This is a genomic window from Nostoc sp. (assembly GCF_036919815.1).
Taxonomy (GTDB): Bacteria; Cyanobacteriota; Cyanobacteriia; order Cyanobacteriales; family Nostocaceae; genus Nostoc.
Map to the genome: position 1 here is coordinate 1 of NZ_JBALCE010000006.1, position 57,671 is coordinate 57,671.

The window sequence follows — 57,671 nt, forward strand, 5'->3', positions numbered from 1 at the left end:
AATACATCAGCAAATACCTATATAAGCTAGGTGTATTATAATAAGTTAACAGTTCTTCTTTTACTTTTGTTACTCCATGAAACTTATTAAAAGCAATTTGATTTGGTATTTGCTGATGTATTAAATTACAAAAATCATTAAATGGTTGTTCTACTTTTTCCCTAAAATCTTTGTGTTCTTGAGAGTTGTAAATATTATTACAGCTATTAAAATATTTTTTTTGGTAGTTTTTCATCAGTTCAAAAGAATTGAAATCAAAGAATTTATTTGACTTTTGGCTACTATCCATTATTTTGCATTTAAAAGATAATGTTTTCTCTTAACTCGCCACTATATCACCTGATGCTGCTGCCAAATTTACAACTGGTGCTAAAGCAGCTATATAGCCTACCGTCGGTCGCTAAGGTAACGGGTGTATTAAGACGATCGCTGCGATCGCAGACCAGAAAAACGCTAAATTGTGGGTTGAGGATATCCTGATGCTGGAAAAACTTTGAGTATTTTATAGATGCGGATGAATGCCTGACAGCAAGCGTAACACGGAGACAAAAAAGTGCAAATCACTAAGCGCAATGTTGAGTTAAGAGTAGATGGCAGCTTAATGCGTGTTTATGTAGCGGCTCCCAAAGCAGCAGGAAAATACCCTGGTATAGTCTTCTACAGTGATATTTATCAGTTAGGTGATGCAATGATTCGTCTAGCTAACTACTTGGCAGGATACGGCTATGTAGTAGCAGCCCCAGAAATTTTTCACCGAATTGAGCCAGTTGGTTTAGTAATTGAGCCAGACGATCTGGGACGGATGCGGGGTAATGACGATGCTCGTCGAACCTCCGTAGCTGATTATGATGCCGATTGCCTTGCTGTGATTGAATTTCTGAAAACAGAGAGTACGGTTTCTCCAAATCAAATAGGTACTCTCGGCTTTTGTATTGGTGGACATTTAGCATTCCGCGCCGCATTTCAAAGCGAAATTAGGGCTTGTGTCTGCTGTTACCCGACTGGTATTCCCAGTGGCAAACTGGGTAAAGAGGTAGCCGATACAATCGAGCGGGTAAGTGAAATCAAAGGCGAGATGCTAATGGTGTTCGGTACACTTGATCCTCATATCCCAGATAGCGATCGCCAAACCATAATTAGAGCAATTGAGAATGCTAACATACCTCACAAAGTTTTCTTATATGAAGCAGAACATACTTTCATGCGTGACGACGGTTATCGTTATGATTCTAGTGCTACCACCTCTGCTTGGTCTGAAATAGTAACTTTCTTGGGGCGCATATTTGCAGACTGAAAACTCGTATTATTGCGTTCTTCGGTTAACAGTTAGTAGTCCGTCAATTTTGAATTGTCTGCAACGCCAACAATCCAGCACCGTAAACAGGCTCATACCTCGGAAAAATCACATTTACATTAGGAAACTTCTTAACAAGAGACGCTGCAAATCTTTCATGTATCTTGGATTTACACCGCCATACACTTCCTGTTGTGACTACTTCTAAAACTGAGTCAGCATTAAAAATGGCTGCTTACACCTATTTGCCCAAAAAACCCTCGATTGACATTTACCCAAATCCTCACTGCCTCCTGGCGTTTTTTACTTCCGTCGAACTTACGTTAGGTTAGGGAGAATCAAGCCTTAACCCCAGCCTATTGAGATATAAACAGGACTTACGCAAAAAAGTTCTGAAGTAGAGGTAATACCCTGCGGGAAGCTAAAGCTACATGAATTACCGCTACGAGAAATCAGGTTTTTGAGACAATTTTGCGTAAGTCCTATGATAAAGCAGTCAATTTTTTCAACCAATATACTACACGGTATTTTCATCATTTTATTTTTTGGATATCCCTGAGATCAGTTTTAGTAGGTTTCAGAGTTTTTTGCTTTTTTAATAATTTAAAGAGAAGTATCATCTTTTACACAAATAACCACAGACACAGTATGATTTTTCTTGGTGAAAAGTATGGTTTTTGGGGAGGATAATGTGATGCGCTTACCGAATCGACAGCAACGACACCAACAATTAATAAACCAATACGTTCTATCGCGCCGTACTATGCTAGGTCTATTAGGTCTAGCCTGTACCCCTGGCTTGGAAAACTTAGTCAAAGGCGAGACTCACCCTTCAAAGTCAAGTCCTCCTGCCAATCCGCACATCCCAACTTTACCGCAAGATGATCCACTCACAACCCAGCAAAAGCGTCAACAGCAGCTAGAACAAACACGTCAAGAATATCAGATCGCATTGCGGCTACCGACTTCTGTCCGCGTAGCAACTTTACCTGCCCAGGAGGTTTTTTCTAAGGGGTATAACAATAATCAGGTTATTTTGACAGAGAAAGCGAGAGCGAATCAACAGGCGTTTTTCCAGAATCCTCAAATCTTTCTCAGGCTAGAAGACTACGCTGCGGTTTTTCCTGTTTTGCCTTTACCAGATGTCGCCAAGACCTTCCGAAGCGATGCTACATTCGCGCAACAGCGACTTTCTGGCCCCAACCCAATGGAACTAACCAATGTCTTGGCACTCAATTACAGCCTCACTCAAAAACTCGGAATAACAGATGAGATTTTTCAAACTGTACTGAGATATGTACATAAAAGAGGGCAGATTAGGGAAACTCTCAAAAGTGCCACTCAAAATGGCAATCTGTTTGTCACCGATTATGCGTTACTCGATAGTGATACCGTTACTCCGAAACAGAATCATTTTCTGACTGCCCCAATCACACTCTATTATGCTGATAGCGAGCGCAGGCATTCGCGCTTAATCCCTATTGCCATCCAACTAGGACAAGTTCCCGGAATAAGTCTGCTTTGTACACCAATGGATGGAGTTGACTGGACTTTGGCTAAACTGATCACTCAGATGGCTGATTTTTATGTCCATGAGTTAGTACGTCACTTGGGGCAGACCCATCTTGCTTTAGAACCAATTGCACTAGCTACTGTTCGTGAACTAGCGGCTTGCCATCCCGTGAATGTGCTACTAAAACCCCATTTTGAGTTCACAATGGCAATCAATGCCTTTGCGGATCAGGTACTGATCAATCCTGGAGGATACGTAGATATCATTTTCGGAGGCACTCTTGAAAGTTCACTCAATCTTACAAATCAAGGTGTTACTGAAGTTTTTAACAACTTCAGTAAATTTGCTCTTCCTACTAATTTACGCCAGCGTGGTGTCGATAACCGTTCTGTACTGCGAGATTTTCCCTATCGTGATGACGGGTTGCTAGTCTGGAAAGCCTTAGAAGAATATGTTAGCCAGTATGTAGGAATTTACTACAAATCCAACCGAGATATCCGTGAGGATTTTGAACTGCAAAATTGGATACAAGCTTTACAAAGGCCCATTAGTGAGAAAGGTTTTGGTGTGGTTTCCCTGCCGCGCCATCTGACCAACCGTGACCAGTTGATTGATATACTGACACAAATCATTTTTACTGCTGGTCCACAACATTCAGCTATTGCCTGGATTCAATACCAATACATGGCTTTTATTCCTAATATGCCCGGAGCAATCTACCAGCCTATTCCGACGAGTAAAGGCATCATCCGAGACGAGAATAGCCTAACTAATTTCCTACCTAGTGTTCAGCCAACCTTTGCTCAGGTCAACCTCATGGCAGTGATTGGCACCAAGCAAGATCCCAAGGCATTTACAGATTTCGGCGTGAATAGTTTTCAAGATATGCGAGCTATTGGTGTTCTGAGAGGCTTGCAAAGCCGTCTCCAAGGTTTAGAAGAACGCAATAAATGCGGAAAGGAATGTTACCCAGGCTTTCTACCCTCCCGTATGGCTAACAGTACAAGTGCATAAGCTTGCGAGACAATATAAATGGTCTAGAATACAGACAAAATAAGCTTCATAGCCCTCTCCCCTTGTTGGTAGTACGAGAATCAAGCCTTAACCCCAGCGTAGTGAGATATAAACAGAAGCCGGAGGGTTAACTTGTGACCCTCGCACTTCTTTATGCAACACACTACCTTCACTTCTTAGGCAGCCTATTTAATTGAATTTGGAATTTTCTAACGGCGTCTGCTGCCAAAACCACCTGAACGGCTGGGTGCTGAACTACGCCCACTACCAAAACTACTACCAGAATTGCGTCTGGGTGAGGTGGCTCTGCCAGAGGGTCGCAAGCTACTACCACCAAAACCAGAACCGGAAGGACGGTTATTACCTGTAGTGCTACGCGGTGTATTGCGTATAGTTGAATTTCCCGGATATGACCTTCTAATTGTGCCTGTATTGCGGAACGCAGTGCGATTTGTCACGGCTGCGGGTGGCGCATTATAGCGAGTTTGGTAGTTTTGAACTGCTTGGCCATAGCTTCCACCATATCCACCGAAGCCACTTAATCCTTGACCTGATTGATAGACAGGGGGTACATAATATTGGGGTCTAAACAACATACTACCAATTGCCTGACCAGCCAAGCTACCAGCTACAGACCCAGCAAACGGTGCCCAGAAATTATTTTCTCGACGGACTACAACCGTCTCTTGTTGTCCTGTTTGAGGATTGGTTTTATTCTCGGTAACGTTGTGGACGTATTCAATTTTAAAGTCTTCCGTCACATATAAAATCGGTTGTCCTTTTTCTACTTTTAGATAGCTTTTCTTACCTTGCTTGATTTGATCATCAGTTAACCGTGCCATTTGCAAATTTTCGGTTGCAAAGGTTGGGGGATTATTGTTAAGTAAAAACAGGCTGTATTCCCCAGTCGCATCGTCATAAGTAGCTTGTTGTATTTGATATTCACCGTCACTCAGCTTGGTGTTAGCAGAGCTTTGGCTAACGTTCTTAGCGGAAGAACCAGAATTAGTTTGGTTTTCGCCTCCACAAGCGACAGTTGTCAGACACAAACTCAGAGCTAAAAAAACGGCTGTAAATTTACGTACTATGGTCATGATCATTGGATTATTGTCCTATCTCTGAGCTTAACAATTTCTGGATGTGAATAGTAAGTACGGACTACCCAACAGATTACAAAGGAATCAATTCTGGATAATATTGCAACAGTTGATCGCTAGTGAGTTCATCGCCTAACTGTGCTGGGGAGAAATGTACTTGAATTGCCTTGAGGTTATGTTTGTAGTGCAAATTGATTAAAGCTTTAAAAGCTTCCTTCAGGGACTGAACGTTAGAAAGATCAGTTTCTAACTGTGGTATTTCTCCTTCATAAGCTACTGTAATTATCACAATGACGTTGCGGGTTACAGGTATAGATAAAGGTTGATTCAATCCAGAGTCAGAACTGTAATCTGGTTCACTAAGATATCTTTGGGCAGAATCAGTAAATAATTCATTCACGTAATCTCCCGCCTCTCCTTCATCCCAAAATACATCGCCTTCGTTGGCAGCAGAAAGCCAATATTCATCGTATTGCAACAGGGTTTGACTAATTTCTACCAATCCTTCTCCCAAAACTTCTAAATCGCCATCGGCATCGATCGCATCCCGTCCAGCACTATTCAATACTCCCATAATTGGGGCTACCTCACCTCCCCCTAAGTGCAGAAATAGGCGAAAGACTACATAGCGATTTCGACCGATCATTTTATTAAAGGTATCGCGCATTTTTATCCTCCAGAAATTTGTTATTTGTCATTTGTCATTTGCCCTATGCCGAATTACTAATGACTAATATAGTGAAATCCTTTGAAAAAATCTATAACCATATCTAAGGAAGGCAATATATATTTTGTGGAATGGGATATATCATCATAAGCTGAAGTATTGAGAGCAGAGCGATTAATAAATCTTTTCCCAAAGTTGGGATGGTCATGGACAATCAAATTGTGGGCGCTGGAATTCGTTAAAATTATTTGGGTTGGGGCTTGGCAAAAATTTAATTTTGCGGCGACTGCGATATTTCTTTTGATCTGTTTAATTGTTGTAGCCTGACTTATGGCTTGCTCTACAAGAATATTTAATTGTTTCACCATATCCGGCGATTTAAAATCTTGCTTTGCAACAACTTCACTGTTAATCATTTCTACCAGACTGGAAATATTCTTTTGGGTAGATGCCGCATCTAGAAAGGGAAGAATCACAATGTAAGCAGTGGAAAATAAGGCTTCGTCGCTATCTAGATAAAAGGTAAAAACAGTGCGACGACGCCCACTGTCGATGCTTGGGGGTTGTTTCAGCCCCCGGTATTCTTGAGCAATTTGGTAGTAAGCACCAGCGATCGCAAAATTGGCTTCGTGTTCTAGGGCTGCATCAACAATAATCCGAATTGTTGGCGGTGTTTCGTTAAAAAAATCTCGTGAGTCTTCGGAATCGAACTTTTGGATAATGGAGCGATCGCCTGCGGGGCTAAGATCAAGCCATTCACAAGTCATACCTTCGGTTTTTAAACCAAACCTGGAGGTGGCATAAAGTTTTGCCCCAGTTAAAGTTGCTCCTGTTAAATCAGCACCGATCCATTCCGTCCTAATTAATTTTGCCTGAGTTAAATCGGCGTGGATTAAACTGGTATTCGTTAAATTGGCATTGCTTAAATCTGCGCCAATTAAATTAGCCCCGCTCAATTTTGCGCCGCTCAAATCTGCCCACCGGAGATTCGCCCCCCTCAAATCTCCCCACCGGAGATTCGCCCCGCCTAAATCTGCCCCGCTCAAGTTAGCATGGCTGAAATTGGCTTGCCTGAGTTCAGTATCTCGCAAATTTGCACCGCTCAAGTCAGAACGACTCAGGTCACTGGAGTTTAAATTAGCCATCTCCAAGTTAGCTCCCGTCAAGGAAGCGCCTCTCAAGAGTGCCCCACTCAAGTTAGCCTGACGGAGATTCGCTTGGCGGAGTGTCGCCTCTCGCAGATCGGCACTCGTGAGGTCAGCCTCCGACAGGTCGGCGCGACTGAGGTCAGCGCGAATTAACTCGGCGCGGATAAATGAAGCTCCTTTAAGTTGAGCGCGACTAAGATCGGCTCGAATCAAATTAGCAACATTGAAACTGGCGTTATTCAAGATGGCGTTAGATAGATTCGCGCCACTGAGTCGGGCTACATTCAGCTTGGCATTGCTCAAGTTAGCTTCACTCAGATTCGCGCCACTCAGGTTAACTATACTCAAATTAGCATCGCTAAGATTTACGCCACTGAGTTTAACCCCACTCAAGTTAGCTTCTGCAAGGTCAACACCACTAAAGTTTAAGACTCCTGCTGCATATTGTTCCAGTAATTCCTCTACAGTCATTGATGCTACCCCTTGGATGCCAACTTTAATAGCTGGTAAAGTCAGAAAAAACAGATCAAAATCAAAAATGAATATTGGGATTTTAGGACTGGGACTGATCGGCGGCTCTTTGGGTTTTGATTTGCGATCGCAAGGACATCATATCTTAGGAGTTAGTCGCCGTGAATCTACCTGTGAAAAGGCAGTTGCCCTCGGTAGTGTTGATCAAGCATCAGTTGATCTGAGCCTGTTGGCAACCGCAGAGGTTGTATTTATTTGTACACCTCTCGCCCTCATTGTGCCTCAATTTGAACAGTTGATCCCTCATTTGTCTCTCGCTACTGTCGTCACTGATGTCGGTTCGGCGAAAGCACCGATAGTCAAGGCGATTTCTCCTCTTTGGAATAATTTTATCGGCGGTCATCCAATGGCGGGAAGAACAGACAGTGGGATAGAAGCTGCACAGAGGGATTTATTTGTCAATAAACCTTATGTATTAACACCGTTAACTACAACACCAACTACTGCAATTACCATTGTGGAAGAAATTGTGCGATCGCTGGGAGCAAATATCTACCATTGTCAACCAGAGCAACATGACCGCGCTGTTAGTTGGATTTCCCATTTACCTGTAATGGTCAGTTCCTCGTTGATTGCGGCTTGTTTGAGTGAAACGGAAACAGATGTTTTGGAATTAGCCCAAAAGTTAGCTAGTTCAGGTTTTCGGGATACCAGTCGTGTGGGTGGTGGAAATCCAGAGTTAGGCGTGATGATGGCGCGGTATAATCGTCAAGCATTGCTGCGATCGCTCCAACAGTATCGCCACAATCTCGATGAGTTGACTAACTTAATTGAGCAAGAGAATTGGGCAGTTTTAGAGTCAAAGTTGAAATTAACCCAACAGGCACGACCTGATTTTGTTGAATAGTTGTCGGGTGCGTTCAGCGATCGAGAACGCACCCATTTTCAGATTTAAATTCGGAATTCTCAATTGTGACTCCGAAATTATTTTCTGACAAAATCTTTAAAAAATGCTACTCAACAGTTTAATAGTCACCAAACCGATGTACTATACAGATAAATTTGCAAAAATCAACAATGGTAGAACGCCCAATCAAAAAATCGGAACGTCAGTCACAAGCAAGTACTGACAACAATTCCGAAAAGTCGGATTCTATACCTCCTATTGAATCCAAACCCAAAAGCTCAAAACCGACTCGTAATCCTTCCTCTGGCACAGAGAAAAAAGCATCTTATGGGGATGAAAAGAGGCAACCGGGGAATCCTGCCCTAGCGCGTGGCCCAAAACCCGCTAAACCTCCAGCCAAAGTCACAACAGAAGAACCTGAAACCGAATCGGAACCTATCTCTGAAGAGTCTGAAGACTAACATTATAAGTGTTACGTGTGATGTGGGAGGCTATAAGCAGATGAGTACTGAAAATTCTGGCATCGAAGGCAGCGAGCGTACCCCACATCAGCATTGGGTTATTTTTATGTTGAATGCTTTTAAGTAAGTCGGTGAGAAAATTTATAGGTATGTAACAAAATTTTAAGATTTGGAATTAGAGTTAAATTTAATACGTTGTGTATTGAAGTTTCCTCTTTCCCCTCCAGCTTGAAGACCATCAATAACTGTGTAGGCAAATTCTAACTCGTCGTCAAACATTTGTCCTGCCACTTCACCTTTTTTGAGGTGTTGCCACTCTAATTCAATTGGGTTCATTTCAAAGGAGTATTTGGATAAAAAGAAGATGTACAAACCCATCTTTTCCCACTTTGTCCATAAGTACTGCACTTGTATGCATTGATATATTAGAGGATGTTTGAAAAGATTGGGCGAATAGAATTCGTTACTACACAAACTCTCGTCTTCCTCCGTGGACTAAGAAAAAATCAAGAGTTTTTAACCTGCGGAGGCAGGTAAAGTCTCGTGTAGCAGCGACTAGAAGTCGCTGCGGCAAACATTTTTTGGTTTCAGCGTGCAGTTGATGCCAGTCCCAAGGCTGCGGTGTATGCTGGGATAAAGAGCGATGTCTACCACGAGCTATGCCTACGCTTAATTTGACTAACTCTATTAATTAACGTTGGATTAGCTTTTTTTAGCCGGTGTGTGCGAAGTCCAAAGCCCTATTGGTCAACTACGCCCTAGCATTTTTGCGGGTTATTGTTATACTGCCATTATTGCTGCTTTTATTTGCCACTTAAATCCACTAAATATTATTTTATCTAGTCTTTTGATGGGACTTTTGTATGTAGGCGGCGAATTAGTACAGATTAAATTGGGACTTCTTTTAGCTTTAGCTAGGATGTTTCAAGGTATTTTGTTCTTTTTTCTTTTAGCAGCAGAGATATTAATTTACAACCGAGTACGAATTAAATAAGAGGGCGATGAAAAAGCGGAAATAACTAATGACAAATGACAAATGACAAATGACTAATATTTAAGGAGATTTAAGGTGTCCAGTCATAAATTAACTCTCAGTTTGAAAGTAGCAATGATTATATTGCTTACTACTGCTAGTAGTTTGAGTATTAGTCTGCTTGTAGGCACAACTAGACTTGACCATTTGTTGGGAATTCAAAAGTTAAAAGGCGATCGCACTAAAACGAGTTTAGGTAGGGCAATGAGTGCATCTGCACACGTTGTTTCCCCAGCAATGAACCAGATGAATGAAGTGCCAAAGCCTTTTCAGGGAACAATCGTTTATCAAGGGAAACTAAAAGCAAATGAGAAAGTCATCGCCTTGACCTTTGATGATGGACCTGGCCCCAAAAATACGGCACAGATTTTAGAAATTTTGAAGAAAAATGATATCAAGGCGACATTCTTCATGGTTGGAGAAATGGTGAAGTATTTTCCCCAGATTGCCAAGCAAGTGGCTGCTGATGGTCACGTAATTGGTAATCACACATGGCATCATTGGTATTTTCAAATGGATGGAGCGACTGCGGCTAGTGAAATTGATCGCACAGCAGACATCATCTACAAGACGACAGGACAGAAAACAACTCTGTTTCGTCCCCCTGGTGGCTTTTTGAATAATGGATTATCTCAATATGCCAAAAACCAGAAGTACGCCGTCATGATGTGGTCAGAAGAGTCAGGAGACGCTGAACGTCGTTCGCCTCAAGTACCAATGCTGGTCAAAAATGTACTGAAACAGGCAAAACCCGGTGCAATTGTACTGTTGCACGATGGGGGCGGCAACCGTTCCAAATCTGTCAAAGCTTTACCAGAAATGATCGCAGGTCTGAAAGCCCAAGGCTATCGATTTGTGACGATTCCCCAATTACTGGAAATACAAGCCCAAGAAAAAAGTGTGGTGACGGCAGTATCACCTACGGTTACAAAGGATGAACATCCAAACAATCAGCTTAATCATCAGTGATACGCTACGGGCAGCTACCTTTAATTTTGGCAGCATTAGGTGAATTAGTGACCTAGCCCTGAGCACTCATATATGACTCACGAACAACAAACCGCAATTGAAGGGATCTATGAAGTCTGTATTGGCATCCCAGAGGCAATTTCGGCAATTCAGTATTGGGAGCAATTTGGCTATCGTATTGGTGAAATGGGTGAATTAACCGCAGATATAGCCAATCAATTATATGGGGTGAATTCATCTTTACGTTCAATCCGGCTTTACCACCAAAATGCAGATCATGGTTTGCTGCGTGTGCGTGATGATGTCGAAACTAGCTATGAATCTTCGCTAGCAGGTCGAGATATTTTTGACCTTAACCCTGGTGAAAAGTTTATTGTGACTACCTTTGATGATCCGCGTTCTTCTAAGTCTGACCTGATGGCTGCACGTAGTGGCAGGCTTTACATCGTTCGATTCCTAGAAGATATTAATTTAGAATCGCGCTTTGAAGCAGCCCAACCAGGTAGCTTGGGGATGTCTTTATATACCTATTGGGTTAAGAGAATACAGGAGTATTGCGATCGCATCAAAGCAAGTATTGCACAAAAAGTTACAGACATTATTAGTAATGAATTTGGCGAGAGGAGTTTCTCCTTTGTTGCGCCAGATAGCTACTTCTGGACTTTGCTAGAAGGGAATTAACTGTGGAAAACACCGAAATGAGAAAGCAAAATGCCATTTGGAGTAAGTCAAATAGCATTTTGCTTGCGGAAAACACCAAAATGAGTAAGTCAAATGCCATTTTGCTTGTAGAAAACACCGAAATAAGAAAGTAAAATGCCATTTGGAGTAAGTCAAATGGTATTTTGCTTGTAGAAAACACCGAAATGAGAAAGTAAAATGCCATTTTGGGTAAGTCAAATGGCATTTTACTTATTGAATTAGACTTAATCAAATGCACTTTAGATCAGTGGTCATACTCTTAAATAAGTCACACATCACCTTAAAAGTTTAAATTTCTTTATTTACACCAATAGCCAGTTCCTTTTTACTATGTTTCAACTGTTTCCAAAGCGCCCTAATTTGCTGGTAAGCTTCATCTGAAGATAGCTTTCCGCCTGTTTCTAGACAAGTGATGTAAGTAATTTTTTGGGCAAATTCTTGGAGGTTGGCATTAAACACTAAGTTCTCTGGCTGGAATTTCCCATAATATCGACTACGAGGGTAAATAAAGCTGTTTTTGTCTTGTGAGTTAGGCTGTGTCATGAGTTTGCTATCTGTAATTTTTTATGAAGAGTTCTAGGCTTGATTTTTATCTCTGTGTAAATACACAGCAAAAAATTCAAATTCCAGAATAAGTAAACATTTTAGTTAAAAATATATTTTATGGCTAGTGTAAGAAGGCACAAATCCAGCCACCATCTCAATTATCCAGATAAGTTACTCTAAGCCACTTGTTAAAGCTAGGCAAACTTCCGCCTGTACTATATCTATGGGGATTATTAATTTTAAATTTTTAATTCGGAGCAAAGCGACGTGACTAACTCAGCACCAAGTCGTTTAGGCGAACTCGCTAACCTGTTTTTTAAACTAGGCGTCATCGGCTTTGGAGGTCCGGTTGCTCATATCGCCATGATTGAAGATGAAGTGGTTAAGCGGCGTCAGTGGTTGACAAGGGAGCATTTTCTAGATTTGCTGGGCGCAACTAACCTAATTCCTGGGCCAAATTCCACAGAAATGGCTATTCATATAGGATACATCTATGCAGGATGGCTAGGGCTGATTGTGTCAGGTGTCTGTTTTATCTTACCTGCGATTCTAATTACTGGCGGGTTTGCTTGGGTTTATGTTACTTACGGGACTCTACCCCAAGTAGCTCCTTTACTTTATGGCATTAAACCGGCTGTTTTAGCAATCATCATCAATGCCCTGTGGGGCTTGGCAAAAAAGGCTGTGAAAACTCGCCAATTACTAGTGATTGCTTTAGCTGTGGCATTACTGACATTATTATTCAAATTAAATGAAGTAATTGCCCTATTAATTGGGGGATTGCTGGGTATGCTTTGGTTACATTCTGGTGAGAAAAACGACAAACCAGGAGATAAAGCCAACTTTCTAATTGCTAGTCTCAGCACAGGTGCGACTTTCAAGGCATCAGTGGCTGTTGCTGCATCTGCATCTACAGCAACCAACGTTTCTTTATGGCAGTTGGGCTGGTTTTTTCTGAAAGTCGGTAGTGTCTTGTTTGGTGGTGGCTACCTTTTGGTGGCTTTTCTCCAAGGAGGATTAGTTGAAGAATACGGCTGGTTGACACAACAACAGTTATTAGATGCGATCGCAATTGGTCAATTTACGCCTGGTCCAGTACTATCCACTGCTACCTTTATTGGTTATATCATTGCCGGCATACCTGGGGCAATTGTTGCCACAATCGGAATTTTTCTACCTTCTTTTGTTTTTGTTGCTGCCTTGAATCCCCTAATCCCACGTTTACGGGCTTCTTCTTGGACTAGAGCTTTTTTGGATGCTGTGAATGTTAGTGCTGTAGCACTAATGGTTGTTACTACTCTGCAACTGGGGGCAGCGACTTTAACATTACCACAAGCCCCATTTGTAGATTTTCTCGGCTTTGCGATCGCCATTGTCTCAGCAATTTTAGCTATTCGTTTGGGCATTAATAGTGCATGGCTAGTCTTTGGTAGCGCTTTAATTGGATGGGGTGCTTCAGTCTTGGGCTACACTCGATAAAATTGCATCCTCAAGCCGTTGCGATCGCAGTGGCTTGAGGATGCTGAAACCAATGCGATCGCAACGAAGTAAAACGAAGCAATCACAAGTATTTATCCAACATGATATAACAAGTTTTTCTAGCCTTAATTTCCATTTGAGCAGATTTCTGCCCAGAAAAAAAGGAGAGTAGCAATACTCTCCTAAGGTAATATGAGCGAGAATTTCTTTTCTTAATGTGAGTTCGACGAACCACTCCCTGCCTTGAACTAAAGTTTAAGTTTGTCCTTCTGCAAGTGGGAGAGTCACGGCTTTGCGTACTAAAACCTCTTAAAGGTTTTTTGATTTAGCTAATTAGGCGGACACTATATGAGCCGTCGAATTCACATTTATCTTAGCGATGAAAGCGACGATCTTGACGTTCACGTAATTCACGAGCATGTTGTTCACGGAATTGACGTTCACGCAATTCACCAGCGCGTTGTTCACGCACTTGACGTTCACGCAATTCACCAGCGCGTTGTTCACGGAATTGACGTTCACGCAATTCATAAGCGCGTTGTTCACGGAATTGACGTTCCTGTTGGACTCTACCGTTATTAAAAGCTACACTATTTTGATTAAAATGATCATGCTCAGATTGAAATTCAGCAGCATTAGCATTTTGAGAAAGAGCAGCAATTGAAGCAGCTGCTAATAAGCCTCCAAGAAGAATAGATTTAAAGCTGTTCATATATCCTCTATCTGCCTTGCATTACTTGGTTTGTATATTCTCAATCTAATCAGAATAATCAAGTACCCGCCTGTGATAAAAGTCATGTTTAAATAGTTACTTTTGTCACTAATACTAGGATTTATATTTGATTTTTTAAATCGGATAATGGTCGAAACCTTACCTGATATGGACATCCGCGCATTCAGCCAAAAAAACTAATCTGATTGGAAAGCTACTTAATAGACATAGGAAAAGAAAATAGAATGTAGAGACGTAGCACTGCTACGTCTCTACAAGGGTTCTGGATAACGCATATTTAATTTCTGGAGATGTCTAATATAGATATCCGACTCGATTAGCTGACTTCAGAACGATGCCTGAACTGAGCTACGCCTACTTAATACCAGCACCCCCGTAACCAACCTTATCGTCTTCAAAGTCTGTTATCGCACAAGCAAACTCCCTAAAAGCTGTTTTAATCAGAACCTCTTTTGTTCCCCTTTCCAGCGAAGAATTGCGTATGAGGTCTGTTAATTCTATGAACAACAGAGAAAACATAAAACGATCTTGGCGGTCAACTTGTTTCAAGCAAGACGATATAAACTGATAAAGCTCTGTTTTTCTTGGTTTAGTTTGTTCATCCCATATTTGCAACCCAAGCCGAAGAGTTCTCAAGCGAATTTCATTACTATTGAAGGACGCGTCTTTGTAGCGGACTGATACGCGTTGGGGTATTTCCATGAGTTTTAGCTATACATAATTCAATGTAAAGTAATTATTCAGTTATATTTTGGCTCAACCGGAAAAATCTGATATTTAGCTTGAAAACAAGTGACAGGTGATCGGGAATAGCGAAAGAAATTTTCAATCTGATATCTCCGTTGAATTACTCATAACAAGACTATTCAAGGTTTTTAGCAATATAAGTATCGTGCCTTTTGTTCTGACAACCTAAGTTTTACAGCAATCTGAATGGACTCCAGAAGTTATCAAGCAGCGACAAGAAGACTCTTTGCAAAGCCTTAGAAAGATATGGCGGCTGTAAGTGCGATCGCTTATCCATAAAACGTTAAAGGAGTCTTCTATCAATAGGTGTAGTTTTTAATTGCTAAAGCCTAATTTAAATAGCTGATGCTCCCCAACAAAATTTTGTTCAGCACAGATTAAACTTTTCGCAAAAGTCAATTTTCTGAAAATGAAAACACAGATAAACACTGATGATTTACCTGTTTCTATCTGTGATTATCTGGTTTCAATACCTGGGAATTAAACGATTAGACTTGTTGTATTCCTGGACGACCATCTTCAACCACAAATGAAGCCCGCTCACTAATCGTGCCAGATGGAGTTGTGACGTTTGATAAAACTAGGTAGTCTGTCTTCCAGGTTGTGGGAGTCAGCGCACAGCGAACATACCCCCGTTGACTGTTGAAGAACTTAATGTGTGGGTTGTCGGGTAAGTAAGCTTCAACTCCGGGGATGGTATCTGCTCCATCTCCACCGGAGGTTATTGAAGTACAAACGAATTCACTCCCAACCGTAGCAGATTGTGGGTTATTAAAGTCAGCCTTTAAATTCATTGCCCAGTTGGAATGGATATCGCCTGATAAAACTACTGGATTAGATGGTTTGCGCTGTTCTAAGAAACCCATGAGGCGATCGCGGGAAGCCACATAACCATCCCACTTATCCATGCTGTAGACTCCGCCTTCCCCTGGTTGTCTGTCTATCTGAGCAACTACAACTTGTTGAGCTAAAACGTTCCACTTAGCCTGTGAGCGAGCTAAACCATTGTATAGCCAGTCTTCTTGACGCTTGCCAGTAATCGTTGCCTTCGGATCTAAATTTTCTGGGCAACGTTTTTTGGTACCATCACCACAGGGCTGATCGGTGCGATATTGGCGGGTATCTAGGACATGGAAGGTCGCTAAGTTACCAAAGGAGAGCCGACGGAAAAGTTGCATATCGGGGCCAACCGGACGCGAGAAGGGACGCAGTGGCATATGTTCGTAGTAAGCTTGATAGGCAGCAGCCCGTCGTTTTAGGAAGATTGCCCGATTCTGATCTGGTTCAGTATCAATTTCTGATATGTCGTTGGCGTAGTTGTTTTCTACTTCGTGGTCATCCCAGGTGACAATCCAGGGAAAGGCTGCATGAGCTGCTTGCAGATTGGTATCGGTTTTATAGAGGGCGTGACGGTTGCGATAGTCTTCTAAGGTAACAATTTCTGCACTATTATGCTTTCTGGGGCGATCGCTTGAAATTCCTCCTTCATAGATGTAGTCTCCAACATGGACTACCAAGCTGAGGTCGTCCTGGGCGAGATATTTGTAGGCAGTAAAGTATCCTTGCTCATAGTGCTGACAGGAAACAAGGGCAAAGTTTAATTTATTTAAGTAGCCACCTGCTAAAAGAGCTGTACGAGTGCGACCAATGGGGCTTGCGTCTTGGCCGACTATAAAGCGATACCAGTACCACGTATCAGATTGCAGTCCCTCTACCACAACTCGAACTGAGTGAGCTAGTTGGGGAGTTGCAAGTACAGTACCTTTGGAGACAATACGCCTCATATCGGGATCGGTTGCTACTTCCCAGCGAATTGGCACATTCGCAGGTGGCATTCCACCTCCGTCTAAGGGTTCAGGAGCTAGACGAGTCCAAATCACGACGCTGGTAGGATCGGGATCACCCGACGCTACACCCAAAGTGAAAGGATAATTGGAAAATCTGCTTTTAGCGAGCGCTCTTTGAGGAGAAAATTGGTTAGCGATCGCCAAACCAGACAATGCTCCTGCCCCGACAATTAAGTTGCGTCGTTTGATTCGACTATGCAGGAACTGCTCAAAATTCCGGTAATCTACCATTTTTTACTCCTAACTAACACGTAAGTTAAAGCACAGCAACAGCCAACACGTAGACGGCAGGTCTTAGGTAAACTTCGTAACTAACTCTTTTACCAAAATCAGGTTTTAATTCCCAATTTTTTATCCTGGTATCAATGTGTTAGATGTTGCTTTGCCATATAAAAGCATATTAGTAAGAGATTAATCCTTGGCAAAGAAAGCGTTAATATCAACTTAACCAAGGTTAGATTTCAGCCCTTTTCATTGATGCTACTTTTCTTTTCATCATCCAGCCAAGGCTACAAGCCAAGAGAGTCCCAACTAAAGGTGTAGGTTCAGGTACTTGTGTATACGAAACTTTACCGGATATGGGTTTAGCATTTGGAGAAGTTCTAGAGAAAATTGTAAAATCATCACCAATGATTTCGTAACTTATAGAACTCGAAGGATTAGATTTATCGTTGAACAGATAGTCTAATCCCAAAGACGTTTGTCCTGTTAAGAATGTGGTTGGAAATACCAGGGGAAATTCTGGATATTTAGTATCATCTTTTTCAGTGTAAACGGTAGAGCCACCGTCAAATTTTAAAGAGAGTGACTTAATGGTGGCTACGGGATTCTCTTCATGACTGAAAGTTGAGTCATCAAAGCTAAAAAAGCCATTTCCCTTAGTTACCGGACTATCAACTGTGAAAGCGTAATTAATAATTGCAGCAGATACCGATTTTGCATCTACAGTAGCAAAACCTAAAGTAAAAGTAGCAGCAGCAAGCACTAATTTGGAAACGAATTTCATCTCACTTTTCCTCACGATAAACTTTTCTAAGTAATCCACACTACAAAGTATAGAAATAGTTAGTTTCTAAGTTGACTGCAATACAGACCTAACCCCCAGCCCCTTCCCTTGTAGGGAAGGGGAGTAAGATTCAAAGCCTCTCTCCTTTTAGGAGAGAGGAATGGAAGTGAGGTCAAAGTGTATTGCTTCCATTCGATAACCGCTATACTTTCTAACTTACTTATTTCCCAAGTGGGTATTCATCACTGATTAGAACAGTGATAAAAATCAATGATTTTCACCTTTTTCAGAAAAAGAAATAAGTCTCCAATGAATTGGAGACACCATGATTTTAGAATCATGAGTTTAAGCAAACTTTAATTAGAGGTAAAAATCAAATCTAATTTACAGCTATTTTCAGGTAAATAGACCACACGGTAGGGGCACAGCATTGCTGTGCCCCTACGACAGATGTGGTTCAAATACATGAAAACTACTGTAAGTTTGCCAATGCAAGACTTAGTAGATAACTAAGATATTTCTGATAATTTATAAATAACTAGTACAGTGTGGCAAAAGTTTGCCTACCTTTAACTAGACAAGTAGGGGCAATACCCTGCGGTCAGCTAAAGCTACATGAATTGCCCCTAACGCGTGGTCTATTTACTGGTCAATCTGTTATTGTTCTAACATTTGGAAGAATCGCGTAAAATAATCCGGGAACGTCTTTGCTGTACAACCAGGATCTTTAATCACAATCCCTGGAACCTTTAAACCAGTGACAGCAAAAGCCATCGCCATTCGATGATCGTGATAGGTTTCAATTGCTGCCGGGGTAATCGGGCTAGGCTCAATTTTCAAACTATCGGCAAATTCTTCAATCTGAACTCCCAGTCGACGCAATTCTGTAACAACAGCTCGAATCCGGTCGGTTTCTTTATATCGAATATGTTCCACATTACGAATAGTAATCGGTGAACTGGCAAAGGGCGCGATCGCTGCTAATGTTTGCACCAAATCTGATATATCATTCATATCAATGTCGATGCCTTGCAATTGCTTAGGCCCAATTACTTCGGTGTAATCATCGGAGTGATTAATTTGGCAACCCATCTGTTCTAAAACATTCAGCCAGAGAATATCACCCTGACAAGATTGTTTGGTCAAATGTTTGACGCGCACCCGTCCACCCGTGACGGCGGCGGCAGCAAAAAAGTAAGAAGCATTTGACGCATCAGGTTCTACTATATAATGTCGAGCTTGGTAACGTTGACCCGCTTTAATCTGAAATTGATTATCGCCGATTTGAATCACCTGCACGCCAAAATCTGCCATCAGACGACAGGTCATTTTGACGTAAGATTGAGAAACTAATGTCCCCTCAACCTCAATGCTCGTATCTTGTTGAGCATAAGGCGCAATCATCAGCAATGCCGAAAGTTGCTGACTTGTTTGGTTCGCCTTCAACCGAAAATTTCCGCCAGCAAATCCCTGGCTATAGAGGGTGTAGGGCATAAACCCGGAGTTTCCCTCAAAGTTAACGGTTGTTCCACCCGTTTGCAGCACCGTTAACAAGTCGCCCATCGGTCGTTCTCGCATCCGGGGAACGCCATCTAACCGATATTCGCCGTTACCCAGTGCCACTAGTGCCGAGATAAACCGGGCTGCTGTGCCTGCCAAACCCACAAATAAATCTGCCTGTTTAGCCGGGATATCGCCTCCCCTTCCCGCCACTTGAATCTCAGCTAGATGAGGATTCAAAGTAATGGCAATGCCTAATTGCTCTAAACATTTGGCAAAATACTCGCTGTCTTCACTAAATAAGGCATTTTCTAAAATGGAGTCACCTTGCGCCAAAGCAGCGACAAGCAACGCCCGATTAGTAAGACTTTTAGAACCGGGAATTTCTACCGTGGCATCCACTGGCCGATTTAGAGCAGGAATTGCAATGGTATCCACGTTAAACCTCTACATAGGCGGTCAGCTACAACTATTATATATTGCCATATTGTGACCAAAAGGGGCAGGGGAAGAAAAACTATTAACAAATTCTGGGGGTTTAAGTTGCTTGAGCTTCTAACAAAACGTTCGGCTACGCTCAGTCGAGTCGCAGCAAGTTTTGTAACGGGGATAAAGACAAGAGCCACAAAACTTAATTACGAATTACCTGAGTGTAGGGGTAGCGAGTCAGCTGACTCCTGCAAAGAAGCAAGCTACGCGCAGCGTCTGGTAGAGAGCGTCATTACGAATTACGAATTACGAATTATTGACTCATGCCCAATAATTCTTAGTTGAGTGCAAAAGCTGACGCTGCTTTAGGAAATACTTTATTTATTCACCTGACTAATCTAGAACCCAGGCATTATCAATATTAAACAGATTAAGTAAGTCGGCGTTAAAAAATCAGCCCATGTGACGAAATGTAAAATCAGCAAACAGCTTATAAATTATTGATTCTATAGTTTTACAAAACTAAACATACATGGCTTTTATCGTGCTGACCTACTTAATTGAACTAAAACTGGTAATAGAAGAAGAACATATCTATGCCCAGGTGATCACACAATCATATATTGATGAGTATCTTTTTCTGCTTCGATTTACAGATGTTCTCCCAAAAGCGATGCCTGACGACAAGCCGCTAGCTGTCTACGCAATTCTGAATGCACTCTCTCAGCCTGGGTGAGATTAAAGCATCAATATTGGAATTGTAACAAAGGCAGGTGTATGTAAATATGGTGAAGCGAAAAAGTAGCTAGTTCAGCTTTTTTTTTAAAAAGTAGCAATTGTTGCTGATCGAACCAAGCGATCGCGGTAAGATTTTGGACTTAAGCCTAATGCAACTCCAATAACTCCTAGGACTGAACGAATAATTAATAATTCGTAATTTATGCTATAGAGCAACTAACTTGAGTTTTGGAGGTCAAAATATGATTTCTTCTCAAAGTGAGATTAAATTACATCCAAAGGACAAATGACCAACTTAAACAACTTTCAAAGACTAATAGAACTTGCAAATGATTATGGAATTATTTGCCAGCCAACACCAGAAGAATGCTTGATTGCATCCTTACCTGGAGACGATGATTTTTTATTAGCTTTTACTTGGTCTGGTACACTTGAGGGAGAGCCGCCAGAGCATGAATTAATTGCAATTAGTGTACAGGATCTAGTCAAAGAAGTTACTGTTGCAGCTTGGCAGATTCCTATTTATTTATTCGGAAACGTTTTAAGGCAGGCTCAGATGCTTGTCACTGCCCACAAAGATTTTGTTAGCTAACAGACAAGAAACTTCCCAATAAAAAAACATCCCAAATTTTCTTGTGGGATGGGTGTCCGCACCCGTCCCATATTCAGGGTGGGCTTTTCGGGCCACCCCACAAAATTGGATAATTTATTTGTTGGAAGTCCCTAATAGGACTTAAACATTTTTGAGGAGAAACAAGCCTCAAACCCATGCAGGGTAAGGGAAATACACTAAATACTCAAACCCACATATATCAATAAAATAAGCAAAACGATGTCAAAGTCTGTCTAAATATAGATTTGAGGCTTTTTTCTGGGTGTTTTTTGTCTAAGTCCCACTAACTCAAAAAATTAAAGCTGTGGTGACGACAGCTTAAGCTGTGGTTAATAACGTTCTAAGTGTGATAATTAACGCTTAAGTTGTGGTGACGACAGCTGAAGCTGTTCTTATGAATGGTGAAGCTGTGGTTAATAACATTCTAAGTGTGATAAGTGACGCTTAAGTTGTGGTGACGACAGCTGAAGCTGTTATTATGAATGGTGCAGCTGTGGTTATAAACGTTCAAGTTGTCTAGGACTTACGCAAAGCTACACACGGTAGGGGCAATTCATGTAGCTTTAGCTGACCGCAGGGTATTGCCCCTACTTCGGCTATTGTTTGCGTAAGTCCTGTTGTCGTTAAGACGCAAGAAGATGACAAGAAATTAATTTTCCCACTAGACATCTCTTATATCTAGATTTTTAACTGGTTGCTACTCAAATGCTACTTAAAACGGTAGCCTGGAATAATTCAGCAACTCACACACATTGCATCATGTTACCTAAACCCAAAAAGTACTGGACACCCCAGCACTGGGCAAGTTGGAAGCCTTTCGGGATTGGCGAACAGTACCCCAACAATTACTGGGAGGTCTTTCGGGCAATCTGGTTATCTCGTGACAAACTACCATACGCGTGGAATATTCTCGATAAAGGTGTCTGTGATGGTTGCGCTCTCGGAACAACCGGGATGAAAGATTGGACTTTAGATGGCATCCATCTCTGCAATGTGCGGTTGCGGCTGTTGCGGATGAATACTATGCCAGCTTTTGACTCTGTGCTATTAGAAGATGTCTCGCAGTTACAAAAGCAAAAAAGCGCCCAATTACGCGACTTGGGACGGCTTCCTTATCCGATGATTCGTCAACGAGGGGAAAAAGGCTTTCGTCGGGTGAGCTGGGATGAAGCTTTAGAGGTAATTAGCGATCGCATCCGAGCTACCACACCAGACCGCCTCAGTTTCTATGTTACCAGTCGCGGTACTGTGAACGAAACTTATTATGCCACCCAAAAAGCTGTGCGGGCAATGGGAAGCAATAATATTGATAACGCTGCCCGCATTTGCCATTCTCCCAGCACGGTGGGACTGAAAGCTGCTATTGGTGCAGGGGCTACCACCTGTTCTTATAAAGATTGGATTGGCACTGATTTATTAGTCTTCATTGGCTCCAATGTTGCTAATAATCAGCCTGTTACCGTCAAATATCTGCATAATGCCAAGAAAGCTGGCACAAAAATTGTAGTTATTAACACTTACCGTGAGCCAGGAATGGAGCGCTACTGGGTGCCCTCAATTGTGGAAAGTGCGGTTTTCGGTACAAAGTTTGCCGAAGACTTTTTCTTAATCAACATGGGCGGGGATATAGCATTTTTGAATGGCACTATTAAACATATAATTGCTAACAACTGGGTAGACCAGTCATTTATAGATTTACACACAGTTGGCTTTGCCGAACTCAAAGCATCGTTAGAAAGCCAATCTTGGGAAGAATTAGAGCGGCTTTCTGGTACATCCCGCGAGGCAATGTCCGCCTTTGCGAAAATGGTCAAAGAAGCTAATAAAGCTGTATTTGTTTGGAGTATGGGCATTACCCAACATGAATGCGGTGAAGATAATGTGCGAAGTATCATCAACTTAGCTCTCACCAAGGGTTTTGTCGGTCGGGAAGGCTGCGGTTTAATGCCAATTCGCGGTCACTCTGGGGTGCAAGGTGGCGCAGAGATGGGATGTTACGCGACAGTATTTCCTGGTGGCAAACCTATCAACTCAGAAAATGCTGCCCAATTGAGTCAACATTGGGGCTTTGAAGTGCCAGCAAGTAAAGGTTTAATTGCTCCAGAAATGATTAACGCCGCACATCAGGGACAGTTAGATGTGTTGTTTTCCGTGGGCGGGAATTTTTTAGAAGTGCTGCCAGAACCAGATTATGTGGAAGTGGCGCTGAAAAAAATACCGTTGCGGGTACACATGGATATTGTTCTCTCCAGCCAAATGTTAGTGGAACCTGCTGATATTGTGGTGCTTTTACCTGCGACGACTCGCTACGAAATACCAGGGGGAGTTACACAAACTAACACTGAACGCCGGGTAATTTTCAGTCCAGAAATTCCGGGGCCACGCATTGGGGAAACGCGCCCAGAGTGGGAAGTGTTTCTAGAATTAGCAAGGCGAGTAAAACCAGATTTGGCAGATAAGCTGGCTTTTGCTGACACAGCTGCTATCCGTCAAGAAATTGCTCAAGTCGTCCCCCAATATGCTGGTATCCAACACTTACAGCAAGCTGGTGATCAGTTTCAGTATGGTGGGTCACATTTATGCTTTGGTTGGAATTTCCCTACGCTGGATGGGAAGGCACACTTTGGCGTATTATTGCCACGACAAAGAGAATTACCAGAAGGTTGTTTCTTATTAGCAACGCGCCGAGGCAAACAATTTAATAGTATGGTGCAGGAACGCAAGGATGCAATTACTGGAGCAGTGCGAGAGGCGGTGTTAATCAATGCTGCTGATGCCGCACAGTTGGGTTTAAAAGATTGCGATCGCGTCATTCTTAAGAATGAGTTAGGCGAGTTATTCTGTCAAGTCTATATTGCCCCAATTCAGTCAGGAAACTTGCAAGTACATTGGCCAGAAGGTAATGTGCTATTAGATAAAAGTAAGCGATCGCTCGAAGGTGTACCTGATTATAATGCGATCGTGCGGTTAGAAAAAATCTAAATCAAGTCTCATTTTTCCAGCTTTCACATTTCCAACAGCATATCCATTAACTTGCATGAAGGCTACCGCAAAAATGATCATCTCTACGGTAGTTTTAAATTAATAGACATCTCTGAAAAAGAATGTAGAGATGTAGCACTGCTACGTCTCTACAAGGGTTCTGGGTAACGCATATTTGCAGTTTTCATGTATTTGAACCACATCTGTTGTAGGGGCAATACCCTGCGGTCAGCTAAAGCTACATGAATTGCCCCTACCGCGTGGTATATTTACCTGAAAATAGCTGTAATTTCTGGAGATGTCTAATGACTACTTTCAGTTATCCCCAATTCTAGAAAGCTATTGAGAGTTCTTGGACTTACCTAAACCATCGCTTGCACCGCACTCAACATAAAATTAACCCGTTGCTCAAACTCTAGATTTTTAATCGATGCGACAAATTCATCTGTTCCAGCAGGTAGTTCATAGTCGGACGGCACTTGAATTACGGTTCCATTGTCCATTCCTTGTGCCAGTAGTAGCCAAACCTCTAATTTGGCATTGGGACTTAGACTATTATAGGTTTGGTTTCCACCATTAATAATGTCCCGTTGTGCTTGCAGTTGCTCTTCTTTAGACAACTGCAATAATTTGTCAAACACTGCTTTAGCTATAGCTTCTACGCTTTCAGGAGGTGTCGGTTTTAGCTGGTCTTTAAGATCCAAGTAACCGAACCAAAGTAGGGCTAGCTGAGTATCTACATCAAAGCGTTGAAAACTTTCTAAAGCCGGTTTTGTACTTTCATCAACTGTGTAAGTCATAAAAAACTCCAACTAAGTTAAGGCTATTTTGATTTCGTCACTTACTAAGAAAATTTGCTTTCAGTAGCTTCATACAACTTAACAAACAAATGGAGATAGATAACACTACTTAGGGTATGAATAGGACTCACTACATAAGACAGAGATAGATAGCTTAAGCTGCTAGTTACAAAAATGCCTGCTTTGATGTATATGAGAGCAAAAATAAAAGCTAAAACTTTAAGTAACGTCTGTGACTGTAAGCGATCGCTCCAAGGAGTTCCTGATTATAATGCAGTAGTACGCCTACAAAAGCAAACCTAATATTAACGCTTTCTGACTGCTACGCTCGACTTAATATTACTCCAAAACTTGCAGCCATGTCTGTCGCCAAAGATTTTGAAACCCCAGAAGATGTTATATTTCCACCAGGGGATTTAGAAAGTAATGAGCCACCATTGGAAACATACCTACATTTGCAGCAAATGCTGCTATTGATAAAATGCATTGATTGGTGGTGGCGGGACCACAACGACTTTTTTGCTGCCGGCAATCTTAGCATTTATTACAGTCCACGCCAGCGTAAATCCCAAGACTTTCGGGGGCCAGATTTCTTTGTCGTTTTAGATACTGAACGCAAACCCCGTGATAGTTGGGTTGTTTGGGAAGAAGACGGCAAATATCCAAATTTGATTATAGAACTGCTTTCAAAGTCAACCGCAGCGATTGACAAGGGCTTAAAAAAACAAATTTACCAAGATATCTTTCGCACTCCTGAATATTTTTGGTTTGACCCCAAGAATCTCGAATTTGCTGGGTTTATTTTGTTGGGTGGTACGTATCAACCTATAGAACCCAACCCACAAGGATTGTTATGGAGTCAGCAGCTAAGTTTCTACTTGGGCGTTCATGAAAATCAATTACGCTATTTCAATGCGGAAGGACAGTTAATGCCTACACCTGAAGAAATTGCACAGTGGGAAGCGAATCACGCCGAACAAGAACGACAACGCGCTGAACAAGAACGACAACGCGCTGAACGCCTAGCAGCCAAATTGCGAGAACTGAACATTGACCCAGAAAATTTATCACAATAATGTCAGCCCCACAAGCATAATTACAAATTAGGATCATTTATTCTCGACAACATCTAGACTTGTCCTAGCTACTGATTTAATATCAACATCTTGATTATTTAACAGCACTATTATGGTAGTATTTTGATTAGGTAAATATGCAAGCAATGTTACGAAGCCATAAGCTGTACCACTATGCCCAATTGCTTTTGCCAAAGGAGATGAAAACCGTTCTACACCCAACCCATAGCTATAACCTTCGCCATTATCTTTAAATTTCAGCATTTCTTTGAGCATCTTCGGAGAAAGTAAGGTTTTTTTGGCAAATAACGCTTTGGCGAACTTGGCTAAATCCTCTGCTGTTGAAACCAAGCCACCATCTCCTAAACCATTGCCATCATTGACTTTTGCGTAGCTATCTAGCTTACCATCCTTATTGCGATCGCCATAACCTGTAGCGACTTCTCCAATTGTCGGTTCCCGCAGTTCCGTAAAGGTATGTTTTAATCCTAATGGTTTTAAAATCTGACTGCGGATTGCTTGTGCGAGAGTTCCTTTAGTTATATTTTCAACAATCAGTTCCAATAGAATGTAGTTGCCATCAGTATAAATAAATTTTTCTCCGGGATTTGCACGCGGTTCTTCTGGGTACATATACGGAATAGCTTCTCTGGCTGTCCAAGGCTGTGAGCGACTTCTTTTCGCTGTAGCTTGAATAAACTCTTTTGTTTCTAGGTATTCCGCAATCCCACTGGTATGGTTGAGCAGTTGACGAACTGTAATTCTGTCGCTGTTGACAATATGAGGACTGATGTCTGTTGGTAGATAGGTAGCGATCGCCTGATCTAATTCTATCTTCCCTTGTTCCACTAATTTCAGCACAACCACCGCCATAAAAGTTTTACTCATACTGGCAATGGCAAAGCCATCTGTGGGTTTCATGCGGGCTTTAGTTGATAAGTTATTCACACCAGATGCTCCCAGCCAATCACCTTTAGGTGTAGTAATATACATGACTGCACCAGGAATTTTTTGTTCTACAACTATCTCATTTAAAAGTCTCTGTAGTTGAGAACTTTTTCCTACAGTGGAGGTAGACATGACTTGTTTTGCAAGAGATTTTTCAATTACTCGCTGACTAATGTTATCACCCACTAGGTATCCTGCAAAACCAAGGGAAATCACAAAGACTATTGCAAATAAAATTTTGCTGAAAGCCAAAAGTTTTAGGTTCATTTTACTTCCTAAACAGAAACCTAGCCGAACTAGCTCAACAGCACAAAGTAGTTGGTGAGCATCAAAAAGACATCTAATATACAAATAGCATTACTCTGTTTCCAGATTAGTATCAAAATTTCAATTCACCAACTCTCAAAAATATGATAATGCCAAATAAAAGCAAAACCAAAGCCACTGTTTGGGTAATGGAAAAAGGTCAAGTACGGCCCCGTTTAGATCATCTCACTACTGAGGAACCTTTGGAAATTCGTCTTGTTCCTCTTCAGAAAACGGTAGCTGTAACCATGCGAACGCCAGGGGCAGATTTTGAACTAGCGGCTGGTTTCCTCTACAGTGAAGGAGTCGTTAGCCGCAGGGAAGATATCCGACGTATCAGCTACTGCGTAGATGGTGAGCAACGCCATAACATCGTAAATGTAGAACTCCGGGATGGGTTGATTCCCGACTTACAACCTTTGGAGCGTCATTTCTACACTAGCAGCGCCTGTGGGGTGTGTGGTAAAGCTAGCCTTGAGGCTTTGCGTTTGCGGGGATGTCCAGTGATTCCTGCTGGGCCAACGGTAACACCTGAGATCATCTACAGCTTACCAGAGAAGCTCCGCCCTGCTCAAGGTATCTTCACTGCTACAGGGGGTTTACACGCTGCGGCTACCTTCGATGCTCAAGGAAAATTGTTAAACCTGTGGGAGGATGTTGGGCGACACAATGCTTTGGATAAATTGATTGGTACAGCTTTGCTCAGTAACGAGTTACCTTTAAATAATTGTATTGTCCTGGTTAGCGGACGCTCTAGTTTTGAGATTTTGCAAAAGTCTACAACTGCTGGAGTTCCCATTGTCTGTTCTGTTTCCGCTCCCAGTAGTTTGGCGGTGTCTGTCGCCAAGGAATTCGGGATTACCTTAATTGGATTCCTGCGCGGAGAACGGTTCAATATTTACACTGGTTTGCAAAGAATAAACGCTGCTTAAGAACACATTGTGCCATACCTTTGGCAAGCCCTCCGGTGTAGCCACTAGCAGTATCAGTTGTCAGTTGATTTTGGACTGACTGTAACATTTCTATTGGGCGTTCCCGCTTCTCCTGTTTTTGAAGTGATTCTAGAAGCTCCGCACCTTCTCCCAAGGGGAGACGCAAGCGCGAACAGGTCCGAGTCATGTCACGTAGATCAACATACATACAACTGATAATCCAGAGGGCGAGCATCCCGATCAGCCAGTGAAAGGCTGGTCAGCTGGATGTATGGTTGGAGCTAGTTCCAACGAACATTATCAGTAAACCACAAACTTTTAAAAATCAACGTAAAAATAAGTGTTTCAGCCATCGTGAATCAGGAGTATTCACCATTGGTTTTAAAGGTATCTTAGAGCGATGTCTACGACGGGCTACGCCTACGCTTAAAGATAGCTAAGGGTATCGTCTGAAATGCTCAAAAAAACGTTGTTTTGTGATATCCCTGGCTTTGGCTGAAATGTTTGCTTGGGTTTTGCTTCTAAAAAACTTTTTGGTTTACTGATTATAATGAGTTCATGCCTTTGGTAAAAGCAGATCCCCGAGAAAAAGATGCCCCCGGTAAGTATCAACATTGGACAACTGTGATTAACGGTAATGAATTTTTAGACGTTTTTCCTTTATAATTTTTTATACAATTAATTTCTGAGGTGAACTTTTAAAACTCCTTAGTTCACCTGATGAGAAACTACTTCGGCTCTAATATTATCTAGTAAAAATGGATTCTAGAGTGAATAAATTGTTGACCAGACAGCAGCATTCAAGACTGGGTAAGGAAGTGCTACAAGATTGTAATCTTGCAGACTTGACACAGCAACAAATTCAGGAATTGAAGCAATCTCTTTGGGAACACGGAGTTATTGTTGTCAGAAAGCAAAAACTGACGGCATCACAGTTAAAGGAGTTTGCCATATATACGTTCGGTGATTCAACCCTGGGTTATCGCCCCAAGCCTCTAGATCCCAAAATCAATCCAGACTTACAAAGTTCTGGAGTCTCCATTTTAGGTAATCCCAAGGGTCTTTCTCAAGAGGTCGTAGGCAAAATTGCTTGGCAATGGCATCACGACAAGGACCACCTCCCGAAAACTGAGGGACTGGATATGAATAGCCTCTATGTGGTAATGCTTTATGGCGTGGAAATCCCTAGCGAAGGAATAGATGGACAGCCTCACACCACCAATTTTCTTGATATGGTAGAAGCTTACCAGAATCTTGATCACCAACATCAGCAGCAATTACAGCCATTGTGGATGTATCACTTGGCGGCTATGTCCCCACAACCAGGCGTGGAGATTCCCAGAAAATTACATCCCATTGTCTCTACTCACAAAGTAACTGGGCATTATTGTCTATATTTGGGATCAGACAGTTCAATTCTCAAGGGGCTAGAAGAGAAGCCCGAAGAAGCTAAACAGTATTGGCAAGATTTATTTGCCAGAATTATCGACTCTACCCCAATTTATGCCCATATTTGGCAACCTGGAGATATTGTGTTTTGGGATAACTCCCAAGTCATGCATACAGGTCTACCCTATGATGCAAAAAAGTATAAGCGGATTGCCCTACGGGTTGGAGTCGTCAATAACACATAGTCCGAGAATTTCTCAACAGAAATTTGGTGAAAAATTAGAGGAAGTTTTAGACTGGCGTAGAAGTTGTTGGTTAGCTTCGACCATTTTCAATTTCTTGTTTTGTTAACAAAAATCCGTCAAGAACTACCATCTTCATCAAGTATCGCCATAATAGAGATATTGACAACAATAATGGTGTACAAGTTTGAACATCAAGGAAACGCGAGTTTATAGGGAAATTAAGGAAGAGGGACGAGAATAGGGACGACAGCAAGAGGCTGCTAATCTTGTAATTCGACTGCTAACTAAGCGATTTGGAGAAGTTTCTCTTGAAATGCGATCGCACATTTCCAGTCTAACTCTACCTGTTCTCGAAGATTTGAGTGAAGCACTGTTAGATTTTACCAGTATCGCTGATTTACAGGCTTGGCTAGAAACGCGATGATTAAATAGCCCTAAACCAAGCCTTAGTCTCAGATTTGCAATCAGACTTTGTATGGTAGTTCTGCACCCACTTTCAGATTTTATTGACAGCGATTTTGCTCTTAGCGACTTATCTTATAGCTATTGGTACGAAGGGCGTTGTTTGCAAAGTGGCGCTCGCTTAAAATTACCCCGCACCTCAATGTCAGAAGCGATCGCTCACAGTTTAATGCAATACTTTGCTAACAATGACTGTTATTCTCGTGAAGGCAAAATGTATGGGATACTATTGGTTGAACTGCCAAATGGCGAACAACGGGTACTCAAAGCCTTCTCCGGTCTTTTGAATGGTTGCAGTGTGGTTGAGGGCTGGGTGCCGCCAATTCCCGGACGAGAGGAAGTTGCTTTAGAGGAAGCCCGCACTTTGGCACAATTGGACGCGATTAAGCAAGAACTCTTTACCTTGAAGCAACTGAGCGATCGCCAGCAGTACCAAACCCTGTTTGATCAGTTTGAGCAACAGTTGCAAGCAATGAGCGATCGCCATCACCATTGCAAACATCAACGACAGGAAAAACGTCAGCAAATCTGCAATACACTCACTTCAGAAGCACTGACTATTGCCCTGGAACAACTCGACGCAGAAAGTCGTCAGCAGGGAATTGAGCGACGACAACTTAAACGCCAGCAAAATGCGGTATTACAGCCCTTTGAAAAGTTAATTGCAGCCACGGATGCGCGAATTAGCGAACTTAAACAACAGCGTAAAGCACTCTCCCGTCAATTACAAGCTCAGATGCACGCTAGCTACAGCCTGACTAATTTTTCCGGGCGATCGCAATCATTGCAAGAATTGATGCCAGGAGGCTCTCCCACTGGCACAGGAGACTGTTGTGCCCCAAAGCTGCTCCATTATGCCGCAACACATAATCTCAAACCACTGGCAATGGCAGAATTTTGGTGGGGTGCGTCTTCTGTAAATCAGGATAAAATTCCGGGAGAATTTTATGGAGCATGTGCCGAACGATGTCAGCCATTGATGGGGTTTTTGCTCTCAGGTTTGAAACCTATTTCAATCCCTAATAGGGATTTTTATACAACTAGCCCACTTTTCCCTACCAAAACAGAGATCCCGATTATTTATGAAGACGAATGGCTGATTGCTGTAAACAAACCGACTGGGCTACTTTCGGTGCCTGGCCGTTATCGCGATCGCCAAGATAGTGTTTTGAGTCGCTTACGTCATCTCTTAGCTGATGGCATGGCACTTGTATCTGTGCATCGTCTAGATCAGGAAACTTCTGGTATTCTGTTGTTGGCACGCGATCGCCAAACCCATCGCCAACTTAGCCAGCAGTTTCAGCAACGCCAGATTCACAAGGTTTATGAAGCTATCCTTTCCGGTGCTGTGACAGTTGAGCAAGGTGTGATTGAACTACCACTGTGGGGAGATCCGGAAAATCGCCCTGAGCAAAAAGTTGATTGGCAGCACGGTAAACCTAGCTTGACACACTTCCAGGTTATAGCCAGAGAAGGAAACTACACCCGCGTAGAATTTACGCCGTTAACAGGACGCACTCATCAGTTGAGGGTTCATGCAGCTGATCCGCGAGGACTTGGAGTAACTATTTTAGGCGATCGCCTTTATGGATGCTGTGCAGTTACCAGTCGGTTACATCTGCACGCCAGAGAACTTCGCTTCCAGCATCCGCAGTTAGAAAAAACGCTGCATTTACAAGCGATTACGCCCTTTTGACGCATCATATCATGTCCGCTTGACTACTTATTAAACCCCAAGAACCCCAAAGAGCTAAAGCTGCCCTTTGTCTCCCATAACAGCAAGCCTATTGCTATTTAAATTTGTATGTGATAATTTCTGCTTGTAGTAAATAAACGTATATCCGACCGATTTACCGTATTTTCAGGAATTAAGATCACAGCTAAGAGACTTCCCCATAAAAAAATACCCCACAAGATTGAATAATTTATTTTTGGAAATTCCTTAGAGCAAGATTGGATGATTGATTTTTTGGTAGTCCCTTAACAACTTTATTCGTAAGGAATATCACGCATGAGGAAAGTATTAATTCTCGATGCCAACCAACAACCGTTGTATCCAGTACGCATCAGCCATGCTAGGCTGCTATTGTCACAAGGTAAAGCTACCGTATTCCAGCGATATCCCTTTACGATCATTCTGAAGGAGTCCCTTTCTCATCTAAAACTTGAGCAACTTGGCTTCAAGATTCACCCTGGCATTAAAATAATTCGTAATTCATAATTGAATTCTTAACTACGAATTACTTGCAATCAAGAAGAAACAGTCTATCGCCGTGTAGATAACAGCGATGCCGAAGGACACGCACAATTAACAAGTAACTGAAGTGCTTCGGCATAGCCAGCCGTAGGCATCGCTTCAAGCAGGTGATATCTAGCGCCTGTTACCCCCAGATGGTGATATTCACGCCGTCAAAACCACATCCCAGAGCGCATCTGTATCTATCTTCTGGGTAATGATACTGGTTGCGTCTTACCTCACCCATTCATCAGAGAATTTCACAGCGTCAAATCCTTTGGCTCTGGATATTCCAACGCTCCCTGTAAAGACGAAGAGGAAAAAGAACATGTCCAAGTACGATAGACCACAACCCCCTGTATTCGAGCGAGTTGAAGACGAACGCCTGCACCGTAAGCAACGCCTAGCTGCTGCCTTTCGCCTGTTTGGTAAGTTTGGGTTCAGTGAGGGAATCGCAGGCCATATTACGGCTCGTGATCCGGAGTTTACAGACCATTTCTGGGTCAATCCCTTCGGGACATACTTCGGTCACATCCGAGTTTCTGACCTGATCTTGGTTAACAAAGAAGGTGAAGTGGTTAAAGGTGATGCTCAAGTAAATCGAGCCGCTTTCGCCATCCATTCTCAGCTTCATGAAGCTCGGCCTGATGTGATCGCGGCGGCTCACGCCCATTCACTTTATGGTAAAGCTTGGTCTAGCTTAGGTCGTCTGCTTGACCCCTTAACTCAAGATTCCTGTGCTTTTTACGAAGACCATGCGCTATTTGACGATTTTACAGGTGTTGTTTTAGAAACTTCTGAAGGTCAGCGACTGGCGCAAGCCTTAGGGCCAAAGAAAGCGATAATCCTACGTAATCATAGCATTTTAACTGTGGGACATACAGTAGATGAAGCTGCCTTTTGGTACATTAGCTTAGAGCGATCGTGCCAAGCCCAACTGCTGGCAGAAGCTGCGGGTAGACCGACTACTATCAAACACGAAACAGCCCGTTTAACACAAACTCAAGTGGGGTCACATACAACTGGGTGGTTCAGCTTCCAGCCACTTTACGACAGGATTGTGCGCGAAGAACCTGATTTGCTGAATTAGTGATGTGTTTCTTGGCACTGCAACAATAGGCGCGGAAGTATTAATTTACACCACTTCCCGCTACTTTAGATCAAATTTCCCTGAATTGATTTATATACTCCGGTAAACCTATAAGTTTATAGTATTGATATAGTTCAGAGAAATCATTTTGATGATTAACCTAATCTTCCGCCGTTTCATTGCCAAGTGGATATCCTTGATCAAGTTGAGGAATATCCCCTTTAACAACCAATATAAATTCTTCTTTTTTCCTCCTTTGCCAATAGTGGGGGCTTTTGTTACAGGTCTTTGTCTGAGCTTGCTATTTGCTGCCTGTTCATCTACACCTACCCCTAATCCCAGTGCCATATCTGTTGGAAATTCTGCTTCCAGTAAAGCCACAGTAGTCAGATTTGGCTATCAGAAACAGAATATTTTGCTGAGAACTAAGGGTGTTTTAGAAAAGCGTTTTGCACCAGAAGGTATCACTGTACAGTGGGCTGAATTTCAAGCGGGGCCACAATTACTAGAAGCCATGAATGTAGGTAGTATTGATATCGGCGCTGTAGGAGAATCACCGCCAATATTTGCCCAAGCAGCAGGAGCATCACTAACTTACGTTGTTGGTATTGCTGTTAGTCCTGCTAGTTCAGCAATTCTTGTTCCCCAAAATTCCTCGATTCAAAAAGTTACTGACCTAAAAGGCAAAAAAGTTGCCTTTCAAAAAGGGTCTAGTGCCCACTTATTATTAGTCCAAGCTTTAGAAAAAGCTGGATTGAAATATACTGACATTGAACCTAAATATTTAACTCCAGCTGATGCCCGCGCTGCATTTGTCAAGGGTAGTGTAGATGCATGGGTAATTTGGGACCCCTTCTATGCAGCAGCTCAACAGGCAACTAAAGCCAGAGTCCTGATTGATGGCACAGGAATTAATAAACAGGGAGGATATTATTTGATGAGCCGCAAATTTGTCACTGAAAATACGCAAACTGTCAAGGCAATAGTGGAGGAAATTCAAAATGTAGAGAAATGGTCTCAACAGAATCGAGAAGAAGTAGCAAAAACTCTAGCACCTGTGTTAGGAATTGATCTAGAAACGATGACGAAAGCAACTAGTAGACGGACTTTTGGGATTGTACCAGTTGACGACAATCTGATAAATCTACAACAAGGTGTTGCAGATACATATTATAAATTGAAGTTAATTCCCAAGCAGGTAAATGTGAAGGATGCAGTGTTGACAAAAGAAGAATATGCGGCATTTTCACCAAAAACTTAACCTAGTACAGTGAATTGGCTGTAAGGGCATATATCCCTATGCCCCTACAGATGGAATTAGTGTTAGTAATAAAACATCTGACAATTTTTGAAATGTGAATCTGGAAATTGATTATGACTAATCCTATAGAACTACTGCGATCGCGCTACGGTGAAATTCCCTTCAGTCCCGAAATTGAATGGAATGATTCGCTGACAGCATTATTATCTCACCGTTCAATCCGATCTTATCTCGCTGATCCTCTACCACAGGGAACTCTGGAGTTACTAATCGCAGCCGCGCAATCTGCATCTACTTCTTCTAATTTGCAAACCTGGAGTGTGGTAGCAGTCGAAGATCAACAGCGCAAAGAGGAGTTATCCAAATTAGCCGGAAATCAAGCACATATTAAGCAAGTACCTTTATTCTTGGTTTGGTTAGCAGACTTAGCCCGTCTAAGCTACGTTGCTGAGAGTCGCGGCATATCTGATGATGCGCTGGAATATTTGGAAATGTTTGTGACAGCAACAATCGATGCAACGTTAGCGGCGCAAAACGCAGTAGTTGCAGCTGAGTCACTCGGTTTGGGAACAGTATATATCGGTGGAATTCGCAACCACCCACAAGAGGTAGCAGAGATATTGAATTTGCCCTCCTCTGTGTATGCTGTATTTGGGTTATGTGTGGGTTATCCGAATTCTGAGGTAGAAGCAGCGATTAAGCCAAGGTTGCCCCAGTCAGCGATATTGCACCGTGAAACCTATAAATTGGTAGAACAAGAAGAAGCGATCGCTCACTACAATGACATCATGAAAGAATTCTATACTGAACAAAAGATGGATGTTGCTGGCGATTGGTCAGAACACTCAGCCCAACGGATCGCAACTGTTGAGTCATTGAAAGGGCGCGATCGCTTGCGTGAAGTTCTCAATCATCTCGGCTTCAAATTGCTATGAGAATAATTTACTGAATTCACAGGCGATCGCACCAAGATTAAACTAATTGTGAGATGGAGATGCGATCGCTTCACTCGTTTGATTTCTTGATTAAGTCGTAGTTCCAGGTATAAAAACCGATTTTATTGGGAACTCTAGAGAATCGCCCTGTACGATAACCCCGCGATAATTCCTTCTGCACCCCGCCTTTTACCTGTTTAAGTTCATCTTCATCAAGTTTTCCATAAATCCCTTCAATGATTTCATTAATACTGAAAACTTTTGAAGAATTTTGTTCTAAAAAATCGGAAATGGCATCAATCAAAATTAGCTTTTCAAATGGTTCAAGTTTTGGTACTTTTGGAGGTATTGTTTCCCGAAAAGATTGGGGATTTTTGTGCTTGTTTTGCCCAAAGTAATTCTTAGTTTGATTAGAGGTAAGCAAACGTGAATCTAGAGTATAATACCCAGGCTTCCCTTTAACAGATGACCAATTATGGGTTTGTCTACTCTGGGTAAGTGAAGATTGAACTCGACCTTTAACTAGTTTGAAGATATCTGGCTTTAGCTCTCCATAGAGCGATCGCACGATAACGTCTATGTGAACAATTGTGCCGATCTGTTTTGCCAACAGCCGTTCAATCGCATCGGCGCGACTTAAAGATTGATACTCTGGCAACATGGGAATCTCTACCCCATATAGCGATCGCTGTTGAGTTGATCTTTCTGTTTCTATAAGTGGTAATATGGGCGGCTCTAGTAATTCCAGAGTATCTGTAGCTGCGTCAAATTCTCCCGACTTGGAATCATCCCATTGCAAGAGTTCAAGAGGGCTAGGTTCTTCCAGTTTAATATCAGAGTTATCAGTGAGAAATAATAACGAATTTTCTTCTTTTTGAGGGGTGAATTCTTCGTCGGCTACCTCCGAGGCCAAAGACCAGTTAGATAACAAAGCTTCTACGTGAGTCAGATTGGCTTTGGCTTGGGTATATAGTTTTTCGTACTTTTCAACTTTGGGTGCGTAGTAATCTCGCAATGCTAACAGTGGCTCTAAGGCGCTTTGGGGAAGGTCTAAGGGGAAGGGACTATTCATAAAATTTCAATTTAGCTAGGATTTGATGCAGCAGCAAGGTGATAAAACAATATATTTTAGTATGAATTCATACTAAAAGTTTTATTGGTCAATTTCAGCAAAAACCCCAAACTGCAATTACAGATGAATTACTAGAAATTATTGTTTCTAGTTATACTCTAAATGCCCACCGCAAGTATCGCCCCCATTCAAGCGAGTAAAGTAGGGGAGCGATGCCTACGCTGATCAAAAGCAGAATCAAAAAAAATACTCCACCACTGAGATCGATCAACGGTTAACAGTACTCATGTCAGGGTAGCGATCGCCTGCTGCCACATCTTTTGGTGCAACTGCTTCAAGTCGATTCAACTCTTGTTCAGTCAGGGTAATTTCGGTAGCGGCAATATTCTCCTCCAAATAAGTACGGCGTTTTGTACCAGGAATTGGCACAATATCTTCTCCTTGAGCCAAAAGCCATGCTAGTGCTAGCTGACTAGAAGTTACTCCTTTTTCGGTAGCAATTGCCTTGACTTGCTCTACTAATTCCAGGTTCTTATAGAAATTTTCACCTTGAAAGCGAGGAGAATTTCTTCGATAGTCATCGGCTGCAAGATCATCAGGGCTGGTGATTGCACCTGATAAAAACCCTCTTCCTAATGGGCTATAGGGAACAAATCCAATTCCTAATTCCCGCACAGTAGGTAGAATTTCATCCTCTGGATCGCGAGTCCACAAAGAATACTCTGTTTGTAGTGCGCTAATCGGATGAGTAGCTTGCGCCCGTCGAATTGTAGCGGGGGCAGCTTCGGAGAGTCCTAGATAGCGGACTTTACCAAGCTTGACTAACTCTGCCATTGCCCCGACAGTATCTTCGATGGGTACGGTTGGATCTACACGGTGTTGATAATAGAGGTCAATCACTTCAACTCCCAGACGTTTTAGCGAAGCATCGCAAGCTGTCTGGACATATTCTGGTCTGCCACTAATCCCTTTCCAACCACCATCTTCAGTGCGGACATTGCCAAATTTGGTTGCTAACACTACTTGATCTCGGCGATCTTTAATAGCTCTGCCTACTAGTTGCTCATTAGTAAACGGCCCATACATATCAGCAGTATCAAGGAAATTAACCCCAAGTTCTAATGCTCGATGAATTGTAGCGATCGCCTCAATTTCATCACGACCACTATAGAACTCAGACATTCCCATGCAACCAAGTCCGATAGTTGAAACTTCCAACCCAAGTTTGCCTAGCTTTCTGGTTCTCATAAAATAATTTCCTAGTCAGTAATTGGTCTTAAGAATATTAGGTCTTTTAGTATTATCCCTTTCCCGATCATCAAGTCATCTATTCTTAGAGGTATTTACTGATATAAGTGGGTTGAAAAATTTAAAAGTCAATATTTTGCGGGTACGCCATTGCGCGAAGAGGATTGTCGCATAAATCGCTAACATCAAACAGAGGTTTTATTCTTTTTTGATTTCTGTTTTAGGTTGTCTGAAATTACGTTTTTTGTACTCAAAATTCCCAAAGCCAGCAACCCTAATGTGACGGAGGGTTCTGGAACAGACTCAACTCGACGGAATTCGATGGGTGTGGCGATAAGCAAATTACCTTTCTTTTGAACCTCACACGACTCAAAGTCGCGTGATTCCTGCTTCAACGATCTCTGCCTGAAAAGATTCAGGACTTACAAGTTCTTCACAGGCGTTTAGAGCCTCCGGGATACCCACGGTGGCTATTAATCTTAACCCCTCACTCAGAATATTTAAACTTGCGTTTAGGTCTCTGAAGTTGTGATTATCACAACTGGGACAAGACCATTCACGCAGCCTTAAATCTTTAACTAATGGGTTTACAAAACCACAGCAGTTACAAGTCTGAGATGATGGATAAAATGTACCAACTTTCTGCACAATTCTGTCATGCCACAAAGCTTTATATTCCAACATGGTAACGAACTTAGTCCAACTAGCATCTGAAATACTCAAAGCTAATTTGTGATTTTTTACCATGTTGGCAACTCGCAAACCCTGTCTACGACACGCTCCGCGAACGACACAGATAATGCTGTTTTCTTTGATTAACCGAGTTGACAGCTTGTGCAGAAAGTCATCTCTCAAATTCGTAATCCGAACGCACACACGAGCCAGCTTGATTTTCGCTTTGACTCGGTTACTACTACCTTTTACACTTCAGGATAGTTTCTTATGTGCCTTGCGTAACTTCCTTTTCTTGGTTCTGTAATACTTTGGATTATCTACAACTTCACCGTTACTAGTAACGAGATAGGACTTAATTCCCAAATCCAAGGCAATATTCTGTGTTACCTGGGGATATTTCTCTATCTCAGTTTCACACAGTATACTAGCAATATATTTACCAGAAGAAGTCCGAGTTATTGTAACGTTTACAAGCTTTCCGGTAATGTCTTGCGACTTGTGAAACTTTACCCACCCTAACTTCGGAAGCTTTAACCGATTCTCTATTATCTGAATATTATTGTTAGTAAGGTTAGTTTTGTAAGACTGTTTACACCCATGCTTATTTTTAAATTTAGGAAAACCTACACCCTTCTTCCCTTTGATCTTCTTTAAGTCAGCAAAAAAGTTTTTGTATGCTGTCTCTAAATTCTTGAGTGAATTCTGTAAGGCAAACTTATCTACTTCTTTCAACCATTCAATTTCTTTCTTGAGTATAGTTAGCTGTTGACTACAAGCGTTGTAGTTTCAGGTTTTTCCCTCGCTTGCATATAACTCTTTCTTGAGCACCAAAAAGCAGTTGTACACATATCTGGCACAACCAATCGTCTTATTGATTAAGACTTCTTGATTATGTGTGAGGATGAGAGTAACTTTAAATGCTTTTTGGATGGATGACAATTTATTGAATTTGCTGAATATCTTTCAATCTTAACACAAAGTCCTACTTAAGAGAGAGCGCCTAACTCATGACTGGAAGTCACGAGTGTGCGGCTTGAAATATCAAAAATCTTGTCTTATCAGAGGATATTTGAAAAGTATTTTTGGTAACATCTAAGCATCAGAAACCTAACCCCCCTAGCCCCCCTTGCCTACATTCGCGCAGCGTCTCGTTGGCGAAGCCTCTCGTAGAGAAGAGAGGGAATGGGGGTTTCAAAGCCTCTCTTTGCTTGCCTAACGGCAGGCTGATGCCAACGGAGAGAGGAATGGAAGCGGGGTTTCTAGTATACTTTACGACTTTTTAAACATCCTCTTAGCTCGACTTTATCCAAAATGAGCAACTAATTTTTCTTTATCCGGCAAAAACCCTGGTTTTTTAGCAAATACTTTTTCCACGTCACAGATTATCGATGAAGTTCAAAAAGTAAAACAACCGTCCCATAGAGGTTTCAGCTTAGGTGAGCGCGTTGCCAAAAAAATGGATAAAGTCGAGCTTAGATGTCGTGCGATCGCGTACCCGCCCGCCGTAGGCATCGCACCCGATTAAATGGGAACACTATTAATAATTGTGTTCCTCACCGCCATGAAATTATTGAATTTTCTCAAATCCAAACCAGCTATTACAGCCTTAGCGATTGCAGTAAACATCACTGTCATTGTCATTGATGTACATTCTTCCAGTTCAAATCCTCCCATTGTTAGAAGTACAATTACTCAGTCCCAATCACATCTTCAACTTGTTCACACACTGACTGGGCATAAAAAAGTGACTTTTGGTGTTTCAGCAGTTGTGATTAGCCCCGATGGGCAAACTCTGATTAGTGGAGGTAGAGATGATACAATTAAGGTGTGGAATCTACGTACTGGGAAATTGTTGCAGAGTTTAGATGCTCATTCAGATGGTGTTACTTCAATTGCGATTAGTCCAGATGGTAAGAGGATTGTAAGTGGTGGAATAACTAACCCAACAATGAAGGTTTGGGATTTACGCACTCAATTAATGCTTACGCTTAACATCGAAAGTGGACATACCCAGCCAGTAGAAACCGTTGCTATTAGTTCAGATGGTAGATTGATTGCTAGTGGCAGTGATGACCACACAATCAAGCTTTGGGATTTACAGAAACTTAAGCTGCTTGATACTATTACTGCACATTCAGAATTTGTGAGTAAAGTTGCATTTAGCCCTGATATGCAAACCCTTGTGAGTACTGGGGGTGGCGATGACAATACAATTAGGCTAATTTCACTGCCAACTAAAAAAACACGCCATATTCTCAAAGGACACAAAACCCCAGTTGATGCTATTGCGATTACTCCAGATAGTAAAAAGCTCGTAACTGGCAGTTTTGGTCAGCTAGTTTCTGGAAATCGGGCAATTAGCACCCTGAAGTTATGGAATCTCCAAACTGGAAAACTGCTGCATGAGTTTACTGACAATTTTAGTTCAATTGATTCTCTTGTGATCAGCCCCGATGGAAAAATTCTGATCTGCGGCAATTTTGATGGCACTATTAAACTGTGGAGCTTAGAGACTTTGAAACTGTTGCAGACCTTTGAAGATGGTTCCAGTTCTGTTTTAGGGCTTGCTATTAGTCCAGATGGTAAAACTCTCGCTAGTAGCAATGAGGATAGCATTATACATATTTGGCAAATTAACTATAGCGGTTCTCGTCCCTCGTGAGGTACAAGAACCCCACCCCCAACCCCCTCCCCGCTCTTCGAGAGGGGGCTATGATATACCTCACTAGGTTGGGAACCGCTATAACTGTATTAGCTATTACCTACAGATGGAAATTTAAACGCCAAAAAAACAGATTTTACGAATCACCTGGAAAGGTGTATTTCCGTATTTAGGGACTGATTGATGACCACGTTGATTAAGCTGTCTACCAGGCGATCGCGTGATAAAAACATGAGTTCTTTTCCATACAAAATTTCTTGTAGAATCACGTAGGATACCAACGAACCAAAAAAAATGTGAGCCATTGCTTCTGGGTCGGTAATCCCTAATTCTGGATGAGATGCGAAATACTGACTCAGCATTTGCCGACCACGCTGCACAACGGTTTGGGTATAAAGTTTGGCTAGTTCAGGAAAGTTTTGTGACTCGGTGATCATCAAACGCAACAATCCTAAATAATCGGGATTATCAGCAACTTTAGTTAAATAAATTTCCGCAACTTGACGCAACAAAATCGCTGGTTCGCCGTGCAATTTCTCTGTGGAAAAAATGCTTTCAAAACAAGCGATCGTCAACCGTTCTATCAACGCTTTAAACAGCCCTTCTTTATCTTGAAAGTGACTGTATATTGTTTGCTTCGACACTCCAGCCGACGCGCTGACACGATCCATACTTGTTCTAGCGTAACCCTCCTTCAAAAATACCCGTATAGCTCCTTGCAAGATTTGCTCCTGCTTGGGAGTGATCGCAGGTAAAGGATTTTCTAGTTGCGAACTAGGGTTTTTCGGCATGAAGAGTAAATTTTTTGACGTATCTCTTGTTTTATCATACTAGACTGTATAGTATGATCACAAATAATTCCGAATTTTCGATTTTCGTTTACAAAATATTTTTTACAATCCAGGGTGCTACCATGACTCAGACTATCCCGACATCCCCGGAAAATCTTAAAGATTCCCCAGTATCGAAGCCGCAGCGCTCTAAGAAACCGATTCCTTTACTGATCGGGGGGGTGCTGGTGGTGGTTGGCATTGGCTACGCTGTGTGGCGCAGTCAACCACAAGCATCAGTGAATGTACTGCAAGTTAGCGGACGAATTGAGGGTTATGAAACCGAGATTGGGATCAAGCGTTCTGGAAGAATTGAGTCAATAGTCGTGCGGGAAGGGGCAGCAGTTAAAAAGGGGCAAGAGTTAATTAAGTTAGACAACACAGACGATCAATTGCTGCAAGGACAACTGCTGGGTACTCAAGCGAGAGTGACATCTGCTAAATATGATGAACAGCAGGCAATTTCAGATGTCGAGCAAGTCGCTAGAGAAATTCAAGAAATTAACAGCCAAATTAACGAAGCCAAACTGAATTTTCGGCAATCGCAAGGGGATACCCAAGGTAGAATTGAGCAGGCACGGGCAAATGTAGCAGCAGCCAGAGCCACATTAGTGCAAGCACAAGCGCAAGTTAAACAGGCAGCAGCAGAAGTTAATTTAGCAAAAATCAACCGCGATCGCTATGCCCAATTAGTCAAAGAAGGGGCGATTAATCAACAACAATTCGATCAAGCACAAACCACCCTTGAGACTGCGATCGCAACCCTAGAAGCACGACAGGCAGCAGTTAATGCCGAACGCCAACAGTTAAGTGCTACATCAGGGGCGTTAACTCAAGTTAAAACTACAGGTTTGAATCCTGAGATTCGCAACGCCCAGTTAACAGCATTAGTCAGAAAGCAGCAGCAAAGTGATGCTCAACTTAAATCTGCACAGGCGAAAGTCAACTCTGCCCGTGCCAAAGTCAAAGATGCCCAAGCATCAAATCAGCAAATCCTTACCCAGGTTGCAGACTCCAAAAGAGATTTAAATGTAGTTAGTCCCTTAGATGGAGTGGTAACAGCCCGTAGTGTCGAACCAGGTGCAATAGTTAGCAGTCAGACTAATATTTTGACAATTGTTGATCCCAAGACAGTGTATTTTAGAGGTTTTATTCCCGAAGGCGATATTGGCAGAGTGCGTCTAGGACAAACAACGAAAATCTTGATTGATTCTGCGCCAGGTAAACCACTAGAAGGTAAAGTAATTGCGATTGATCCGCAAGCTTCATTTACACCAGAGAATATTTACTTTCAAAAAGATCGAGTCAGACAAGTAGTAGGAATTCGGATCAAAGTCCAAAACCCTGATAACTGCTTTAACCCCGAAAATCCTTATACTAAATCAGATTTACCCTGTGCCAAAATGGGGATGCCAGCAGATGCCGAAATCAAGCTAAAGGCAGAAAGCAACTAAGAGAGCATACAACATTTCATTAATTCCTCGCAAATTCTCCGCGTACCTCTGCGCTTCCCTCCGCGCCCCTTTGCGTTTAAACTTCCCCCCTCAATTCTCTTTTCCCAGCTAGGAGGCTAAATAATGCAACAGCAAACAACAGTTGTTACTCCAAACCCACCACAATCATCTAATCTTCCCACCACAGCAATAAAAGTTCATGGCTTGCACAAACACTATGGAAACTTAGCTGCTGTACGGGGAATAGATTTCAGTGTCAACAAAGGCGAAATGTTTGGATTAATTGGCCCTGATGGTGCGGGAAAAACTAGCACCTTTCACATTTTGGGCGGTGTGATGGAAGCAACGGCGGGAGACGTACAAATATTTAATCAACCTGCACGAGATGCCCGATTAATCACAGGTTATCTCACCCAACAGTTTTCGCTGTATTTGGATTTGAGCATTGATGAAAACTTGCGTTATGCAGCAGGGTTGCGGCAAGTAACAGATGATTTATTACAAAAACGTCGCAAGAAATATTTAAAATTAATGAATTTAGAGCGATTTAGCGATCGCTTGGTGGGACAACTTTCTGGTGGAATGAAACAAAAGCTGGCGCTATGTTGTGCTTTAGTTTCTCAACCAGAAGTTTTGTTACTAGATGAACCTACCACAGGTGTTGATCCAGTTTCCCGGCGGGAATTTTGGGATGTGCTAGGGGAATTATCAGCCGAGGGGATGACAATTGTAGTCGCTACACCATACTTAGACGAAGCTGAACGCTGTAACCGCGTGGCTTTGATGTACAGTGGGCAAATTCATGAAATTGGCACACCCGCAGACTTACGGGCTAACTTAGGTTTGCATCGCTTAGAAGTGCGAACAGCAAATCTGGAAGCGACAGAACAAATACTTTCCCAGACTACCCAAACAAATATAGTAGATGTGCAAACTTTTGGCGATCGCTTGGATGTCCTCGTCAAAGATATAAATTCTGGCGAAATCCAAGTGCGCGAACTACTGCAACAACATCAGTTACCTTCCCCCAATATCGAGCATGGCGAACCCACATTAGAAAACGTCTTTGTCACGCGCCTGCGACAACAAGGTTCCGTACCGCAATTTTTCCCATTTCCTCGTTTTCGCAAAAGAGGACAGGGGGAGACTAAAGGAGTAGCCATCTACGCCCACAATCTGAGTCGGATCTTTGGTAAATTCCAAGCCGTTAAAGATGTCAACGTCGAAATCCGCTACGGCGAAATATTTGGGTTGTTAGGTGCTAACGGTGCTGGCAAAACTACCACAATTAAAATGCTGTGTGGATTATTAGAAGCCAGTGGCGGTGAAATTTCCTTGGGTGGTGAAACAGGAAATCTGCGGAGTGCAGACTTACGGCGACGCATTGGTTATATGAGTCAAAAATTCACCCTTTACGACGATTTAACTATTCTGCAAAATCTAGAATTTTATAGCGGAGTTTACGGTGTACCCCGCAAACTCCGACGAGAAAAAATTGACTGGGTAATTGCTACTTGCGGCTTAGAAGGACAAACAAATATGATTACTGGACAGCTACCGGGAGGTTGGAAACAGCGAGTTGCTTTCGGTGCTTGCGTGATGCACGAACCAGATATTTTATTTTTAGACGAACCAACATCGGGAGTAGATCCGTTAGCGCGTCGCCAGTTTTGGAAGCTGATTAACGACTTTGCCCGCAACGGTACAGCGATTTTAGTCACAACGCACTATTTAGAAGAAGCTGAACAGTGCAACCGCATGAGTTTTATGGTTGCAGGAGAAACCGTCATCGAAGGTTCGCCAAGTTCTGTCAAAGCCTCGCAACCGGGACAACTAATAGAAATTATTGTTAATCAAAACCAAGCTGCTTCCAAGATACTCAAACAACACTTTGAATCGTGGCGCGTCTCGATTTTTGCTGATAGTTTACACGTTGTCCTTGATCATCCTGAACAGGAGATAAATCAACTAACTCAACTTTTAGAAGCTAATCAAATTACCATCAATTCTTTGCGTCCCATTCCTTTTTCTTTAGAAGATGCTTTTATCGGTATTGTCCAGCGATCGCAAGGATAGGAGTAGAAATTTTAGATTTTAGATTTGGGATTTTAGATTGAATTCCCATCCCAAATTGAATTGCTTAATCCCCAATATATATGTATGAAAAGAATTTTTGCTCAATGTGTAAAAGAAATAGCCCAATTTCGCCGCGATCGCCTGACATTAGCGTTAGCATTTTTGTTGCCATTCATCGCCCTAGTAATTTTTGGCTTTGCGATTAGATTAGAAAGTAAAGATATTCCCTTAATTGTGCAAGATTTTAACCGCACAAACCTAAGTAGCAGCTATATTGAACGATTGTATGCCACTAATCAATTTGTGCCTAAACAATGGTCTGGTGGCAATCCTACACGCGATGCAATAGATAAAGGAATCGCCAAAGCGGCTGTAATTATTCCGCCGGAATTTAGCCGCGATATTCAAGCAGGAAGAAGTACAAAGGTGCAAGTACTAATCGATGCGAGTGATGTTAATAATGCGCGTGTAATTAAAAATAGTATTCAGAGAGTCACAAACTTTTTCATGCAAGAGCATGGACTGATCCCTGCTACTAATAGTATTACAGCACGAATGCGTCTATGGTTTAATCCTGGGAGATTAGAATCGTTGTATATTGTACCAGGAACTTACGGCGTTGTACTGTGGATTTTTCCTTCATTGCTGTCTGCGATCGCAATGGTACGCGAAAAAGAAAAAGGGACAATTTTACAAGTTTATGCTTCCAGTATTAGTGCCACCGAACTATTACTTGGTAAAGGATTAGCATACTTATTAATTGCCATCGCCGAGGCATTAATAGTTATGATATTAGGCTCAATTATTTTCCATCTTGGCATAGTTGGCAACCCGATAACATTACTACTTGGCACATTACTATTTCTGACAGATAGCGTTCTTTTTGGGTTACTTTTAGGAGTCCGTAGCAGTAACCAAAATGCTGCTGTACAAGGCGTTTCCCTCTTAGGATTTATCACATCCTTATTACTCTCAGGTTTTATTTATCCCCTCAACAATATTCCTTTCCCCTTATCAGTACTACCTAACGTAATTCCAGCGCGTTATTACATTAATATCACTCGTGATGCCTTCGTGCGCGGTACAGGATTTGCCGGAGTTTGGTTTGATTTAATCATGCTGGCAGCTTTAGGATTAGTATTTTTCAACATATCACGCCGAGTTTTAAGTCGAATGCAATTACCAAATTAATTCTCTGTGTTCTCTGCGTCTCTGTGCTAGCCTGCGGCAAGCCGCTCCGCGTCTACGATAAAAATGAATTTTATGAAACTTATTCAGCGTCTATTTGATAATCCATTTTGGGCACTAGTGCGGAAAGAAATTAATCAAATTCTCCGCAATAAACAATTAATTGTTTTGTTAGTTGTCCCCCCGACAGTCCAATTATTACTGTATGGCTTTATCCTCAATCCCGACGTTCATAACTTACGATTAGGTGTCATTGACTATGCCAACGTCAGCGCCAGTCGAGAGTTAGTTTCAGCCATGACATCAAATCAAATTTTCACTTTAAAATCTGTACCAAACAGTGAAAAAGTATTGAGTCGTCAGGTAGAAGAAGGAAAGCTAGATGTCGGAGTCATAATTCCTCCCGATTTTCCGCGTCAACTGGCACAAAAATCCGCAGAAATTCAAGTATTTATCGATGCAGTAAATGCCAATACAGCCGGGATTGCGGGAAATTATATGAATCAAATTATCCAGCAATATAATCTGCAATTAACCCAAGGTAAAGCAACTCCCCCAATCTCACCTCAAGTTGTATTTCTTTACAACCCCGGACTTACTAGTAGTTGGTTTTTTGTACCAGGAGTTATGGGTTTAGTTTTAACATTAATTGGCACATTAGTATCAGCAATTACTGTTGTTCGGGAAAAAGATACGGGAACTTTAGAACAATTATTAATGACCCCGGCTGCTAACTGGCAAATATTACTATCGAAAATAGTCCCTTTAGCATTTTTATTAATGGGAGATGTCTTATTAGCTATCACATTAGCAACAGTAATATTTCATGTCCCATTTAGAGGTAATTTCCTGCTATTTTTTGCCCTATCAAGTATGTATGTATTTGTCGGGATTAGCCTGGGTATTATGTTGGCGACTGTGAGTAGTTCTCAACAACAGGTAGTGTTGACATCTTTCTTTATTAATTTACCAATGGTACAAACTTCTGGCGCGATCGCACCGATTGAAGCCATGCCACCTTTCTTTCAAGTCCTGTCCTTACTGAATCCCCTGCGCCATTACATTGCGATCGTTCGAGGTATTTTGCTCAAAGGCGTTGGCTTAGATGTACTGTGGATGAATGTTTTGGTTTTAGTCGCCTTTGCTGTTGTGTTATTAACTATTAGTATTAGTAAGTTTCGCAGTCAGTTAAGCTAAAGGATATATTCAGATTGATTCTTGTAATACCTGCAATCCCCATTTGTAGAGCGATCGCACTAATAATTTATCTAAGTTTGGCGAAGTGCTAACTTGTTTAAGCAGTTCTAACATCAAATCATTGACAACTACTGAATCTTCTGAAATTTTTACTGAAAATAAATTACCATCATTCCAAAGAGAGCGAATTTGACTCAGTGTTACTGAGCTACCTGAATGAATTACTTGATTGCGTTTTCTGCGGATGCGATCTAATAATTTAAACCATTTATCATCTTGATTTAAACTCCGAGATTTACACCAAGCTTGAATTAAATCAACCATTCGTGGTTCATAGGCTATTTGATGTGCTTGGTCTGGTGGTATGGTCAAAAATCCTTTAGCCAGCCAATTTTTTTCTTGGGATTGAATATACAGCAATCGTTCTAAAATATGGGCAAATTGAATAAATGCTGTAGTGTAATTTTGGCGGTAAAGCGGTAGTTGAATTAACAAAGTAGACTCCCAAGCTTTGGTCATGTCATCGGATTTGATTTGATTTAATTGTTCTTTCCAAGCTTGAATTTGTTCGCTATTTACTGCTTTAGCAACATCATTAGAACCTAGCCAATCACCAATAATTTTTATAAAATTATCTATTTCCCAGTTCGTATAGCTTACCAAAATTCCTGCCAATTTATAGAGAATTTTGTGACGAATTTGATGTACTTTTAACCAAAGTTGTGCTTCGGAAAAATCGCCCCTTTCCCATGCAGAAACTACCCGCAAGCGTTCTAAAGACCAGAAATAGTCTCCCATCGGGATGAGTTTAAAAGTTTGGGAATGAGCAGCAGTTCTAGCACCATTTTGCAGCGTGGGGAAGAATTCTTCTGGTTCATCGGGACTGGTGTTAAAGACTTGACATTGACGCACCAAAGCAGCTGCACAAATTTCTACAGAGGATGCGATCGCAGGCGCACATCCTTTATTTTGTATCCATAACACAAATTCTTCATCGCCAGAAGGAGAAAAATAATCCCGTGCTTCTTGCAATACTAAAATTTCTAGTTCTTGACGAGTAGCATTAGTGTCATTTGCATTAATTAGTGGTGCGTGAATATCTACCCTGACATCAGAAAAAATACTTTTAATTTTTCCTGACATTAATTTTGCTAACCAAAGAGTATCAAGCCGACGAAAAAACCAAGAAACTGCTTCTGGTTGGTCAGTTCCCCACAAGATAATATGCTTAAGACCCTGCTTAATCCCAGTTTCAATAATTTTCTGGTCTAAAAGCAGTTCAACTTGGCTAAAGTCACCACCAAGCCATTCCACACAGTATTCATAATACCGCTTACCTAAATCTCTGGCACTCCAGGGAGAGGTTTTCTCTTTTTCTTCATGAGTACCACGTTCAATTCCTAATTCGTGATAAAGTTCGTTAACATGGCATGGATAGCTAGAACTCATAATACCATCAGCACCAAAAGAACGAATTACTCCATCTTTACAACGCCAACCTATTTGGCGAGTACCCACGGTGATAATTAACGTATCTACGCGATTAGATTCAGTGGATATGATTGTCATAGGGGGAAGATTTGGATAGAATTATCTAATATTTCTAAATACTTTTTGCGGGGGTCTACCTTAGCACCAAATACTGTTACTACTTGGTATTCTTGTAAATCTGCAATCCATATAGGGGAAGGTTTCACTTCTCTACCTACTTTTCCGCAAAGATTACCGTCATAATTACCATTAAATTTCAAGTCTTGACTATGCAGAACTACTAATGCATAGGGTTTATCAAAATCTTCTTTTGCAGAACAGATAATTATTCGACAATTAGCATCAATAGCTTCTGTCCATTGGTTATTTCTGGCTGTACCACAATTTTTTAGTTGAAGATAATTGAAATTAGCACCTAACGCTTGTAATGCTTGATAAAAAGCTTCTAGTTTTTGTCTAAATAATTGCTGAAATTCTTTAGGAGTTTTTGGTAATCTCCAAAATGAATCTATGCTGTCAGGTATTATAGTAGAACCACGCCACCAAGGAGCATATTGGCTATTTTGCCGAGAATAACAAGGTCTTCTTGCACCTTGACCAATACCACCTAAATTAAACATTAACCAAGTAAGATTTTGAGCTAATTTTTGCAGATTAGCTTGTTTATCTTTTGGGATTTCTGGTGAGTAATTTAATGTTAAAATTCCTTTTTGTTCACCACATTTATCATCATGACTCTGAGGTTCTTTTTTGGTAATTCTTCCTTCTAAAACTCTGACCATTAACCAACCATATTCTTTATTAGGATTAATCCCTCCAAATATTTTATTTTCCCATGCTTGAACTTGTGTTGGTTCTAGAATTCCTAATGCAAAAGTTCTAAACCAATAACGTAGCAGAGATTTAAAAGCAACAGGTCGGACTTCTGCATGATTGATTGTATCTGATCTTAAATTTCCATTTGTATGTCTTCTATAAGGTTGATTAATATTTCTAAACTTCTGTTGCCCATGAATTAACTGACCTTCTAATATAAATTCAACACGGAAGAATTCACTTTGATAAGTAACTTTACCTGCGGGATTTAATTGACCATAACCAGTATTAACTTGAGAACCTACGCCAGCTTGTAATCCAGTAATTAGCCAATGTTTAACTTTTTCTAATATTTGATTATCTTGACAACCACTTGCTAAACGTAAGCCAATAACAAAGATGGGTTTTTCTAAGCTTAAAAATGGGTTAGGATTGGGACTATATTTTGGTGAATTATTCTCCCATTGCCAAATATTATTAGCCATGTCTACAGCTAATACCTGTTGTCCGGGTAGAGGGTAAGCATCCAAAAATATTACTTTACCTGAGCGATCGCTTTTATTTTTCGCGTCTAATGAACCAAACCAAGGTGCAATTTGTTTTTCTGCTTGTTTCCAATCTATTTGCTGTTGAGTGATGATTTCCCGAATAGCTTGGGTTCTAGCTATACCTCGCAAGGTACTAGAGGGAATATAAGGCATACCTAAAGCATCAAAAGCAGGTAATAAAATACTCTCTGGTCCTCGATGTCCCCCGACTCGAATTCTCCAAGGACATTGAACTTTAAAACTATTTTTAGCTATTAATTCTGTGCGTTTGGTGAGGTGTTCTAATCGCTTTGAGTAGTTTGCCCCCTCTTGGGCCATTTGCAATATTTGTACTTTTGTCTCATTTTTGTATTCAGCATCAGGCGATCGCATCCAACGCAGATATTCTACAAAACTCGCCTCTGGATGTGGTTGAGGTGGATTTTCTGGGTTTAACCAAGGAGAGGGTATAGGAGGCGAACCGCCACTATGACCGCTACCATGACCGCCATTATGACCACCAACACCAACAGTAATTACTTTTTTGGGTTTATCCACATCTGATTTAGCGGTTGTAGGTGGTTGAGGTTTTTTAGGTTTATCAAATACCATTAGTTTGAGTCTCCCTGAATATCTGAATAAATAGCAGTAGCCCAAAAACTAAACTCTTGTGCTAAAGCTAGTCCCAATCCTGTTAAACCTAAATATTCATCTATATCAAGATTTTTTAAAGTTACTAAACCTTGTTCATTAGCTAAATTTGCTATTCCTGATAGTTCTTGTAAACATTCAAAAAACTTTTTTACCACCTGCTTTTTACCTTTCATGTTCTCAGCTAAGGCTGTTTCTTCAGCTTTTAGTCGCATCATTCCCCAAGTAGAAAGATAAGTGTAAAGTTCAACTGATTGTCCTTTTTGTTGCTTCAAACGAGTGTCATCTTGATTGGGTAGGGTACGCAATTCATTTAAAGCTTCATAAATTGGTGTTGCAATTGTTCTAGGGTCGAAGGTCATTTTAATTAATTTCTTTACTACTAAATGTTTACATCCACTGCTGGACAAATCCTCGTCCTAAACTTTCTTGTCCACCAATTTGTAAGATTTCATTAGTGGCTAATAAATCTTTAAAATCTTTAGATGAGTTTTGGGCTGTACTATTAGCTTGAGATGTGATTCCCCAAGGTAAATACATTAATGTATCTGGAGGAATTGCTTCTTCATAACGAAAACCACCGTCTACTGATTTGTGTTCATCAAGTTTAATTTTTACTTGTCGCCATAAACTCATTTGAACTAATGTAGTACAGTGTTTATCTGGTAAAACTAATAAACGATTGAGAGAAGTTGTTGCTGATGATTTGGGGACAAATTCCTCCCATTTATCCCAAGGTTGTAATTTATCAGCTTTGATAATTGCATCTTTGAGGTAAACAGCAGATTTACCATGAGGAAAGTTATAACTATATTCGGGAGGTATAGTTAAATTACTACCTTGTAAACGTTGCCAACGTTGTAGTAACATCGGACAACTAATCCAAACTACACTATGACTTAAAGAAGGTACAGGTAGCCAAAGTATAGAAGCATCACCAATCCAAATATCACCTTGTTCTAATTGTTTACCATCTTTTAAGTCATTGCCAAATAGTTGATATTGCGTATCTTTCTCTGTGACAGTTGACCGAACTTTACCACGAATTGTACTAGAAGGAATATAAGGTAAATTAGTATGAGATTCACGCGCAATTCCTAGTAAATTACCTTCTTGAGTTGTACCACCTGTGTGTAAGGGAGATAGAAGATACAGGTAAATAGAATTAATCATGATTATTACCTTCTTGTTTGTAGTTAATCCACAAGAATTCTGAATAACCAAGTTTTCTCCAAGTGTTTACCTTGGTTTGTTCATTATCTTGAAATAAAAGTTGCGGTTGATTGAGGTAATACAAAGTACCAGGAGGTGTAGCAAAAACTTGCGGCGCCGGAATACTTTTACTCGCTTCTGCTTTTTCTCGAAAACGGCAATTAATAGGTACTAGTTTCTCTGTTGCTACACTGACTAAAGATCCTGGTGTTTGATTGCCGTTAATAGTATGGGCTAATTTCCATTCCCAAGGATAAGCACGGCAAATCGCCCTTTCTGTCCCTTGGGATTTATCTTTGCGTTCAAAAGTACCTGGTGTCACCAAGTAAGCGATCGCTTTACCTCCACGCGCAAAGTTAGCTTGTGATTGTTGTTGCAAACTTGCCCACTGTTCGCCTAATTCATCACAACGCTGCAAAATAGTCCGATGTCCTTCTCCTCCTAATCGTAAGCTGGTTGGAGTATCGATATTTTCGTCTATGCCAATTGCTAAACTCCACCCAGCATGGAGGCGAATTGCATTTTCGACAAAATAACCATCGGCATCTTTAACTTGTCTTGTTCCTTCTTCAATGGCATTGTGCGATCGCGTCTCTATTGTCCAAGGTTGATCTTCATGACTCCCAGAAATTACTTGCCAATGATCTTTTTCTATCTTTCCGGTTTGAAGATATGTTTTGACAACTGAGTATGGCAGATATTGTCTAAATTTAGCTTCTGAACCGTCACCTTTTACAAAATCATCTTCCTCGTCTTCTGTTAGTAGGTTGACAGGTTTAACTAAAGGACAAGGTTGAGTCTGATCACGTAAAACAACATTATGTAAATGAGATGCAGTTTCCCATGCTAAAGGAACAAGAGGTGTAGATTTCACAAATCCTAATGGACGGGGAAGATATAGGGTATTTCCTTTGTTTTCATAACAAAGGAAGGGTCCGACAATATTAAAGTCTTTCTTCTCTCCTAATAGTCCCCGCAATGCCCCTGCGATCGCATGACCATTGGGAGGAAATATACTACCCGCCCAAGCCCTTTCTTGTGGTGAAAATGGTTTGGCATCTCTTAACATTAATATATCTAATGGTGTGAGTTTATACCAATACATTAATTATCACCTCCTAGTTTGATGTCACGGTTGCGTTTGACAAAAGCTGCAAGTTTTAACCAGTTTTGGATTTCATCGTCTAAGTCTTTTTCTTTGGTAGTCAGAAATAAGGCTTGGAGAAAATCAGCTAAATTTCGCTGAAATTGCTGTTTGGCTTCTTGTTTGGCTGTGTCATCACCTTGGAATTGGTCACGGCGATCGCAAAATGCTTTTGTCCACGGTAAAATTGCTTCAGGACTCGGTGCTGGGTGTTGATTCCACAAACTCGCGGCTTGTTCAAATATGGCACTGTCTAATTCTTTGGCTGTAATTAATAATTTCTGCCACTCATGGAAAACATCAAATTTGGCAGTGGATTTTAAGGTGTTGCCGTTACCGTATAATACCCGTACTTGTACAGCATCTTTTTGGTCTTTTTTACCTTCCTTGAGATAAAAATGTTCTTTGGCTTTGGCTTCTGCTGACCAGAGACTTTCTAAAGCGATCGCTAGTGGTACTGAATGATGGACAATAACGATACCAAAGCTAATAGTTGCATTCTTCCCCATCGTGAATAATGGTCTTTTGGCTACTTTTGTGTGTCTTTCCAAAGCAGTCCAATAATCGCCATTGCTGTCAAATTCATCTTGAGGGTCTTTCTTTCCTTGAAAACATTGGCGAATATCCCATAACCAGTTATCCCATTCCCAAAGATTGGTGTAGGCTAAAACATCATCTCCACCTGCATAAATCAAGCGTCCAGCATAACGCTGTTCTGTCAAAAAAGGTACTAATTGATTAGAAAAATCTAACAAAGCCCGACTCAGGGCATTATGTGTTGATGGCCCCATGCGTTTTTTGACTTCTAAAAACTTATGAAAGCTTTCTAAAGATACTGATTTATCTTCCTTATCTTTTAATTTTGAAGGAATATAATCTCGATATTCTTTTAGTTTTTCACCCTGCAACCATTTACTCATATCGTCACCATCACCCGCCGCTAATACATACCAATCAGCAGGGTTATTACTGGGATAAGATTTATGAATAATTTTCGCAATATCTTGGCGATAATCATTGATTAAGTTTGCTGATATTTCTAAATCTTCAACTACCCACCCTAGATTTAGTAATCGCGGATGAAATTGTTTAAATTGAGTATTTTCATGTTGATCAATCTAAGGTATACCCCATTTTTCATGAATTACATCTAGTTTTTGTCCTCGGTCATCCACCCAATTTTTCACTGCTGCACAAGTTCGATTAAATATTTTTAATTCTTCAGAATCAGCATTTTTTAAATAACCTGCGACTCCTGATGTCAAATCTGGATAAGAAACAGCAATTTTATCTTTTGAGATATTCAGTAATGTCGGGAGGATTTTATGCAAACATCGTTTGACTGTCTCTGTAGCATTTAGTTGTTCACTGCCATCAAACAAACCTACGCGTTGTTGCCAATATTTTTTAGTTTCACCTTCAGTTATCCAATCCTCACCAGGATGCACCACTGGGCCAATACCAGAAATGGTGGAACGCGGGCCAAAAGCTGTAGGTAGTTCCCAATTCCGAGCATTTTTTACTGCTGCTAAAGCATATCGATTGGTGTCAAAAATCGATGCCCACCAAGAACCAACATTTACACTGAATTTTCGTTTTTGTTTTTCCCAACGTTGTTGATATGCTTCCCGCAGAAAATTTATTTCATTATCTTGAAATAGGTTTTTATTTTGGTTAGTTATATAAGCTTGATTTTGAGCGTTTAGCCAATCTAAAAATTCTGTCTCTCGTTCTTTAGGAATAGCGGCATTTTTGAGAAGTTTTCCCTCTTTGCCTATGGGTAAAGCTGTCCAATAAAATTGCCATTGAGATTGTAACCAACCTTTCCAAGTGCTGCTGTTTGCTTGTAAATCTGGCATCCAATGACGTTGAGTTTGTAATTCGTCAAAAACCAAATCACCAATTTGCGCCCACTCTTCTAAAAGTGTTTGTTTGACCAGTTGCATCGCTGCTTGCACTTTATCTTTTGGCAGCACTAATACCAATATGTTAGGAAATCCTGCCGTTAAAAGTGAATTAGCTTCAGGTTTTTCTCTCCATTTTTCAAACTCAGGAAATTCTTTTAATAGCCAATGGTCAATTAATGGTTGTTGGTAGAGGCTGGGATAAAGAAAGCAATCAGGGCCGTATTTTAGGGCAACTTGCCAACAGACTTTAGCTGAGAGATAGTGCAATAGCCAAGAACCTGCCCAAAAGTCTCGCATTTTGCGGCTGGCTTTGATGAGTTCTTGGACGGGGGTAAAAGTGAAGCTGGCTAAATAAGGATGAGATAAAGTTTTGTTGGTTGGCCAGCGTTCAATGTCTGCGGTTGTCAGATCATATCCTGCTAACGCGCCAGCCAAGGCTGCTGTAATACTACCATGACTCCAAATAGAACTATCTGGTAGGCGCGTTTCAGCTGGCATCAACATCAAAGATTCATCATCAAATTCTTCACAAGTAGCTGCTGGTAAACAACGCCATAGCCACCAAAACAAACCCTTAATTTTTTCGGGATTTGTTCTCAACTCTTTTGGTATGGCTTCTAGTAACTTTTGTTCTTTTGAAGTTAAGTAATCCTTGCGATTTGTCGCTAGCATTTCTGAATGCTGCTTAATTTTGAAATGACGTTTTTCCCCAGATAGCAGGTGAGATATTTCTAGACCTTGTTCTCGGTTATTACCTTGAGCATAATTGACACTTGTGGTTACACTACCAATAGCACCCCGATCGCTTGCTGAGGCAATATAATCAGCTTGGTGGATGTGTTCTAGAATTTTGCGTCCAGATGTCTCTGGGTTCCAGTTATTCTCACGCCAGTTTTGCATGACTTCTAGTTGTTGCCAGAAGCTATTTTCACCACGTCCACTATTATTGTGTAGCGCTTTTAGCACAGGATCATGAAGTAATCCCCAAATTTTTGCTTGCCAGTATGCTTCCGACACAGGTTTGCTTTCTTTGATAGTGACCGCTATTGTATAAATCTAAATTAGCGATCGTCCAATAAATATTAATCTTGATGATTGCTAACAATTTTTAGCTTAATCCTCTCCTAGCAAGGTTTGGAGTAAGTTAGTTTGCAGTTATTTAAATATTTTTATATTTATTTATTTACAATTTGAATTATTTCTACTTAAACCTCATCTAAGTTGAGAACGGTAGTTTTCGCCCTCACCCTAAATCCCTCTCCCAGATATGGCAGAGAGCCTCGGAAACCTAACCCCCCCAGCCACCCTTCCCTACAAGGGAATGGGGGTTTCAAAGCCTCTCGACCTTTCGGGGAGAGGTTTGGAGAGGGGTTTCTAGTATACTTTACGACTTTTCAAACAACCAGCGAGTCGAGAGTCAATTTTACATCAATAGAAGACAGTGTTTTTATAGCGTTTCCATTCAATTAGTTTCTCCAGCGAGTGGAGACACGAAGCTGAAGTTTTCTACTCCATTGAGAAGGAAGATGGTTTCCATTCAATTAGTTTCTCCAGCGAGTGGAGACGCTAAATGAACACCGAATACACCGTGAGATATCAATATGTAGAGTTTCCATTCAATTAGTTTCTCCAGCGAGTGGAGACATACACCACTTGTCCAGTTACAGAATTCGATTACATCGGGTCTACTTGTTTCCATTCAATTAGTTTCTCCAGCGAGTGGAGACTCAAGGCAAGAAAAAAACTACCGGGATAAAGCACTCAGAGCTAGTTTCCATTCAATTAGTTTCTCCAGCGAGTGGAGACCCCTCGATTTTAAACCCTTATCCAGCCAAGAGTCCAGAGGCAGTTTGCGAGGGGGTCAGAATTTGAGACAGCAAAATCAAAAACATCGGTGAAAAAAATCCTTGAAACCCTTACAAGACAAGGCGGCGATGGGGTAAAC

At 41.4% G+C, this 57,671-nt stretch carries 48 protein-coding genes, 3 pseudogenes and 1 CRISPR repeat array; of the genes and pseudogenes, 24 read left to right on the forward strand and 27 right to left on the reverse strand.

From position 1 onward, the window contains the following. Positions 1-289, reverse strand: a 289-nt coding sequence (locus V7K15_RS01500) for a hypothetical protein (protein ID WP_334902391.1), incomplete at its 3' end; no start/stop codon positions are given. Between the two features lie 264 nt (positions 290-553). Between V7K15_RS01500 and V7K15_RS01505 the strand changes: the two genes are divergently transcribed. Next, positions 554-1,294, forward strand: coding sequence for a dienelactone hydrolase family protein (locus V7K15_RS01505; RefSeq protein ID WP_334902392.1), 741 nt, complete (start codon positions 554-556; stop codon positions 1,292-1,294). Between the two features lie 43 nt (positions 1,295-1,337). Here the strand turns inward: V7K15_RS01505 and V7K15_RS01510 are convergent. Beyond that, positions 1,338-1,526: pseudogene (locus V7K15_RS01510) on the reverse strand (ATPase); the annotation flags it as partial. A 438-nt stretch (positions 1,527-1,964) separates the two neighbouring features. Between V7K15_RS01510 and V7K15_RS01515 the strand changes: the two are divergent. After that, complete coding sequence (locus tag V7K15_RS01515) at positions 1,965-3,821, forward strand: lipoxygenase family protein (RefSeq protein ID WP_334902394.1); 1,857 nt, start codon at positions 1,965-1,967, stop codon at positions 3,819-3,821. Between the two features lie 209 nt (positions 3,822-4,030). On the opposite strand, the gene V7K15_RS01520 is transcribed toward V7K15_RS01515, so the two are convergent. The 3 genes from V7K15_RS01520 to V7K15_RS01530 form a co-directional block, all read right to left on the reverse strand. Continuing rightward, positions 4,031-4,921 carry a hypothetical protein gene (locus V7K15_RS01520; protein WP_334902396.1) on the reverse strand — a complete coding sequence of 297 codons (891 nt, stop codon included), beginning with the start codon at positions 4,919-4,921 and terminating at the stop codon, positions 4,031-4,033. 70 nt (positions 4,922-4,991) lie between these two features. After that, entirely contained in the window at positions 4,992-5,585 is a 594-nt protein-coding gene (locus tag V7K15_RS01525; RefSeq protein ID WP_334902398.1) for a DUF1517 domain-containing protein, read from the reverse strand. A gap of 56 nt (positions 5,586-5,641) precedes the next feature. Continuing rightward, positions 5,642-7,204 carry a pentapeptide repeat-containing protein gene (locus V7K15_RS01530; RefSeq protein WP_334902400.1) on the reverse strand — a complete coding sequence of 521 codons (1,563 nt, stop codon included), beginning with the start codon at positions 7,202-7,204 and terminating at the stop codon, positions 5,642-5,644. Positions 7,205-7,271: 67 nt separating this feature from the next. On the opposite strand from V7K15_RS01530, the gene V7K15_RS01535 reads away from it, so the two are divergent. Together V7K15_RS01535 and V7K15_RS01540 are read left to right on the forward strand one after the other, a co-directional pair. After that, the gene (locus tag V7K15_RS01535; RefSeq protein WP_334902402.1) at positions 7,272-8,111 is read left to right on the forward strand and encodes a prephenate/arogenate dehydrogenase; all 840 of its coding nucleotides are present in this window, start codon (positions 7,272-7,274) and stop codon (positions 8,109-8,111) included. 170 nt (positions 8,112-8,281) lie between these two features. Beyond that, complete coding sequence (locus V7K15_RS01540) at positions 8,282-8,572, forward strand: hypothetical protein (protein WP_334902404.1); 291 nt, start codon at positions 8,282-8,284, stop codon at positions 8,570-8,572. A gap of 162 nt (positions 8,573-8,734) precedes the next feature. Here the strand turns inward: V7K15_RS01540 and V7K15_RS01545 are convergent, their stop codons facing one another. Beyond that, positions 8,735-8,908, reverse strand: a complete 174-nt coding sequence (locus tag V7K15_RS01545) for a hypothetical protein (protein ID WP_334902406.1) — start codon at positions 8,906-8,908, stop codon at positions 8,735-8,737. A 733-nt stretch (positions 8,909-9,641) separates the two neighbouring features. Here V7K15_RS01545 and V7K15_RS01550 point away from each other — a divergent pair. Together V7K15_RS01550 and V7K15_RS01555 are read left to right on the forward strand one after the other, a co-directional pair. Then, on the forward strand, positions 9,642-10,574 hold the full coding sequence (locus V7K15_RS01550; protein ID WP_334902408.1) for a polysaccharide deacetylase family protein: 933 nt from the start codon (positions 9,642-9,644) through the stop codon (positions 10,572-10,574). Positions 10,575-10,646: 72 nt separating this feature from the next. Beyond that, a complete protein-coding gene (locus V7K15_RS01555; protein WP_334902409.1) occupies positions 10,647-11,255 on the forward strand; it encodes a hypothetical protein in 609 nt (202 codons plus the stop codon). Between the two features lie 309 nt (positions 11,256-11,564). Here V7K15_RS01555 and V7K15_RS01560 read toward each other — a convergent pair whose 3' ends face one another. Next, entirely contained in the window at positions 11,565-11,819 is a 255-nt protein-coding gene (locus tag V7K15_RS01560) for a DUF7219 family protein (RefSeq protein ID WP_334902411.1), read from the reverse strand. Positions 11,820-12,089: 270 nt separating this feature from the next. Between V7K15_RS01560 and chrA the strand changes: the two genes are divergently transcribed. Continuing rightward, positions 12,090-13,301 carry a chromate efflux transporter gene (chrA, locus tag V7K15_RS01565; RefSeq protein ID WP_334902413.1) on the forward strand — a complete coding sequence of 404 codons (1,212 nt, stop codon included), beginning with the start codon at positions 12,090-12,092 and terminating at the stop codon, positions 13,299-13,301. Positions 13,302-13,674: 373 nt separating this feature from the next. On the opposite strand, the gene V7K15_RS01570 is transcribed toward chrA, so the two are convergent. The 5 genes from V7K15_RS01570 to aroA all read right to left on the reverse strand — a co-directional run bounded on the left by V7K15_RS01570 (position 13,675) and on the right by aroA (position 19,572). Continuing rightward, positions 13,675-14,013, reverse strand: a complete 339-nt coding sequence (locus V7K15_RS01570; protein ID WP_334902414.1) for a hypothetical protein — start codon at positions 14,011-14,013, stop codon at positions 13,675-13,677. Between the two features lie 375 nt (positions 14,014-14,388). Next, a complete protein-coding gene (locus V7K15_RS01575) occupies positions 14,389-14,736 on the reverse strand; it encodes a hypothetical protein (protein ID WP_292802744.1) in 348 nt (115 codons plus the stop codon). 533 nt (positions 14,737-15,269) lie between these two features. Continuing rightward, positions 15,270-16,859 carry an alkaline phosphatase D family protein gene (locus tag V7K15_RS01580; protein ID WP_334902416.1) on the reverse strand — a complete coding sequence of 530 codons (1,590 nt, stop codon included), beginning with the start codon at positions 16,857-16,859 and terminating at the stop codon, positions 15,270-15,272. 223 nt (positions 16,860-17,082) lie between these two features. Beyond that, a complete protein-coding gene (locus tag V7K15_RS01585) occupies positions 17,083-17,634 on the reverse strand; it encodes a PEP-CTERM sorting domain-containing protein (protein ID WP_334902418.1) in 552 nt (183 codons plus the stop codon). 657 nt (positions 17,635-18,291) lie between these two features. Further along, on the reverse strand, positions 18,292-19,572 hold the full coding sequence (gene aroA, locus V7K15_RS01590; protein ID WP_334902420.1) for a 3-phosphoshikimate 1-carboxyvinyltransferase: 1,281 nt from the start codon (positions 19,570-19,572) through the stop codon (positions 18,292-18,294). 535 nt (positions 19,573-20,107) lie between these two features. Between aroA and V7K15_RS01595 the strand changes: the two genes are divergently transcribed. The 3 genes from V7K15_RS01595 (at position 20,108) to V7K15_RS01605 (ending at position 23,896) form a co-directional block, all read left to right on the forward strand. Further along, a complete protein-coding gene (locus V7K15_RS01595) occupies positions 20,108-20,299 on the forward strand; it encodes a hypothetical protein (RefSeq protein WP_334902422.1) in 192 nt (63 codons plus the stop codon). 288 nt (positions 20,300-20,587) lie between these two features. Continuing rightward, positions 20,588-20,893, forward strand: coding sequence for a hypothetical protein (locus V7K15_RS01600; RefSeq protein WP_334902424.1), 306 nt, complete (start codon positions 20,588-20,590; stop codon positions 20,891-20,893). 780 nt (positions 20,894-21,673) lie between these two features. Beyond that, entirely contained in the window at positions 21,674-23,896 is a 2,223-nt protein-coding gene (locus V7K15_RS01605) for an FdhF/YdeP family oxidoreductase (protein ID WP_334902426.1), read from the forward strand. A 362-nt stretch (positions 23,897-24,258) separates the two neighbouring features. On the opposite strand, the gene V7K15_RS01610 is transcribed toward V7K15_RS01605, so the two are convergent. After that, the gene (locus tag V7K15_RS01610; protein ID WP_334902428.1) at positions 24,259-24,696 is read right to left on the reverse strand and encodes an orange carotenoid protein N-terminal domain-containing protein; all 438 of its coding nucleotides are present in this window, start codon (positions 24,694-24,696) and stop codon (positions 24,259-24,261) included. A 359-nt stretch (positions 24,697-25,055) separates the two neighbouring features. Between V7K15_RS01610 and V7K15_RS01615 the strand changes: the two genes are divergently transcribed. Beyond that, positions 25,056-25,772, forward strand: coding sequence for a Uma2 family endonuclease (locus V7K15_RS01615; RefSeq protein ID WP_334902430.1), 717 nt, complete (start codon positions 25,056-25,058; stop codon positions 25,770-25,772). A gap of 33 nt (positions 25,773-25,805) precedes the next feature. Here V7K15_RS01615 and V7K15_RS01620 read toward each other — a convergent pair whose 3' ends face one another. Then, on the reverse strand, positions 25,806-26,987 hold the full coding sequence (locus V7K15_RS01620) for a serine hydrolase domain-containing protein (RefSeq protein ID WP_334902431.1): 1,182 nt from the start codon (positions 26,985-26,987) through the stop codon (positions 25,806-25,808). A gap of 143 nt (positions 26,988-27,130) precedes the next feature. Here V7K15_RS01620 and fdhD point away from each other — a divergent pair, with 143 nt between their 5' ends. After that, entirely contained in the window at positions 27,131-27,958 is an 828-nt protein-coding gene (gene fdhD, locus V7K15_RS01625) for a formate dehydrogenase accessory sulfurtransferase FdhD (protein WP_334902433.1), read from the forward strand. Here the strand turns inward: fdhD and V7K15_RS01630 are convergent. Further along, a complete protein-coding gene (locus tag V7K15_RS01630; protein ID WP_334902435.1) occupies positions 27,918-28,145 on the reverse strand; it encodes a hypothetical protein in 228 nt (75 codons plus the stop codon). The genes fdhD and V7K15_RS01630 overlap by 41 nt on opposite strands. 583 nt (positions 28,146-28,728) lie before the next feature. On the opposite strand from V7K15_RS01630, the gene V7K15_RS01635 reads away from it, so the two are divergent. From V7K15_RS01635 to V7K15_RS01665, 7 genes and pseudogenes are all read left to right on the forward strand, one after another. Continuing rightward, a complete protein-coding gene (locus tag V7K15_RS01635) occupies positions 28,729-29,592 on the forward strand; it encodes a TauD/TfdA dioxygenase family protein (protein ID WP_334902437.1) in 864 nt (287 codons plus the stop codon). A gap of 99 nt (positions 29,593-29,691) precedes the next feature. After that, a pseudogene (locus tag V7K15_RS01640) lies at positions 29,692-30,016 on the forward strand (DUF4351 domain-containing protein); the annotation flags it as partial. Between the two features lie 51 nt (positions 30,017-30,067). After that, positions 30,068-31,750 carry an RluA family pseudouridine synthase gene (locus tag V7K15_RS01645; protein WP_334902438.1) on the forward strand — a complete coding sequence of 561 codons (1,683 nt, stop codon included), beginning with the start codon at positions 30,068-30,070 and terminating at the stop codon, positions 31,748-31,750. Positions 31,751-32,065: 315 nt separating this feature from the next. Continuing rightward, positions 32,066-32,275 (forward strand): RRXRR domain-containing protein, encoded by a 210-nt coding sequence (locus tag V7K15_RS01650; protein ID WP_334902440.1) that lies wholly within the window; start codon positions 32,066-32,068, stop codon positions 32,273-32,275. 343 nt (positions 32,276-32,618) lie between these two features. Further along, complete coding sequence (locus V7K15_RS01655; protein ID WP_334902442.1) at positions 32,619-33,380, forward strand: class II aldolase/adducin family protein; 762 nt, start codon at positions 32,619-32,621, stop codon at positions 33,378-33,380. A 151-nt stretch (positions 33,381-33,531) separates the two neighbouring features. Further along, a complete protein-coding gene (locus tag V7K15_RS01660; protein ID WP_334902444.1) occupies positions 33,532-34,641 on the forward strand; it encodes a sulfonate ABC transporter substrate-binding protein in 1,110 nt (369 codons plus the stop codon). A 113-nt stretch (positions 34,642-34,754) separates the two neighbouring features. Further along, complete coding sequence (locus tag V7K15_RS01665; protein WP_334902445.1) at positions 34,755-35,576, forward strand: NADPH-dependent oxidoreductase; 822 nt, start codon at positions 34,755-34,757, stop codon at positions 35,574-35,576. A gap of 70 nt (positions 35,577-35,646) precedes the next feature. Here V7K15_RS01665 and V7K15_RS01670 read toward each other — a convergent pair whose 3' ends face one another. The 4 genes and pseudogenes from V7K15_RS01670 to V7K15_RS01685 form a co-directional block, all read right to left on the reverse strand. Further along, positions 35,647-36,648 (reverse strand): hypothetical protein, encoded by a 1,002-nt coding sequence (locus V7K15_RS01670; protein WP_334902447.1) that lies wholly within the window; start codon positions 36,646-36,648, stop codon positions 35,647-35,649. A gap of 267 nt (positions 36,649-36,915) precedes the next feature. Beyond that, positions 36,916-37,896, reverse strand: a complete 981-nt coding sequence (locus V7K15_RS01675; protein ID WP_334902448.1) for an aldo/keto reductase — start codon at positions 37,894-37,896, stop codon at positions 36,916-36,918. 369 nt (positions 37,897-38,265) lie between these two features. After that, positions 38,266-39,327: pseudogene (locus tag V7K15_RS01680) on the reverse strand (RNA-guided endonuclease TnpB family protein). 30 nt (positions 39,328-39,357) lie between these two features. Next, positions 39,358-39,510 (reverse strand): helix-turn-helix domain-containing protein, encoded by a 153-nt coding sequence (locus V7K15_RS01685; RefSeq protein ID WP_334902450.1) that lies wholly within the window; start codon positions 39,508-39,510, stop codon positions 39,358-39,360. A 586-nt stretch (positions 39,511-40,096) separates the two neighbouring features. On the opposite strand from V7K15_RS01685, the gene V7K15_RS01690 reads away from it, so the two are divergent. Then, on the forward strand, positions 40,097-41,233 hold the full coding sequence (locus tag V7K15_RS01690; protein ID WP_334902452.1) for a WD40 repeat domain-containing protein: 1,137 nt from the start codon (positions 40,097-40,099) through the stop codon (positions 41,231-41,233). Between the two features lie 143 nt (positions 41,234-41,376). Here the strand turns inward: V7K15_RS01690 and V7K15_RS01695 are convergent, their stop codons facing one another. Then, the gene (locus V7K15_RS01695) at positions 41,377-42,024 is read right to left on the reverse strand and encodes a TetR/AcrR family transcriptional regulator (RefSeq protein WP_334902453.1); all 648 of its coding nucleotides are present in this window, start codon (positions 42,022-42,024) and stop codon (positions 41,377-41,379) included. Positions 42,025-42,146: 122 nt separating this feature from the next. Between V7K15_RS01695 and V7K15_RS01700 the strand changes: the two genes are divergently transcribed. The 4 genes from V7K15_RS01700 to V7K15_RS01715 all read left to right on the forward strand — a co-directional run bounded on the left by V7K15_RS01700 (position 42,147) and on the right by V7K15_RS01715 (position 47,978). Further along, positions 42,147-43,517: an HlyD family secretion protein gene (locus tag V7K15_RS01700; RefSeq protein WP_334902454.1), complete on the forward strand. Its 1,371-nt coding sequence runs from the start codon at positions 42,147-42,149 to the stop codon at positions 43,515-43,517. Positions 43,518-43,640: 123 nt separating this feature from the next. After that, positions 43,641-45,593 (forward strand): ATP-binding cassette domain-containing protein, encoded by a 1,953-nt coding sequence (locus V7K15_RS01705; RefSeq protein ID WP_334902456.1) that lies wholly within the window; start codon positions 43,641-43,643, stop codon positions 45,591-45,593. 84 nt (positions 45,594-45,677) lie between these two features. Next, positions 45,678-46,784, forward strand: coding sequence for an ABC transporter permease (locus tag V7K15_RS01710; RefSeq protein ID WP_334902458.1), 1,107 nt, complete (start codon positions 45,678-45,680; stop codon positions 46,782-46,784). A 72-nt stretch (positions 46,785-46,856) separates the two neighbouring features. Next, positions 46,857-47,978, forward strand: a complete 1,122-nt coding sequence (locus V7K15_RS01715; RefSeq protein ID WP_334902460.1) for an ABC transporter permease — start codon at positions 46,857-46,859, stop codon at positions 47,976-47,978. Positions 47,979-47,987: 9 nt separating this feature from the next. Here the strand turns inward: V7K15_RS01715 and V7K15_RS01720 are convergent, their stop codons facing one another. The 7 genes from V7K15_RS01720 to V7K15_RS01750 are packed head-to-tail and all read right to left on the reverse strand — an operon-like array spanning position 47,988 to position 56,743. Further along, the gene (locus tag V7K15_RS01720) at positions 47,988-49,547 is read right to left on the reverse strand and encodes a hypothetical protein (RefSeq protein ID WP_334902462.1); all 1,560 of its coding nucleotides are present in this window, start codon (positions 49,545-49,547) and stop codon (positions 47,988-47,990) included. Further along, a complete protein-coding gene (gene cmr6 / locus V7K15_RS01725; RefSeq protein WP_334902464.1) occupies positions 49,544-51,424 on the reverse strand; it encodes a type III-B CRISPR module RAMP protein Cmr6 in 1,881 nt (626 codons plus the stop codon). Before cmr6 ends, V7K15_RS01720 begins: the two co-directional genes overlap by 4 nt. Then, positions 51,424-51,825 (reverse strand): hypothetical protein, encoded by a 402-nt coding sequence (locus tag V7K15_RS01730; protein ID WP_334902466.1) that lies wholly within the window; start codon positions 51,823-51,825, stop codon positions 51,424-51,426. Before V7K15_RS01730 ends, cmr6 begins: the two co-directional genes overlap by 1 nt. A 28-nt stretch (positions 51,826-51,853) precedes the next feature. Beyond that, complete coding sequence (gene cmr4 / locus V7K15_RS01735; protein ID WP_334902467.1) at positions 51,854-52,636, reverse strand: type III-B CRISPR module RAMP protein Cmr4; 783 nt, start codon at positions 52,634-52,636, stop codon at positions 51,854-51,856. Continuing rightward, positions 52,629-53,780, reverse strand: coding sequence for a type III-B CRISPR module-associated Cmr3 family protein (locus V7K15_RS01740; RefSeq protein WP_334902469.1), 1,152 nt, complete (start codon positions 53,778-53,780; stop codon positions 52,629-52,631). Before V7K15_RS01740 ends, cmr4 begins: the two co-directional genes overlap by 8 nt. Further along, positions 53,780-54,937, reverse strand: a complete 1,158-nt coding sequence (cas10, locus tag V7K15_RS01745) for a type III-B CRISPR-associated protein Cas10/Cmr2 (RefSeq protein ID WP_334902535.1) — start codon at positions 54,935-54,937, stop codon at positions 53,780-53,782. The genes V7K15_RS01740 and cas10 overlap by 1 nt, the downstream gene beginning before the upstream one ends. After that, on the reverse strand, positions 54,938-56,743 hold the full coding sequence (locus V7K15_RS01750) for a type III-B CRISPR-associated protein Cas10/Cmr2 (protein ID WP_334902471.1): 1,806 nt from the start codon (positions 56,741-56,743) through the stop codon (positions 54,938-54,940). It abuts the gene before it with no gap. Between the two features lie 437 nt (positions 56,744-57,180). Further along, a CRISPR array of direct repeats spans positions 57,181-57,532; the repeat unit is 36 nt; unit sequence GTTTCCATTCAATTAGTTTCTCCAGCGAGTGGAGAC. The last annotated feature ends 139 nt before the right edge of the window (positions 57,533-57,671 follow it).

Bases quoted from the DNA above. Each gene is read 5' to 3' on its own strand.
- V7K15_RS01630 (WP_334902435.1), bottom strand. From the start codon at position 28,145: ATGACTCGGACCTGTTCGCGCTTGCGTCTCCCCTTGGGAGAAGGTGCG.
- V7K15_RS01575 (WP_292802744.1), bottom strand. From the start codon at position 14,736: ATGGAAATACCCCAACGCGTATCAGTCCGCTACAAAGACGCGTCCTTC.
- V7K15_RS01605 (WP_334902426.1), top strand. From the start codon at position 21,674: ATGTTACCTAAACCCAAAAAGTACTGGACACCCCAGCACTGGGCAAGT.
- V7K15_RS01555 (WP_334902409.1), top strand. From the start codon at position 10,647: ATGACTCACGAACAACAAACCGCAATTGAAGGGATCTATGAAGTCTGT.
- V7K15_RS01645 (WP_334902438.1), top strand. From the start codon at position 30,068: ATGGTAGTTCTGCACCCACTTTCAGATTTTATTGACAGCGATTTTGCT.
- V7K15_RS01570 (WP_334902414.1), bottom strand. From the start codon at position 14,013: ATGAACAGCTTTAAATCTATTCTTCTTGGAGGCTTATTAGCAGCTGCT.
- V7K15_RS01620 (WP_334902431.1), bottom strand. From the start codon at position 26,987: ATGAACCTAAAACTTTTGGCTTTCAGCAAAATTTTATTTGCAATAGTC.
- V7K15_RS01535 (WP_334902402.1), top strand. From the start codon at position 7,272: ATGAATATTGGGATTTTAGGACTGGGACTGATCGGCGGCTCTTTGGGT.
- V7K15_RS01705 (WP_334902456.1), top strand. From the start codon at position 43,641: ATGCAACAGCAAACAACAGTTGTTACTCCAAACCCACCACAATCATCT.
- V7K15_RS01520 (WP_334902396.1), bottom strand. From the start codon at position 4,921: ATGATCATGACCATAGTACGTAAATTTACAGCCGTTTTTTTAGCTCTG.
- V7K15_RS01610 (WP_334902428.1), bottom strand. From the start codon at position 24,696: ATGACTTACACAGTTGATGAAAGTACAAAACCGGCTTTAGAAAGTTTT.
- V7K15_RS01720 (WP_334902462.1), bottom strand. From the start codon at position 49,547: ATGACAATCATATCCACTGAATCTAATCGCGTAGATACGTTAATTATC.
- V7K15_RS01540 (WP_334902404.1), top strand. From the start codon at position 8,282: ATGGTAGAACGCCCAATCAAAAAATCGGAACGTCAGTCACAAGCAAGT.
- V7K15_RS01560 (WP_334902411.1), bottom strand. From the start codon at position 11,819: ATGACACAGCCTAACTCACAAGACAAAAACAGCTTTATTTACCCTCGT.
- V7K15_RS01585 (WP_334902418.1), bottom strand. From the start codon at position 17,634: ATGAAATTCGTTTCCAAATTAGTGCTTGCTGCTGCTACTTTTACTTTA.
- V7K15_RS01740 (WP_334902469.1), bottom strand. From the start codon at position 53,780: ATGTATTGGTATAAACTCACACCATTAGATATATTAATGTTAAGAGAT.
- V7K15_RS01700 (WP_334902454.1), top strand. From the start codon at position 42,147: ATGACTCAGACTATCCCGACATCCCCGGAAAATCTTAAAGATTCCCCA.
- V7K15_RS01665 (WP_334902445.1), top strand. From the start codon at position 34,755: ATGACTAATCCTATAGAACTACTGCGATCGCGCTACGGTGAAATTCCC.
- V7K15_RS01615 (WP_334902430.1), top strand. From the start codon at position 25,056: ATGTCTGTCGCCAAAGATTTTGAAACCCCAGAAGATGTTATATTTCCA.
- V7K15_RS01580 (WP_334902416.1), bottom strand. From the start codon at position 16,859: ATGGTAGATTACCGGAATTTTGAGCAGTTCCTGCATAGTCGAATCAAA.
- V7K15_RS01515 (WP_334902394.1), top strand. From the start codon at position 1,965: ATGGTTTTTGGGGAGGATAATGTGATGCGCTTACCGAATCGACAGCAA.
- cmr4 (WP_334902467.1), bottom strand. From the start codon at position 52,636: ATGATTAATTCTATTTACCTGTATCTTCTATCTCCCTTACACACAGGT.
- V7K15_RS01715 (WP_334902460.1), top strand. From the start codon at position 46,857: ATGAAACTTATTCAGCGTCTATTTGATAATCCATTTTGGGCACTAGTG.
- V7K15_RS01660 (WP_334902444.1), top strand. From the start codon at position 33,532: ATGATTAACCTAATCTTCCGCCGTTTCATTGCCAAGTGGATATCCTTG.
- V7K15_RS01545 (WP_334902406.1), bottom strand. From the start codon at position 8,908: ATGAACCCAATTGAATTAGAGTGGCAACACCTCAAAAAAGGTGAAGTG.
- V7K15_RS01530 (WP_334902400.1), bottom strand. From the start codon at position 7,204: ATGACTGTAGAGGAATTACTGGAACAATATGCAGCAGGAGTCTTAAAC.
- V7K15_RS01730 (WP_334902466.1), bottom strand. From the start codon at position 51,825: ATGACCTTCGACCCTAGAACAATTGCAACACCAATTTATGAAGCTTTA.
- fdhD (WP_334902433.1), top strand. From the start codon at position 27,131: ATGATAATGCCAAATAAAAGCAAAACCAAAGCCACTGTTTGGGTAATG.
- V7K15_RS01690 (WP_334902452.1), top strand. From the start codon at position 40,097: ATGGGAACACTATTAATAATTGTGTTCCTCACCGCCATGAAATTATTG.
- V7K15_RS01655 (WP_334902442.1), top strand. From the start codon at position 32,619: ATGTCCAAGTACGATAGACCACAACCCCCTGTATTCGAGCGAGTTGAA.
- V7K15_RS01650 (WP_334902440.1), top strand. From the start codon at position 32,066: ATGAGGAAAGTATTAATTCTCGATGCCAACCAACAACCGTTGTATCCA.
- V7K15_RS01525 (WP_334902398.1), bottom strand. From the start codon at position 5,585: ATGCGCGATACCTTTAATAAAATGATCGGTCGAAATCGCTATGTAGTC.
- V7K15_RS01710 (WP_334902458.1), top strand. From the start codon at position 45,678: ATGAAAAGAATTTTTGCTCAATGTGTAAAAGAAATAGCCCAATTTCGC.
- V7K15_RS01670 (WP_334902447.1), bottom strand. From the start codon at position 36,648: ATGAATAGTCCCTTCCCCTTAGACCTTCCCCAAAGCGCCTTAGAGCCA.
- V7K15_RS01675 (WP_334902448.1), bottom strand. From the start codon at position 37,896: ATGAGAACCAGAAAGCTAGGCAAACTTGGGTTGGAAGTTTCAACTATC.
- V7K15_RS01600 (WP_334902424.1), top strand. From the start codon at position 20,588: ATGACCAACTTAAACAACTTTCAAAGACTAATAGAACTTGCAAATGAT.
- V7K15_RS01695 (WP_334902453.1), bottom strand. From the start codon at position 42,024: ATGCCGAAAAACCCTAGTTCGCAACTAGAAAATCCTTTACCTGCGATC.
- cmr6 (WP_334902464.1), bottom strand. From the start codon at position 51,424: ATGGTATTTGATAAACCTAAAAAACCTCAACCACCTACAACCGCTAAA.